General features: G+C 70.1%; 67 protein-coding genes and 3 pseudogenes (1 of these 70 running past the window's edge). 66 read left to right on the forward strand and 4 right to left on the reverse strand.

Annotation, left to right across the window (positions count from 1 at the left end; translation table 11 throughout):
- From tuf to rplQ, 31 genes and pseudogenes are all read left to right on the forward strand, one after another.
- Positions 1–142: elongation factor Tu (tuf, locus tag VFI59_10810; protein ID HET6714187.1), on the forward strand; the 142-nt coding region annotated here is incomplete at its 5' end.
- 39 nt (positions 143–181) lie between these two features.
- Positions 182–490 (forward strand): 30S ribosomal protein S10, encoded by a 309-nt coding sequence (gene rpsJ, locus VFI59_10815; protein ID HET6714188.1) that lies wholly within the window; start codon positions 182–184, stop codon positions 488–490.
- 7 nt (positions 491–497) lie between these two features.
- On the forward strand, positions 498–1160 hold the full coding sequence (gene rplC / locus VFI59_10820) for a 50S ribosomal protein L3 (GenBank protein HET6714189.1): 663 nt from the start codon (positions 498–500) through the stop codon (positions 1158–1160).
- A 1-nt stretch (position 1161) separates the two neighbouring features.
- The gene (rplD, locus tag VFI59_10825) at positions 1162–1863 is read left to right on the forward strand and encodes a 50S ribosomal protein L4 (GenBank protein ID HET6714190.1); all 702 of its coding nucleotides are present in this window, start codon (positions 1162–1164) and stop codon (positions 1861–1863) included.
- Entirely contained in the window at positions 1860–2147 is a 288-nt protein-coding gene (gene rplW, locus VFI59_10830) for a 50S ribosomal protein L23 (protein HET6714191.1), read from the forward strand. Before rplD ends, rplW begins: the two co-directional genes overlap by 4 nt.
- Positions 2148–2149: 2 nt before the next feature.
- On the forward strand, positions 2150–2980 hold the full coding sequence (rplB, locus tag VFI59_10835; GenBank protein ID HET6714192.1) for a 50S ribosomal protein L2: 831 nt from the start codon (positions 2150–2152) through the stop codon (positions 2978–2980).
- Entirely contained in the window at positions 2981–3262 is a 282-nt protein-coding gene (gene rpsS / locus VFI59_10840; GenBank protein ID HET6714193.1) for a 30S ribosomal protein S19, read from the forward strand.
- A gap of 4 nt (positions 3263–3266) precedes the next feature.
- Positions 3267–3611 carry a 50S ribosomal protein L22 gene (rplV, locus tag VFI59_10845; protein HET6714194.1) on the forward strand — a complete coding sequence of 115 codons (345 nt, stop codon included), beginning with the start codon at positions 3267–3269 and terminating at the stop codon, positions 3609–3611.
- Positions 3611–4507, forward strand: coding sequence for a 30S ribosomal protein S3 (rpsC, locus tag VFI59_10850; GenBank protein HET6714195.1), 897 nt, complete (start codon positions 3611–3613; stop codon positions 4505–4507). The genes rplV and rpsC overlap by 1 nt, the downstream gene beginning before the upstream one ends.
- Positions 4507–4920 carry a 50S ribosomal protein L16 gene (rplP, locus tag VFI59_10855; GenBank protein HET6714196.1) on the forward strand — a complete coding sequence of 138 codons (414 nt, stop codon included), beginning with the start codon at positions 4507–4509 and terminating at the stop codon, positions 4918–4920. The genes rpsC and rplP overlap by 1 nt, the downstream gene beginning before the upstream one ends.
- Before the next feature lie 3 nt (positions 4921–4923).
- The gene (gene rpmC / locus VFI59_10860) at positions 4924–5175 is read left to right on the forward strand and encodes a 50S ribosomal protein L29 (GenBank protein HET6714197.1); all 252 of its coding nucleotides are present in this window, start codon (positions 4924–4926) and stop codon (positions 5173–5175) included.
- On the forward strand, positions 5172–5459 hold the full coding sequence (gene rpsQ, locus VFI59_10865) for a 30S ribosomal protein S17 (GenBank protein HET6714198.1): 288 nt from the start codon (positions 5172–5174) through the stop codon (positions 5457–5459). Before rpmC ends, rpsQ begins: the two co-directional genes overlap by 4 nt.
- 34 nt (positions 5460–5493) lie before the next feature.
- The gene (gene rplN, locus VFI59_10870) at positions 5494–5862 is read left to right on the forward strand and encodes a 50S ribosomal protein L14 (protein ID HET6714199.1); all 369 of its coding nucleotides are present in this window, start codon (positions 5494–5496) and stop codon (positions 5860–5862) included.
- A gap of 3 nt (positions 5863–5865) precedes the next feature.
- Complete coding sequence (rplX, locus tag VFI59_10875) at positions 5866–6204, forward strand: 50S ribosomal protein L24 (GenBank protein HET6714200.1); 339 nt, start codon at positions 5866–5868, stop codon at positions 6202–6204.
- A complete protein-coding gene (rplE, locus tag VFI59_10880; GenBank protein ID HET6714201.1) occupies positions 6201–6779 on the forward strand; it encodes a 50S ribosomal protein L5 in 579 nt (192 codons plus the stop codon). The genes rplX and rplE overlap by 4 nt, the downstream gene beginning before the upstream one ends.
- A gap of 12 nt (positions 6780–6791) precedes the next feature.
- Complete coding sequence (locus VFI59_10885) at positions 6792–6977, forward strand: type Z 30S ribosomal protein S14 (protein ID HET6714202.1); 186 nt, start codon at positions 6792–6794, stop codon at positions 6975–6977.
- Positions 6971–7396, forward strand: a complete 426-nt coding sequence (gene rpsH, locus VFI59_10890; GenBank protein ID HET6714203.1) for a 30S ribosomal protein S8 — start codon at positions 6971–6973, stop codon at positions 7394–7396. The genes VFI59_10885 and rpsH overlap by 7 nt, the downstream gene beginning before the upstream one ends.
- A 27-nt stretch (positions 7397–7423) precedes the next feature.
- Positions 7424–7975: a 50S ribosomal protein L6 gene (rplF, locus tag VFI59_10895; protein ID HET6714204.1), complete on the forward strand. Its 552-nt coding sequence runs from the start codon at positions 7424–7426 to the stop codon at positions 7973–7975.
- Complete coding sequence (gene rplR / locus VFI59_10900; GenBank protein ID HET6714205.1) at positions 7975–8322, forward strand: 50S ribosomal protein L18; 348 nt, start codon at positions 7975–7977, stop codon at positions 8320–8322. The genes rplF and rplR overlap by 1 nt, the downstream gene beginning before the upstream one ends.
- A 28-nt stretch (positions 8323–8350) precedes the next feature.
- A pseudogene (gene rpsE, locus VFI59_10905) lies at positions 8351–8974 on the forward strand (30S ribosomal protein S5).
- Positions 8971–9159: a 50S ribosomal protein L30 gene (gene rpmD, locus VFI59_10910; protein ID HET6714206.1), complete on the forward strand. Its 189-nt coding sequence runs from the start codon at positions 8971–8973 to the stop codon at positions 9157–9159. The pseudogene rpsE and the gene rpmD overlap by 4 nt, the downstream one beginning before the upstream one ends.
- Positions 9160–9184: 25 nt before the next feature.
- The gene (rplO, locus tag VFI59_10915) at positions 9185–9625 is read left to right on the forward strand and encodes a 50S ribosomal protein L15 (protein ID HET6714207.1); all 441 of its coding nucleotides are present in this window, start codon (positions 9185–9187) and stop codon (positions 9623–9625) included.
- Positions 9626–9648: 23 nt separating this feature from the next.
- Positions 9649–10932, forward strand: coding sequence for a preprotein translocase subunit SecY (gene secY / locus VFI59_10920; protein HET6714208.1), 1284 nt, complete (start codon positions 9649–9651; stop codon positions 10930–10932).
- 6 nt (positions 10933–10938) lie between these two features.
- Positions 10939–11589 carry an adenylate kinase gene (locus VFI59_10925; protein HET6714209.1) on the forward strand — a complete coding sequence of 217 codons (651 nt, stop codon included), beginning with the start codon at positions 10939–10941 and terminating at the stop codon, positions 11587–11589.
- Complete coding sequence (gene map / locus VFI59_10930) at positions 11586–12347, forward strand: type I methionyl aminopeptidase (GenBank protein HET6714210.1); 762 nt, start codon at positions 11586–11588, stop codon at positions 12345–12347. Before VFI59_10925 ends, map begins: the two co-directional genes overlap by 4 nt.
- A 122-nt stretch (positions 12348–12469) precedes the next feature.
- Positions 12470–12688, forward strand: coding sequence for a translation initiation factor IF-1 (infA, locus tag VFI59_10935; protein ID HET6714211.1), 219 nt, complete (start codon positions 12470–12472; stop codon positions 12686–12688).
- Positions 12689–12735: 47 nt separating this feature from the next.
- On the forward strand, positions 12736–12849 hold the full coding sequence (gene rpmJ, locus VFI59_10940; protein HET6714212.1) for a 50S ribosomal protein L36: 114 nt from the start codon (positions 12736–12738) through the stop codon (positions 12847–12849).
- A 21-nt stretch (positions 12850–12870) separates the two neighbouring features.
- Positions 12871–13251 carry a 30S ribosomal protein S13 gene (rpsM, locus tag VFI59_10945; GenBank protein HET6714213.1) on the forward strand — a complete coding sequence of 127 codons (381 nt, stop codon included), beginning with the start codon at positions 12871–12873 and terminating at the stop codon, positions 13249–13251.
- A 25-nt stretch (positions 13252–13276) separates the two neighbouring features.
- Positions 13277–13669 (forward strand): 30S ribosomal protein S11, encoded by a 393-nt coding sequence (gene rpsK, locus VFI59_10950; GenBank protein HET6714214.1) that lies wholly within the window; start codon positions 13277–13279, stop codon positions 13667–13669.
- A 90-nt stretch (positions 13670–13759) separates the two neighbouring features.
- A complete protein-coding gene (locus VFI59_10955; protein HET6714215.1) occupies positions 13760–14689 on the forward strand; it encodes a DNA-directed RNA polymerase subunit alpha in 930 nt (309 codons plus the stop codon).
- A 3-nt stretch (positions 14690–14692) separates the two neighbouring features.
- Positions 14693–15040: pseudogene (rplQ, locus tag VFI59_10960) on the forward strand (50S ribosomal protein L17).
- An 87-nt stretch (positions 15041–15127) separates the two neighbouring features.
- Here the strand turns inward: rplQ and VFI59_10965 are convergent.
- Positions 15128–15646: a hypothetical protein gene (locus tag VFI59_10965; protein ID HET6714216.1), complete on the reverse strand. Its 519-nt coding sequence runs from the start codon at positions 15644–15646 to the stop codon at positions 15128–15130.
- Positions 15647–15764: 118 nt separating this feature from the next.
- On the opposite strand from VFI59_10965, the gene truA reads away from it, so the two are divergent.
- The 4 genes and pseudogenes from truA to VFI59_10985 all read left to right on the forward strand — a co-directional run bounded on the left by truA (position 15765) and on the right by VFI59_10985 (position 18943).
- Complete coding sequence (gene truA, locus VFI59_10970; GenBank protein ID HET6714217.1) at positions 15765–16544, forward strand: tRNA pseudouridine(38-40) synthase TruA; 780 nt, start codon at positions 15765–15767, stop codon at positions 16542–16544.
- Positions 16545–16612: 68 nt separating this feature from the next.
- Positions 16613–17044: pseudogene (gene rplM, locus VFI59_10975) on the forward strand (50S ribosomal protein L13).
- A 250-nt stretch (positions 17045–17294) separates the two neighbouring features.
- Complete coding sequence (rpsI, locus tag VFI59_10980; protein HET6714218.1) at positions 17295–17693, forward strand: 30S ribosomal protein S9; 399 nt, start codon at positions 17295–17297, stop codon at positions 17691–17693.
- A 53-nt stretch (positions 17694–17746) separates the two neighbouring features.
- Entirely contained in the window at positions 17747–18943 is a 1197-nt protein-coding gene (locus VFI59_10985) for an RtcB family protein (protein HET6714219.1), read from the forward strand.
- A 20-nt stretch (positions 18944–18963) separates the two neighbouring features.
- Here VFI59_10985 and VFI59_10990 read toward each other — a convergent pair whose 3' ends face one another.
- Positions 18964–19218 carry a DUF2007 domain-containing protein gene (locus tag VFI59_10990; GenBank protein ID HET6714220.1) on the reverse strand — a complete coding sequence of 85 codons (255 nt, stop codon included), beginning with the start codon at positions 19216–19218 and terminating at the stop codon, positions 18964–18966.
- A gap of 141 nt (positions 19219–19359) precedes the next feature.
- On the opposite strand from VFI59_10990, the gene VFI59_10995 reads away from it, so the two are divergent.
- From VFI59_10995 to VFI59_11130, 28 genes are all read left to right on the forward strand, one after another.
- Positions 19360–19722 carry a metalloregulator ArsR/SmtB family transcription factor gene (locus VFI59_10995; protein ID HET6714221.1) on the forward strand — a complete coding sequence of 121 codons (363 nt, stop codon included), beginning with the start codon at positions 19360–19362 and terminating at the stop codon, positions 19720–19722.
- Positions 19719–20480, forward strand: coding sequence for an arsenite methyltransferase (gene arsM, locus VFI59_11000; GenBank protein HET6714222.1), 762 nt, complete (start codon positions 19719–19721; stop codon positions 20478–20480). Before VFI59_10995 ends, arsM begins: the two co-directional genes overlap by 4 nt.
- A gap of 9 nt (positions 20481–20489) precedes the next feature.
- Entirely contained in the window at positions 20490–21818 is a 1329-nt protein-coding gene (glmM, locus tag VFI59_11005; GenBank protein ID HET6714223.1) for a phosphoglucosamine mutase, read from the forward strand.
- Positions 21819–21883: 65 nt separating this feature from the next.
- Entirely contained in the window at positions 21884–23713 is a 1830-nt protein-coding gene (gene glmS, locus VFI59_11010) for a glutamine--fructose-6-phosphate transaminase (isomerizing) (protein ID HET6714224.1), read from the forward strand.
- A gap of 9 nt (positions 23714–23722) precedes the next feature.
- Entirely contained in the window at positions 23723–25087 is a 1365-nt protein-coding gene (locus tag VFI59_11015; protein HET6714225.1) for a hypothetical protein, read from the forward strand.
- Between the two features lie 171 nt (positions 25088–25258).
- Entirely contained in the window at positions 25259–25633 is a 375-nt protein-coding gene (gene acpS / locus VFI59_11020) for a holo-ACP synthase (GenBank protein HET6714226.1), read from the forward strand.
- A 24-nt stretch (positions 25634–25657) separates the two neighbouring features.
- The gene (locus VFI59_11025; protein HET6714227.1) at positions 25658–27181 is read left to right on the forward strand and encodes an NAD(P)H-hydrate dehydratase; all 1524 of its coding nucleotides are present in this window, start codon (positions 25658–25660) and stop codon (positions 27179–27181) included.
- Positions 27178–28299, forward strand: coding sequence for an alanine racemase (gene alr, locus VFI59_11030; GenBank protein ID HET6714228.1), 1122 nt, complete (start codon positions 27178–27180; stop codon positions 28297–28299). Before VFI59_11025 ends, alr begins: the two co-directional genes overlap by 4 nt.
- Entirely contained in the window at positions 28296–29360 is a 1065-nt protein-coding gene (locus tag VFI59_11035; GenBank protein ID HET6714229.1) for an alpha/beta hydrolase, read from the forward strand. Before alr ends, VFI59_11035 begins: the two co-directional genes overlap by 4 nt.
- Positions 29357–30049 (forward strand): uracil-DNA glycosylase, encoded by a 693-nt coding sequence (locus VFI59_11040; protein HET6714230.1) that lies wholly within the window; start codon positions 29357–29359, stop codon positions 30047–30049. The genes VFI59_11035 and VFI59_11040 overlap by 4 nt, the downstream gene beginning before the upstream one ends.
- A 3-nt stretch (positions 30050–30052) precedes the next feature.
- Positions 30053–30547, forward strand: coding sequence for a tRNA (adenosine(37)-N6)-threonylcarbamoyltransferase complex ATPase subunit type 1 TsaE (gene tsaE, locus VFI59_11045; GenBank protein ID HET6714231.1), 495 nt, complete (start codon positions 30053–30055; stop codon positions 30545–30547).
- Entirely contained in the window at positions 30544–31245 is a 702-nt protein-coding gene (gene tsaB, locus VFI59_11050) for a tRNA (adenosine(37)-N6)-threonylcarbamoyltransferase complex dimerization subunit type 1 TsaB (GenBank protein ID HET6714232.1), read from the forward strand. Before tsaE ends, tsaB begins: the two co-directional genes overlap by 4 nt.
- A gap of 16 nt (positions 31246–31261) precedes the next feature.
- On the forward strand, positions 31262–31756 hold the full coding sequence (gene rimI / locus VFI59_11055) for a ribosomal protein S18-alanine N-acetyltransferase (GenBank protein ID HET6714233.1): 495 nt from the start codon (positions 31262–31264) through the stop codon (positions 31754–31756).
- Complete coding sequence (gene tsaD / locus VFI59_11060) at positions 31753–32760, forward strand: tRNA (adenosine(37)-N6)-threonylcarbamoyltransferase complex transferase subunit TsaD (GenBank protein HET6714234.1); 1008 nt, start codon at positions 31753–31755, stop codon at positions 32758–32760. The genes rimI and tsaD overlap by 4 nt, the downstream gene beginning before the upstream one ends.
- Entirely contained in the window at positions 32757–33701 is a 945-nt protein-coding gene (locus VFI59_11065) for an NAD-dependent epimerase/dehydratase family protein (GenBank protein HET6714235.1), read from the forward strand. The genes tsaD and VFI59_11065 overlap by 4 nt, the downstream gene beginning before the upstream one ends.
- A complete protein-coding gene (locus tag VFI59_11070) occupies positions 33701–34165 on the forward strand; it encodes an ASCH domain-containing protein (GenBank protein HET6714236.1) in 465 nt (154 codons plus the stop codon). The genes VFI59_11065 and VFI59_11070 overlap by 1 nt, the downstream gene beginning before the upstream one ends.
- Before the next feature lie 22 nt (positions 34166–34187).
- Positions 34188–34370, forward strand: a complete 183-nt coding sequence (locus VFI59_11075; GenBank protein HET6714237.1) for a hypothetical protein — start codon at positions 34188–34190, stop codon at positions 34368–34370.
- Positions 34371–34375: 5 nt separating this feature from the next.
- The gene (locus VFI59_11080; protein ID HET6714238.1) at positions 34376–35785 is read left to right on the forward strand and encodes an FAD-dependent oxidoreductase; all 1410 of its coding nucleotides are present in this window, start codon (positions 34376–34378) and stop codon (positions 35783–35785) included.
- A 194-nt stretch (positions 35786–35979) separates the two neighbouring features.
- Entirely contained in the window at positions 35980–36969 is a 990-nt protein-coding gene (locus VFI59_11085) for an NAD-dependent epimerase/dehydratase family protein (GenBank protein HET6714239.1), read from the forward strand.
- Positions 36970–37163: 194 nt separating this feature from the next.
- Positions 37164–38696, forward strand: a complete 1533-nt coding sequence (locus VFI59_11090; protein ID HET6714240.1) for a hypothetical protein — start codon at positions 37164–37166, stop codon at positions 38694–38696.
- Complete coding sequence (locus VFI59_11095) at positions 38693–39475, forward strand: hypothetical protein (GenBank protein ID HET6714241.1); 783 nt, start codon at positions 38693–38695, stop codon at positions 39473–39475. Before VFI59_11090 ends, VFI59_11095 begins: the two co-directional genes overlap by 4 nt.
- Before the next feature lie 169 nt (positions 39476–39644).
- The gene (locus VFI59_11100; protein ID HET6714242.1) at positions 39645–40976 is read left to right on the forward strand and encodes a hypothetical protein; all 1332 of its coding nucleotides are present in this window, start codon (positions 39645–39647) and stop codon (positions 40974–40976) included.
- A 35-nt stretch (positions 40977–41011) separates the two neighbouring features.
- A complete protein-coding gene (locus VFI59_11105) occupies positions 41012–42298 on the forward strand; it encodes an O-antigen ligase family protein (GenBank protein ID HET6714243.1) in 1287 nt (428 codons plus the stop codon).
- A complete protein-coding gene (locus VFI59_11110; protein ID HET6714244.1) occupies positions 42295–43776 on the forward strand; it encodes a flippase in 1482 nt (493 codons plus the stop codon). Before VFI59_11105 ends, VFI59_11110 begins: the two co-directional genes overlap by 4 nt.
- Before the next feature lie 260 nt (positions 43777–44036).
- Entirely contained in the window at positions 44037–45581 is a 1545-nt protein-coding gene (locus VFI59_11115) for a HAMP domain-containing sensor histidine kinase (GenBank protein HET6714245.1), read from the forward strand.
- Positions 45582–45625: 44 nt separating this feature from the next.
- Entirely contained in the window at positions 45626–46258 is a 633-nt protein-coding gene (locus VFI59_11120) for a response regulator transcription factor (GenBank protein HET6714246.1), read from the forward strand.
- 70 nt (positions 46259–46328) lie between these two features.
- Entirely contained in the window at positions 46329–47030 is a 702-nt protein-coding gene (locus VFI59_11125) for a response regulator transcription factor (protein ID HET6714247.1), read from the forward strand.
- A 4-nt stretch (positions 47031–47034) separates the two neighbouring features.
- Complete coding sequence (locus tag VFI59_11130; protein ID HET6714248.1) at positions 47035–48180, forward strand: glycosyltransferase; 1146 nt, start codon at positions 47035–47037, stop codon at positions 48178–48180.
- Between the two features lie 32 nt (positions 48181–48212).
- Here the strand turns inward: VFI59_11130 and VFI59_11135 are convergent, their stop codons facing one another.
- Positions 48213–49190: an NAD-dependent epimerase/dehydratase family protein gene (locus tag VFI59_11135; protein HET6714249.1), complete on the reverse strand. Its 978-nt coding sequence runs from the start codon at positions 49188–49190 to the stop codon at positions 48213–48215.
- A 239-nt stretch (positions 49191–49429) separates the two neighbouring features.
- Here VFI59_11135 and VFI59_11140 point away from each other — a divergent pair, with 239 nt between their 5' ends.
- Positions 49430–50197 (forward strand): class III extradiol ring-cleavage dioxygenase, encoded by a 768-nt coding sequence (locus tag VFI59_11140; protein HET6714250.1) that lies wholly within the window; start codon positions 49430–49432, stop codon positions 50195–50197.
- A 21-nt stretch (positions 50198–50218) separates the two neighbouring features.
- Here the strand turns inward: VFI59_11140 and VFI59_11145 are convergent, their stop codons facing one another.
- Positions 50219–53065, reverse strand: a complete 2847-nt coding sequence (locus VFI59_11145; GenBank protein HET6714251.1) for a DNRLRE domain-containing protein — start codon at positions 53063–53065, stop codon at positions 50219–50221.
- A 274-nt stretch (positions 53066–53339) separates the two neighbouring features.
- Between VFI59_11145 and VFI59_11150 the strand changes: the two genes are divergently transcribed.
- A complete protein-coding gene (locus VFI59_11150; protein HET6714252.1) occupies positions 53340–54695 on the forward strand; it encodes an exopolysaccharide biosynthesis polyprenyl glycosylphosphotransferase in 1356 nt (451 codons plus the stop codon).
- A protein-coding gene (locus tag VFI59_11155; protein ID HET6714253.1) for a sulfotransferase domain-containing protein crosses the window boundary here: on the forward strand, positions 54692–55580 show its 5' portion. The gene runs 20 nt beyond the window's last position; only the first 889 of its 909 coding nucleotides appear in the window; the start codon lies at positions 54692–54694; its stop codon lies off the right edge, out of view. The genes VFI59_11150 and VFI59_11155 overlap by 4 nt, the downstream gene beginning before the upstream one ends.

The following is a 55580-nucleotide window of genomic DNA, read 5'->3' on the forward strand; positions in this document are numbered from 1 at the left end:
GGAGATGGTCATGCCCGGGGACAACGTCGAGATGACGGTCGAGCTGATCGCCCCGATCGCGATGGAAGAGGGCCTGCGCTTCGCGATCCGCGAGGGCGGACGCACCGTCGGCGCCGGCCGCGTGACCGAGATCATCAAGTAACCGAGCGACGAGCGAAGAGACCGGAGAGAAGGCGCGACCGTGGCAGGACCCAAGATCCGCATCAAGCTCCGGGCCTACGACCACCGCATGCTCGATGTCGCCGCGCGCGACATCGTCGAGCACGTCACCCGCACGGGTGCCAAGGTGATCGGCCCGGTGCCGTTGCCGACGGAGCGCGCCATCTACACGGTGATCCGCTCGCCCCACAAGTACAAGGACTCGCGCGAGCACTTCCAGATGCTCACGCACAAGCGGCTGATCGACATCGTCGACGCCACCTCGAAGACGGTGCAGGAGCTCCAACGCCTGAACCTGTCGGCCGGGGTCGACATCGAGATCAAGCTCTGAGGACGCCATGCCAGGAGACAGGACCGTGAAGGGGATCTTGGGGACGAAGCTGGGCATGACCCAGGTCTTCGACGACACCCGAGCCGTGCCGGTCACCGTGATCAAGGCCGGTCCCTGCGTCGTGGCCCAGATCAAGACCGAGGAACGCGACGGCTACGACGCCGTGCAGCTCGCGTTCGGCGACGTGCGCCCGAGCCAGGTCACGAAGCCGATGAAGGGTCACTACGAGGCGAACTCGGCCGAGCCGCGCCGTCACCTCGTGGAGCTGCGCACCGCCGACGCCGGCACGTACGAGCCGGGGCAGGAGCTGCGGGCCGACCTCTTCGAGGCGGGCGACATCGTCGACGTGGTCGGGGTGTCCAAGGGCAAGGGCTTCGCCGGCGTGATGAAGCGACACGGGTTCGCCGGGCTGAAGGCGAGCCACGGCACCCACCGGGTGCACCGCGCGCCCGGCGCGATCGGCGCCTGCGCCACGCCGAGCCGCGTGTTCAAGGGCATGCGCATGGCCGGCCAGCACGGCAACGAGCGCGTCACGGTCCTGAACCTCACCGTGGTGCAGGCCGACCCAGAGCGCAACCTGCTGCTCGTGAAGGGCGCGGTGCCCGGCCCGGAGGGCGGGCTCGTGATGGTCCGCTCCGCGGTCAAGACACCGGCGACGAAGGGTGCCTGAGATGGCGACGATCGACGTCCTCGATGCCCAGGGCAAGAAGTCCGGCTCGCGCGACCTCGCGGCCGACGTCTTCGAGGCGCCCGTGAGCGTCCCGCTGATGCACCAGGTGGTCGTCGCGGGACTCGCGGGGCTGCGCGCCGGCACGCATTCCACGAAGACGCGCGGCGAGGTCGCGGGCGGCGGCAGGAAGCCGTGGCGCCAGAAGGGAACCGGACGCGCGCGCCAGGGTTCGATCCGGTCGCCCCAGTGGGTCGGGGGCGGCGTGGCGCACGGGCCGCAGCCGCGCGACCACTCGATGCGCGTGAACAAGAAGATGCGCAAAGGCGCGCTCCGCTCGGCGCTCACCGACGCGCTGGCGAGCGGCAAGCTCGCCGTCGTGAGCGAGATCGCCTTCGACGAGCCGAAGACGAAGCGTGCCGCCGAGCTCCTCTCGACGCTCGAGCTCGACGGCAAGGTGCTCGTCGTGCTGGCCAGGCCGACCGACGACGGCGCGGCCGAGAAGTCGTTCCGCAACCTTGCCGACGTGAAGGTCGCCTACGCGGGCGGGCTCGGCACCTACGACGTGCTGCGGGCCGACCGGGTGCTGCTGACCGGCGACGCGCTCGACGCGCTCGAGGGCAAGGGCTCCACGCCCGAGGCGCAGAAGGGCTCCACGCCCGAAGAGCAGAAGGGCTCCACGCCCGAGGCGGGTGAGGGCGAGTGAAGACGCACCGCGACGTGATCATCCGGCCGATCGTCTCGGAGAAGTCCTATGCCGGCCTCGAGCAGAACACCTACACGTTCCTGGTCGACAAGCGGGCGAACAAGACCGAGATCAAGGAAGCCGTGCAGGCGATCTGGGAGGTCCGCGTGACCTCGGTGAACACGCTGCACCGCCGGGGCAAGGTGAAGCGCCGCGGCTACACGAAGGGCAAGCGTCCCGACGAGAAGCGGGCCATCGTCACCCTCGCCGAGGGCGACGCGATCGAGATCTTCGAGGGTGGATGAGCATGGCCGTCCGTAAGTACAAGCCGACGACCCCGGGCCGCCGCGGCGCGAGCGTCTCGTCGTTCGACGAGGTCACGCGCACGACCCCCGAGAAGTCGCTGCTGCAGAAGAAGCACCGCAAGGCCGGGCGCAACGTGCACGGCCGCATCACGACGCGCCACCAGGGCGGCGGCACGAAGCAGCGCTACCGGGTGATCGACTTCAAGCGGAACAAGGACGGCGTGCCGGCCAAGGTCGCGCACATCGAGTACGACCCCAACCGCAGCGCGCGCATCGCCCTGCTGCACTACGCCGACGGCGAGAAGCGCTACATCCTCGCGCCGCAGGGCGTGAAGCAGGGCGATCGCCTGATGAGCGGCCCCGATGCCGAGATCCGTCCCGGCAACGCCCTGCAGCTGCGCAACATCCCCGTGGGCACGGTCGTGCATGCGATCGAGCTCAAGCCGGGAGCGGGCGCCAAGCTCGCGCGCTCGGCCGGGGCGAGCGTGCAGCTGATGGCCAAGGAAGGCTCGATGGCCACCGTTCGCCTGCCCTCGGGTGAGACGCGTCTCGTGCCCGCCGCGTCCAAGGCCACGGTCGGCACGGTGGGCAACCCCGAGCACGAGCTGATCTCGCTCGGCAAGGCGGGCCGCGCCCGCTGGAAGAACAAGCGCCCGACCGTCCGCGGCGTGGCGATGAACCCCGTCGACCACCCGCTGGGTGGTGGCGAAGGCAAGTCCTCGGGCGGCCGGCACCCCGCGTCGCCGTGGGGGAAGAAGGAAGGCCGTACCCGCAAGAAGAACAAGGCGTCGAACAAGTACATCGTCCGCCGCCGTGGGAAGGGGCGTGGCTAGGTGCCCAGGTCGGTCAAGAAGGGTCCGTTCGTCGACGAGCACCTCATGGTCAAGATCGACGACATGAACAAGAAGGGCGACAAGCGCGTCGTCAAGACGTGGTCGCGCCGGTCCACGATCGTGCCCGACATGCTCGGGCACACGATCGCCGTGCACGACGGTCGCAAGCACGTGCCGGTCTTCATCTCGGAGTCGATGGTGGGGCACAAGCTCGGCGAGTTCGCGCCGACGCGCACCTTCCGTTCGCACTCCCGCGACGAACGCCGGACCGGAGTGAGGTAAGTACGTGGAAGCGCGAGCCACCATGAAGTACGTGCGCACGTCGCCGCGGAAGATGCGGCGCGTGATCGACATGATCCGCGGCCAGCACGTGGTCGAGGCGCGGCGCATCCTGCGCTTCTCGCCGCTCGGGCCCACGCCCGAGGTCGAGAAGCTGCTGAACTCGGCGATCGCCAACGCCGAGCAGCAACCCGGCGTGATCGAGGACAACCTGATGGTGTCGCGCGCCTGGGTCGACGAGGGCCCGACGCTGCGGCGGTACCGGCCGCGCGCGTACGGCCGCGCCACGCGGGTGCGCAAGCGCACGTCGCACGTGACGCTCGTGGTGGAGACGATGGGAGAGGAAGCCTAGTGGGTCACAAGGTCAACCCGTACGGGTTCCGGCTGGGGGTCATCTACCCCTGGAAGTCCAACTGGTACGCCGGCAGGCGTGAGTACGCCGGTCAGCTGCACGAGGATATCTGGATCCGCAAGCACATCCGGTCCCGCCTGTCGCGCGCCGGCATCAGCTCGATCGACATCGAGCGCAAGGGCGACCAGATCTGGGTGTTCATCCGCACGGCCCGGCCCGGCATCGTGATCGGCCGCAAGGGCGCCGAGGTCGATCGGCTGCGCAAGGACGTCGAGCGCTACACGAAGAAGCGGGTCGACGTGAAGGTCGAGGACATGAACCAGGCCGCGAGCGAGTCGCGCCCCGAGACCGACGCCACCCTGTTGGCCCAGGGCGTCGCCGAACAGCTCGCCGGGCGCGTGGCGTTCCGCCGCGCGATGCGCCGCGCCGTGCAGACGGCGATGCGCTCGGGCGCCCTCGGCGTGCGCGTGGCGACCGGCGGCCGTCTCGGTGGCTCGGAGATGGGCCGGCGCGAGTGGTACCGCGAGGGCCGCGTGCCCCTGCACACCCTGCGTGCCAAGGTCGACTTCGGCACGGCCGAGGCCAAGACCACGTTCGGCATCATCGGCGTGAAGGTCTGGGTTTACCACGGCGACGAGGTGCCCCATCGAGAGCAGCAGACCGAGCGGGCCCTCGCGCGCGCGCACGCATCGGCCCAGCAGGTCGAGACCGGCGGACGAGGCGGCTCCACGCCTGCCCCGGCGCCGCCCGAGGCTGCAGCGCCGGCCGAGGCTGCAGCGCCGGCCGAGGCCGAGGCGCCGGTTGCGCCCGTCGAGAGCGAGACCGCTCCCGCCGCCGAGGCCGCCGCACCGGAGACCGCCGAGACGCCGACGCCCACCGAAGGTGGCGACGCCTGATGCTGGCCCCGAAGAAGGTCAAGCACCGCAAGGTCCATCGCGGGCACCGCCGCGGCATGGCCAAGGGCGGCACCGAGATCCACTTCGGCGACTACGGCTTGGTCGCGCTCGAGGCGGCCTGGATCACGAACCGCCAGATCGAGGCGGCGCGCGTCGCGATCACGCGACACATCCGCCGCGGCGGGAAGGTGTGGATCAACATCTTCCCCGACAAGTCGGTGACCAAGAAGCCCGCCGAGACTCGCATGGGCTCGGGCAAGGGCAACCCCGAGGGGTGGGTCGCCGTCGTGAAGCCCGGCCGGGTGATGTTCGAGCTCGCCGGGGTGCCGGAGTCGCTGGCCCGCGAGGCCATGAAGCGCGCGCAGCACAAGCTGCCGATCAAGACCAAGTTCATCAGCAGGGACGGGGAGTAGCGGATGCCCAGCAAGGCCGCAGAGCTGCGAGAGCTGCCGGACGACGAGCTCCTGGTGCGCGTCGACGCCGCCAAGGAGGAGCTGTTCAACCTGCGCTTCCAGCTGGCGACGGGTCAGCTCGACAACCCGACCCGCATCAGGGAGGTGCGCCGCGAGGTGGCGCGCATCGCCACCGTGCTGCGCGAGCGCGAGATCGAGGCGGAGCTCGACGCGATCGCCGCGGCCCGCGAGGTGGCATCCGAGGAGGAGCAGTGAGCGAGGAGCAGACCGTGACCGACACCGCCGCCGAGCGCGGGCGCCGCAAGGTGCGCACCGGCGTCGTCGTGTCGGACAAGATGGACAAGACCGTGCTGGTGCGCGTCGACCGCAAGGTCACCCACCCGCTCTACCGCAAGACGGTGCGGCGCTCGTCGAAGCTCGCCGCGCACGACGAGCAGAACGAGGCGCACGTGGGCGACACGGTGCGGCTGATGGAGACGCGCCCGATCTCGAAGAGCAAGCGCTGGCGGGTCGTCGAGATCGTCGAACGGGCGAAGTGACCGCCGAGACAGAGGGAACGCGAGGGAGTCGGACGTGATCCAGCAGGAGACGCGCTGCAAGGTCGCGGACAACACGGGAGCCAAAGAGGTCCTGTGCATCCGCGTGCTGGGCGGCTCGGGCCGTCGCTACGCGGGGGTCGGCGACGTGATCGTCGGCACCGTGAAGGACGCCCTGCCCGGCGGCGGCGTGAAGAAGGGCGAGGTCGTGCGTGCCGTCGTCGTGCGCACGGCCAAGGAGCGCCGTCGCCCCGACGGGTCCTACATCCGGTTCGACGACAACGCGGTCGTGATCATCAACGAGCAGAAGAACCCGCGCGGCACCCGCATCTTCGGACCGGTGGCCCGCGAGCTCCGCGAGAAGCGGTTCATGAAGATCATCTCGCTCGCGCCGGAGGTGCTGTAGCCGATGCCAGGGGTCGACATCAAGAGGGACGACACGGTCCGCGTGATGGCGGGCAAGGACCGCGGCAAAGAAGGCCGCGTGGTCCGTGTGCTGCCGCGTGAGGGCAGGGTCATGGTCGACGGTGTCGCGCTGGCCAAGAAGCATCAGCGCGCCACCGGGCGCGCCAGCGGCTCGAGCCAGGCGATCCAGCAGGGTGGCATCATCGACGTCGAGATGTTCCTCGACATCTCCAACGTGCAGCCGGTCTGCCAGAGCTGCGGCAAGCCGACGCGCGTCGGGCACCGGGTCGACCAGGACGGCTCCAAGGTGCGCATCTGTCGGAAGTGCGAGGCGGAACTATGAGCGACGACTACACCCCGAGGCTGAAGCAGCGCTACCGCGACGAGATCGTGCCGGCGCTGCAGCGCGAGCTCGGGCTCGACAACGTGATGCAGGTGCCCCGCCTCGACAAGATCGTGGTGAACATGGGCATCGGCGACGCCGTCAAGGACGGGCGTCTGCTCGAGGCCGCGCTCGAGGACCTCACGATCATCACCGGCCAGAAGCCGGTCGTGACGAAGGCTCGCCAGTCGATCGCCGGGTTCAAGCTGCGCGAAGGCATGGCGATCGGCGCCAAGGTCACGTTGCGGGGCAACCGCATGTGGGAGTTCTACGACCGGTTGGTCTCGCTCGCGCTCCCGCGCATCCGTGACTTCCGGGGCATGAGCCCGAGCTCGTTCGACGGGCACGGCAACTACACGCTGGGTGTCACCGAGCAGCTGATCTTCCCGGAGATCGACTACGACAAGGTGGCGCTGGTGCGCGGCATGGATATCACGATCGTCACCACCGCCGCGACCGACGACGAGGCGCGAAGCCTGCTGATCGCGCTCGGCTTCCCGCTCGCGGGCGTCGAGCAGGTCGCACAGGCAGGGTAGGAGAACGCACACATGGCCAAGAAGGCATTGAAGAACAAGCAGCAGCGCCAGCCGAAGTTCCGCGTGCGCGGGTACACGCGCTGTCAGCGGTGCGGGCGATCCCGCGCCGTCTACAAGCGGTTCCTGCTGTGCCGCATCTGCTTCCGAGAGCTGGCGCACGCCGGCGAGCTGCCGGGGGTGACGAAGGCATCATGGTGACCAAGGAACGGCGGTTCTCGAGCAACGTCAACGATCCGGTCGCCGACCTGCTCACGCGCATCCGCAACGCGAACCTGGCGTACAAGGACGACCTTGCCGTGCCGGTCTCGAAGGTGAACGAGGCCGTGCTCGGGATCCTCGACGCCGAGGGATACATCGACGGCTTCGAGCGCGAGGGCGAGGGCGTGCACCAGGCCTTCCACGTGCGCCTGAAGTACGGCAAGCAGCGGCAGCGCACGATCTCCGGCATCAAGCGCGTCTCCAAGCCGGGACGCCGGGTCTACACGGGGCGGCACGAGCTGCCGCGGGTGCTCGGCGGGCTGGGCGTGGCGATCGTCTCCACGTCGCACGGCGTGATGACCGACAAGGACGCCTCCCGCAGAGGCATCGGCGGCGAGGTGCTGGCCTACGTCTGGTAGGCGGGCACACACGAGGGAACGGACACGATGAGTCGTATCGGCAAGCAGCCCATCGAGATCCCCGGCGGGGTCGAGATCACGGTCGGCGACGGCAACGTCGTCACGGTCGAGGGTCCCCGCGGGACCCTCACCCAGGCGATGCACGAGAACATGACGATCGTGGTCGACGGAGGCCTCGCGCGCGTCGAGCGCCCCGACGACCAGGGGTTCAACCGCGGGCTGCACGGGCTTACACGCTCGCTGCTGGCCAACATGGTCGAGGGCGTGACGAAGGGCTACGAGAAGAAGCTCGAGATCGTGGGCGTGGGTTATCGGGTCGCGATGAAGGGCAAAGACATCGAGGTGCAGGCGGGATTCTCGCACCCCGTGCTGGTGCCGGTGCCCGAGGGCATCGAGTTCGAGGTGCCGGCCCCGACCCAGATCGTGGTGCGGGGCAACGACAAGCAGGCGGTCGGTGAGATCGCCGCGAAGATCCGCAAGATCCGCAAGCCCGAGCCGTACAAGGGCAAGGGCATCCGGTACGAGGGCGAGTACGTCCGGAAGAAGGCCGGCAAGGCCGCGAAGACTGGTGCTGCGTGATGGCGAGGAACGAGAAGCGTGCGGCGCGCGAACGCCGCCACGACCGGGTCCGCAAGAAGGTCTCGGGCGACGGCACGCGGCCGCGGCTGGCCGTGTACCGGTCGAACAAGTTCATCTACGCGCAGCTGATCGACGACGTCGGCGCCCGCACGCTCGCCCAGGCGAGCGACCGCGAGGTCTCCGGCGAGGACAAGACGGCGCGTGCGAAGGCGGCCGGCGAGCTGCTGGCGAGCCGCGCGAAGGACGCCGGCATCGAGCGTGCCGTCTTCGATCGCGGCGGTCGGCTGTACCACGGCCGTGTGGCCGCGCTCGCCGATGGCGCGCGCGAGGGAGGACTCCAGATCTGACATGAGCAGGCGATACGACTCGAATCAGCAGGACCGCAGCCCGTTCGAGGAACGGGTGATCTCGATCAACCGAGTGGCCAAGGTCGTCAAGGGTGGTCGGCGGTTCTCCTTCGCCGCGCTCGTCGTCGTCGGCGACGGCGCGGGTCGGGTCGGCCTGGGCTACGGCAAGGCCAAGGAGGTGCCCGCGGCGATCGCCAAGGGCGTCGAGGAGGCCCGCAAGCGCATGTTCGAGGTGCCGATGATGGGCACGACGATCCCGCACGAGGTGGTCGGCGAGGCCGGCGCCGGCGTGGTGCTGCTGAAGCCGGCCGCCCCGGGAACCGGCGTGATCGCCGGCGGTCCGGTGCGCGCGCTGGTCGAGGCCGCGGGCATCAAGGACATCCTGTCGAAGTCCATGGGCAGCTCGAACCAGATCAACATCGTGAAGGCGGCCGTGGCCGGGCTCCGGTCGCTCCGTCGACCCCAGCAGGTGGCCCAGCTCCGCGGGCGCGACGTCCACGAGATCGCGCCCAAGCCGATGCTCGAGGCCGTCGCCGCCGCCGACGTGCGCCTGCAGGCCGCCCGGACGGCGGCGCTCGAGGAGGTCTACTCCGACCAGCCCCCGGGCCGTGACCAGCGACGCGGCCAGGGCCCACGCGGAGGCCGCCGATGAGTCAGCTCAAGGTGACGCAGGTGCGCAGCGTGATCGACCGTCCCCGTGACCAGAAGGACACGGTGCGCCGGCTCGGCCTGCACCGCATCAATGACAGCGTGATCAAGGACGACCGCCCCGAGATCCGCGGCATGATCGAGAAGGTGCGGCACCTCGTGCGGGTCGAAGAGGTCGAGGGCGCCTGAGGCGTCCCTGCGGAGAGGAACCGACATGAAGCTCCATCACTTGAAACCGGCCGAGGGCGCGAAGCAGGATCGTAAGCGCGTCGGCCGAGGGCGTGCCGGCGTTCGCGGCAAGACGGCCGGACGCGGCACGAAGGGCACCGGGGCCCGCAAGAACGTGCCCGCGTGGTTCGAAGGCGGCCAGATGCCGCTGCAACGCCGCGTGCCCAAGCTCAAGGGCTTCACGAACGTGAACCGCGTCGAATACGCCGTGGTCAACGTGGAGGTGCTCTCGAAGTACTACGAGAGCGGCGAGGTGACGCCCGAGGCGTTGGCGGCGCACGGCCTCGTGCACAAGAGCCTGCCGGTGAAGATCCTCGCCCGCGGCGAGCTCGACCACGCGCTCACGGTGAAGGCCCACGCGTTCTCCAAGGCGGCGAAGGCCAAGATCGAGCAGGCGGGCGGCACCGCCCAGCTCATCGAGGGCTAGATGCCGGGGTACGATAGACGCCCGTGCTGAAGGCCTTCCTCAACGCGTTCCGGCTTCCGGATCTCCGCAACAAGATCCTCTTCACGCTGTTCATCATCGCCATCTACCGGTTCGGCTCGTACGTGCCGGTGCCGGTCGTCGACTTCGGACCGATCCGCGACGCGATCGAGGCCGGCGAGGGCGGGTTCCTGCAGCTGATCAACCTGTTCTCGGGCGGGGCGCTCGGGCAGATGGCGGTCTTCGGGCTGGGCATCATGCCCTACATCACGAGCTCGATCATCATGCAGCTGCTCACGGTCGTGATCCCCAAGCTGCAGGCGTTGCAGGACCAGGGTGAGGTCGGCGTCAAGAAGATCAACCAGTACACGCGTTACGTCACGGTCGTGCTGGCGGTCCTGCAGTCGACCGGCATCGTGTTCCTGTTCCACTCGGGCGGCACCGGTCTGCCCGACCCGTTCCCGCCCGAGACGTTCACCGCCCCCAACATCGGGCTGATCGTGCTCACGCTCACCGCGGGCACGGCGATGATCATGTGGCTCGGGGAGCTGATCACGCAGCGCGGCGTCGGCAACGGCATGTCGATCCTGATCTTCACGAGCGTGATCGCGTCGCTGCCGGGCGAGGGGAGCTCGATCCTGCGCCAGGGCGGCGCGTTCAAGTTCAGCGTGATCATGCTGATCGGCCTGGGCATCATCGTCGCCGTCGTCTTCATGGACCAGGGGCAGCGCCGCATCCCGATCCAGTACGCCAAGCGCATCGTGGGCCGCAAGATGACGACCGGCGGCAGCACCTACCTGCCGCTCAAGGTGAACCAGGCGGGCGTGATCCCGATCATCTTCGCCACGTCGGTGATGTACATGCCGGTGCTGCTCGCGAGCATCGTGCCGTGGGAGGGGTTCCAGAACTTCGTCGACACGTACCTGAACGCCGGGAACCCGACCTACGTGTACATGATCGTGCTCGCGTCGATGATCGTGTTCTTCGCCTACTTCTACACGGCGATCCAGTTCGACCCGGTCAAGCAGGCGGACAACCTGCGCAAGCAGGGCGGCTTCATCCCCGGCATCCGCCCGGGCGGTCCCACGGCCACCTACCTCAACGACATCCTCGTGCGCATCACGCTGCCGGGCGCGCTCTTCCTCGCGGCGATCGCCCTGATCCCCACGATCGTCTTCAAGATCTGGGACTTCCAGCAGTTCCCGTTCGGCGGCACGTCGGTCCTGATCGCGGTCGGCGTCGCGCTCGAGACGATGAAGCAGATCGAGTCCCAGCTGCTGATGCGACACTACGAAGGCTTCCTGAAGTAGGCGCCGATGCGGCTGGTGCTGCTCGGACCGCCGGGGGCCGGCAAGGGAACGCAGGCCCAGCTGTTGGTGGATCGCTTCGGCATCCCGCAGATCTCGACCGGTGACATCCTGCGCGAGCACGTGCAGCGTGGCTCGGGGCTCGGCATCCGGGCCCGGGCATTCATGGACCGCGGCGAGTACGTCCCCGACGAGCTCGTCGTGCGCATGGTGATGGATCGCCTCGCCCAGCCCGACGCACGGCAGGGCTTCATCCTCGACGGGTTCCCGCGGACGGTGCCCCAGGCGGAGGCGCTCGAGAGCGCGCTCGAACAGACCGAGCAGCCGCTCTCGGCCGTGCTGAAGTTCGCGATCAGCGACGACATGGCCGTGCGGCGACTGTCCAACCGATGGACCTGCCCGGCGTGCAAGCGCACCTACAACATGGAGTTCAAGCCGCCGGCGAACGATCGGGTCTGCGACACCGACGCCACCCCGCTGGAGCGGCGCTCCGACGACGACGAGCTCACCGTGCGCCGTCGCCTCGCCCTCTACCGGGAGCAGACGGCCCCGCTCGAGGCGTTCTATCGTGAGCGCAAGCTGCTCGTCGAGATCGACGCCGAGGTGCGAGAGGGTGCCGTCGCGGCCCGCACGTTCGAGGCGCTGGAGGACGTGACGTGATCATCAGGAAGTCGCCCGAGGAGCTCGATCGCATGCGGCGGGCCGGCCGCATCGTGGCCGGCACGATCTCCTGCGTGCTCGAGGCGGTGCGCCCGGGGGCCACCACCGCCGACCTCGACCGTGTGGCCGAGGCGTACATCCGCGAGCAGGGCGCGACGCCGTCGTTCCTCGGGTACCGGGGCACCTACCCGGCCACCATCTGCGCCTCGATCGACGACGAGATCGTGCACGGCATCCCCTCGCCCGCCCGCCGGCTCGAGGAGGGACAGCTGCTCTCCCTCGACTTCGGAGCGATCTGGGAAGGGTTCCACGCCGATTCGGCGGTCACCGTCGTCGTCGGGGGCGTCGCGCCGACCGAGGACGCCGCCCGGCTGGTGAAGACGACCGAGGAGGCCCTGTACGCGGGCATCGCCGCGGTGCAACCCGGCGGCCGGATCTCCGACATCGGCCACGCGATCGCGTCGGTCGCCGAGGCCGCGGGCCTGGGCATCGTGCGCGAGTACGGCGGCCACGGCATCGGACGGTCGCTGCACGAGGATCCGTTCATCCAGAACTTCGGCCGTCCCGGGCGGGGCCCCGACCTGCGGCCCGGCCTGGTGATCGCGATCGAGCCGATGCTGATGCTCGGCGAGGAGCAGACCAAGGTGCTCGCCGACGAGTGGACGGTCGTCACGGCCGACGGCTCGCTGTCGGCGCACTTCGAGCACACCGTGGCGGTCACCGAGGACGGGCACCAGGTGCTCACGGCGCGCGGATGAGCCCGTTCGTGGACGTTCGCGCCGGGCGGCCCCTATACTGACCGTTCGCCCCCTCCCGGAGGGTGTTCGTGCACGTCCCGGGAGCCAGGGCGAGCACCCGTTCGAGAGGGAACAGCTGGAGCGTGCCGAAGAAAGACGCGATCGAGGTCGAGGGGACGGTCATCGAGCCGTTGCCCAACGCCATGTTCCGGGTGGAGCTCGAGAACGGACACAAGGTGTTGGCCCACATCTCCGGGAAGATGCGCATGCACTACATCCGCATCCTGCCGGGCGATCGGGTCCTGGTGGAACTGTCGCCGTACGACCTCACCCGAGGCCGTGTGGTGTACCGCTACAAGTAGGAGATGGGTCCTCGAGGCGAGGACCGAGAAGCAGGAGATCTGAGCGGATGAAGGTTCGGCCCAGCGTCAAGAAGATCTGCGACCGCTGCCGTGTGATCCGGCGCCGGGGCAAGATCCTCGTCATCTGCACGAACCCGCGGCACAAGCAGCGGCAGGGCTGAGAAGGAAGAGGGGACCGTCCAGTGGCTCGTATCGCAGGCGTCGACCTTCCGCGCGACAAGCGGCTCGACATCGCGCTGACCTACATCTACGGCATCGGGACGCCGGGGGCCGAGGCCATCGTGTCGGGGGCCGGCGTCGAGGGCGCCACCAAGGTGCGCGACCTCTCCGAGGACGAGGTGCTGAAGATCCGCGCCTACATCGACGCGAACTTCAAGGTCGAGGGAGACCTGCGCCGCGAGGTGGCCCAGGACATCAAGCGCAAGATCGAGATCGGCTGCTACCAGGGCATCCGACACCGCCGGGCGCTGCCGGTCCGCGGTCAGCGCACGCACACGAACGCCCGTACGCGCAAGGGTCCGAAGAAGGCGATCGCCGGCAAGAAGAAGGCGACCAAGAAGTAGCGAGACGCGAGGGAGCTGCACACGCATGGCGAAGCCCAAGGCCAAGAAGACCAAGCGCCGCGAGAAGAAGCACGTCGTCCACGGCCAGGCCCACATCAAGTCGACGTTCAACAACACGATCGTCACGATCACCGACCTGCAGGGCAACACCGTGTCCTGGGCGAGCGCCGGCAACGTGGGCTTCAAGGGCTCGCGCAAGTCGACGCCGTTCGCCGCGCAGCTGGCCGCCGAGAAGGCAGCGCGCGCCGCGCAGGAGCACGGGTTGCAGAAGGTCGACGTGTTCGTGAAGGGCCCGGGTTCGGGCCGAGAGACCGCGATCCGATCGCTCGCCGCCGCGGGCCTCGAGGTCACGGGGATCCAGGATGTGACGCCGGTACCGCACAACGGTTGCCGGCCGCGCAAGCGCCGCCGGGTCTGACCCGGGGGCGCATCCCCGCGGAGCACGTTCCGCGGGACAGACGACGCGGGGTAGGAATGGTTGATCCCCCGCCGAAGGAGGAACCACCGCATGTTCACCGTCGCGAGACCTCAGATCTCCGAAGAGGTCGTCTCGCCGACCCGCTCCCGGTTCGCGATCGAGCCGCTCGAGCCCGGGTTCGGCTACACCGTCGGCAACTCGCTCCGCCGCACGCTGCTCTCCTCGATCCCCGGCGCCGCCATCTCGTCGGTCCGCATCGACGGGGTGCTCCACGAGTTCTCGACGATCCCCAAGGTGACCGAGGATGTCACCGACATCATCCTGAACCTGAAGGAGCTGGTCGCCCGCTCCGAGCTCGAGGAGCCGACCACGGTCTACCTGAAGGCGAAGGGGCCGGCCGAGGTCACCGCCGGCGACATCGCGCCACCCGCGGGCGTCGAGATCCTCAACCCCGACCTGCACCTCGCCACGCTCGGCAAGGGCGCGAGCCTCGAGATGGAGATGACGGTCGAGCGCGGGGTCGGCTACCGCATGGCCGATAAGAACAAGAAGCCCCGCGACCCGATCGGCGTGATCCCGGTCGACTCGATCTTCTCGCCGGTGCGCAAGGTGAGCTACACGGTGGAGAACACCCGCGTGGAGCAGATGACCGACCGCGACCGCCTGATCCTCGACGTGGAGACCGAAGGCTCGGTCACGCCGCGCGAGGCCGTGGCGTCGGCCGGTGGCACGCTGCTCGAGCTGGTCACGCTCTTCAGCGAGCTGGCCGAGGCGGCGAGCGTCACCGTCGGCCCCGCCGAAGACGACGAGGTGCCCGGCGACTACGCGATCACGATCGAGGAGCTCAACCTGTCGGTGCGCTCCTACAACTGCCTGAAGCGCGAGGGCATCAACACGGTCGGCGACGTGATCCTCAAGAGCGAGTCCGAGCTCATGGACATCCGGAACTTCGGCCAGAAGTCGATCGACGAGGTGAAGGCCAAGCTCGAGGAGCTGGGTCTCGGACTGCGGGAGGAGTAACCGGTGCCCAAGCCCAAGAAGGGCCCTCGCCTCGGCTCGAACCCGGGCCATCAGCGCCTGCTGCTCTCCACGCTGGCGGCACAGCTCTTCACGCACGAGGCGATCGACACCACCGAGGCCAAGGCCAAGGCGCTCCGTCCCTACGCCGAGAAGCTGATCACGAAGGCGAAGAAGGGCGACCTGGCGGCCCGTCGCGACGTGCTCAAGGACATCCCCGATCGCGACGTCGTCGCGCGCCTGTTCCACGAGATCGGGCCGCGATTCGAGGACCGCAACGGCGGGTACACGCGCATCCTGAAGCTGGGCCCCCGCAAGGGCGACGCCGCCCCGATGGCGCGCATCGAGCTGGTGGAGCGCGGCGACTGACCGGCGTCTCTGGGTGACCGACGCTGCGATGAGGCCGGGGCATCGAGCCCCGGCCTCACGCGTTCCACCGATCTACTCGACGGTGAATCCCGTGCGCATGCCCTCGGCGTAGTGCGCCTCGAGCGTGCCGTCGGGCTCCTCCTGCAGGATGTTGCAGATGAGCACGTACGAGCCGGCCTCGAGATCGACCGTCAGCGTCGGCGTCTCGCCGACGGGGATGTCTTCGATCTCGTCGACGACCTCCATGCCCTCGCCGGTCTCCTCCACGGCCCCGTCCTTGTCGGTCGGAAGGTCGGTGGGCGCGAGATCGGTCATGATCACGACGAACTCGTGCACGTCGTCGGGCCCGTCGTTCGTGACGTCGAACGTCACGGACCCGGCCGGAACCGACGCCGGGTCGGCGGACACCGCGAACTCCTCCAACGTGACGGCGACCGTCGAGGCGCCGCCCTCGGTCGCGGTCTCGGTCGCGGTCGCGGTGTCGCCTCCGGTGTCGCCGTCCTCGTCGCCACCGCACGCCGGCAGCAGCACCAACGCCATCACCGCGACCGCCCCGACGGCGATCGCGCGTGGCACGTTCCTCGGACGCATGAGCCCCTCCCTCCGGTCCCGATGGGACCTCTCCGTTGGAGCCTCTGCCGGCCCGACGGCTCGCGCACGGGCCGTTCGACCCCTGCCGGCAGGGCCGCCTTGGACGATACTCCCGACGATGGATGAGCGGGTGATCCGGATGCTGCTGGCCTACGACGGCACCGGCTTCCGCGGGTGGGCGGCCCAGCGCGACCGCTCGATCAGGACGGTCGAGGGATGCCTCGTCGATGCGCTGACCCCGGTGCTGGGGGAAGCGGTGAGGCTCTCGGTGGCCGGGCGGACCGACGCAGGGGTCCACGCGCGCGGGCAGGTCGCATCGTTCCTCACCGCCTCGCCGCGTGCGACCCGCGCGATCCGCGACGCGGTCAACGGGCGACTCGCGCCGGAGGTCGTGGCGCTCTCGGTCGACGAGGCGGCCGACGGCTTCGACGCTCGGTTCTCCGCGACCGCCCGCGAGTACCGCTATCGCGTCGACGTCGGGCAGCTGCCCGACCCGTTCGCGGCCCGCTACGTCTGGCATCACCCGTGCACGCCCGACGTTCGCGGGATGCGGGCGGCGGCCCGTCACCTCGTGGGGGAGCGGGACTTCAGCTCGTTCTGCCGGCATCCCGGTCCGGGCAGGTCGACCGTGCGCCATCTGCAGCTGGTGAGGGTCACGCTGCGTGGCGACCGGCTCGAGGTCGGGTTCCGCGCGAACGCGTTCCTGCATCAGATGGTCCGCGCGCTCACCGGGATCCTCATCGCGGTCGGCGAGGGGAAGGTCGACCCCGACGCCGTGCCCGCGATCCTCGAGGCCCGGGACCGCGCTGCGGCCCGCCAGATCGCTCCGCCGAACGGCCTGACGCTCGAACGCGTCGTGTACGGGCGCCGTCGCTCGTCCGACGCCGCCGAGCTTTGACGCCCGCCTGATCACCCAGGTAGTCTGGTGCGTCGGCCGGGAGCCTTCCTGGCCGATCTCCACGTCCTATGAAGACCTACTCTCCGAAGCCTGAGCACATCGAGCGCCGCTGGTACGTCATCGACGCCAGCGACAAGGTGCTGGGGCGCGTCGCGTCCGAGGCCGCGGCACTGTTGCGCGGCAAGCACAAGCCGATCTTCGCGCCGCACATGGACACCGGCGATCATGTGATCATCGTGAACGCCGACAAGATCGTGCTCACGGGCGGCAAGGAGACGAAGAAGTTCGCCTACCGTCACTCGGGCTACCCGGGGGGCATCACCGCCACCCGCTACGACGAGCTGATGAGCACGCGGCCGGTGTTCGCCGTGGAGAAGGCCGTCAAGGGCATGCTGCCGAAGAACCGTCTCGGCCGGTCGATGATCCGCAAGCTGCACGTCGTGGGCGGAGCGGAGCACCCGCACGCCGCCCAGCAGCCGGTCGACTACACGCTCGGCCAGCCCCCGATGTGGGAAGGCCTGCCCACCCCGAAGCCCGTCACGGAGCTGAAGACCCGCCATCTGACGTCGGGCGACCGGGTCGAGGCGGACGAGCCGGCAGCCGAGGAGCCCGCTGCCGAGAAGGCGGCGGCCACGAAGAAGGCGTCGGCCAAACCTGCGGCCGAGAAGACCACCGCCAAGAAGACGACGGCGAAGAAGACCGCGAAGAAGCCGGCGAAGGAATCGGCCGACACCACCGAGGAGTGAGCACGTGGCAGCAGTGACCCCCGTGAAGATCAACACCGGCCGCCGCAAGGAGGCCGTGGCGCGGGTGCGCCTCGTGCCGGGCGCGGGCGAGTTCGACATCAACGGCCGCAGCCTCGAGGAGTATTTCCCGACCCGCGTGCATCGCATGGTGGCGGTGTCGCCGCTGCGCGTCTGCGGGCGCGAGAAGGACTACGACGTGATCGCGACGATCCGAGGCGGTGGCGTCAGCGGGCAGGCGGGTGCGATCCGTCTCGGCATCGCCCGCGCGCTGATCGAGCTCGATCCGGAGCTGCGCGGCCAGATGAAGGCCGAGGGCTACCTCACACGCGACGCCCGGGAGAAGGAACGTCGCAAGTACGGGCTCAAGAAGGCCCGCAAGGCGCCCCAGTACTCGAAGCGCTGATCCTCCGAGCGCTTCGGGCCTCACCCGGAGCAGACGCAAGGGCGGAGAGCGCGATGCCCCACGAGATCGCCCCCGGCGTGCTCAGCTGGGCGAGCGAGCTCGACGAGGCCACGCGCGAGCAGGCCGAACGCACCGCGCGGCTGCCGATCGTCGCGGGCCACATCGCCCTGATGCCCGACGCCCACCTCGGCATGGGCGCGACGATCGGGTCCGTGATCGCGACCGAGACCGCGGTGATCCCGTCGGCGGTCGGCGTCGACATCGGATGCGGCATGGCCGCCCGTCGGCTCGATCTGCGGATCGACCAGCTGCCCGACCGGGGCCTGGACGGGTGGGTGGATCGCATGCGACGCAGCGTGCCCGCGGGACTCGGACACTGGCACCGCGAGCCGTCCCCTGACGGGCTCGAGTGGTTCGCGGCACATGCGCCGCCCGAGTCCCTGACCCACCCCGACCGAGCGGCGGCTCAGCTCGGCACGTTGGGCTCGGGCAACCACTTCGTCGAGCTGGCGGTCGACGAGCAGGGCGCCGTCTGGATCCTGCTGCACTCCGGGTCGCGTGGGGGCGGGAATCAGCTCGCCACGCTGCACACGAAGGTCGCCCGGCGCCTGCACGAGGGACTCGGCACGAGGCTCGAGGATCCGGAGCTGGCCTGGCTCCAGCAGGGCACACCCGAGTTCGACACCTACATCCGCGATCTGGGGTGGTCCCAGCGCTACGCGCGTGAGAACCGACGGCAACTGCTCGTGGCCACCCATCGTGCGCTCGAGTCGGAGCTCGGGCGGGAGATCCATGCGACCGACGAGGTCAACTGCCACCACAACTACACCGAGCTCGAGGAGGTCGGAGCGCGGCGTTTGTGGATCACGCGCAAGGGTGCCATCCGCGCGGGCGTCGGCGACCGGGGTCTGGTGCCGGGCAGCATGGGGCAGCGTTCCTACGTCGTGCGGGGGCTCGGCAACGAGGCCTCGTACCGGTCGTCCGCGCACGGAGCCGGCCGCCGCATGAGTCGGACCAAGGCGCGCAAGGCGCTGTCGATCGAGTCGTTCGAAGCCCGCATGGCCGGGCGCTCCTGGCAGGCCTCCGACGCCGTGGCGCTGCTCGATGAGCACCCCGACGCGTACAAGCCGATCGACGTCGTGATGCGCGATCAGGCCGACCTCGTCGAGGTGGAACACGAGCTCGAGGGGCTGGCGAACTACAAGGGGGTCGAGGCGGCGCGGCGGGCGCGCCACGGCAGGCGGACGTAGCTCCCGAGGCCCGACCTGGCTCAGGTGGTGGGCTCGCCCGGCTCCTCGAAGTCCTCGTCGAGCGCGTAGGCACCCGAGTTCACCGCTGCCACGATCTCCCTCGCGGCCGATTCGTCTTCGGCCGGCACCCACACGTAGACGGGGCCCGCTCGGTACGGGCCCTCGCCTTCCCCCTTGAGCATCGCGGCGATGCCTTCCGCTTCCAGCCGGCCACGCATCATCTCGCCGGCCACCGTGTCTCCGCTCGCGAACACCTGGACGAGTCCTTCGTTCATGCGAGACATCCTCCCACGCAGCATCGGTCCCTACTCGGGCTCGAGCCGCTGGGGCAGAGATTGACGTTCGTCGATGGATATGACACCGTGGCGGCAAGCAAGGGATCGACAGATGTCGATGGATGAACGGAGGGATGGGCGATGACGGCGACGCAGATCGCGGTGATCGAGACGCCCGCCGAGTGCTGCGTGCCGATCGCCGCCGACGACATGACGTCGGACGAGGCCGCGACGATCGCCTCGCTCTTCAAGGCGCTGGGCGATCCGCACCGGGTGCGCATCGTGAACCTGCTCGCGACCGCGCGCGAGGCGGTGTGCGTGTGCGACCTGACCGACTTCCTGGGGCTCTCGCAGCCCACCGTCAGCCACCACATGCGGAAGCTGGTCGATGCCGGGCTGCTCACCAGGGAACAGCGCGGCGTGTGGGCCCACTACTCCCTGCGCCACGACGCGATCCGACGGCTCGGCGAGGTGCTGCGCTTCGAGGAAGGAGCGGAACGATGAACGATGTGCGCGACGAGGTGCGCGAGCGGTACGCGGCCGCGGCGAAGGTCGTGGCCACCGGCCGGGCGGCCGACGACAACGGACTCGACATCACGAGCTGCGCCGACGGATGCGCTCCCGAGGACGGTCTCGGCGTCGCCCTCTACGACGTGACCACCCGGGCCGACCTGCCCGAGGACGCCGTGCTCGCGAGCATGGGGTGCGGCAACCCGACCGTGGTCGCCGAGCTTCGTGAGGGTGAGACCGTGCTGGACCTGGGGTCCGGCGGCGGCATCGACGTGATGCTGTCGGCCAAGCGCGTCGGCCCGACCGGCAAGGCGTACGGCCTCGACATGACCGACGAGATGCTCGCGCTCGCGCGCGAGAACGCGCGGGAAGCGGGCGCCGAGAACGTCGAGTTCCTGCAAGGATTCATCGAGGAGATCCCGATGCCCGAGCAGAGCGTCGACGTGATCATCTCCAACTGCGTGATCAACCTCTCGACCGACAAGCCTCGTGTGGTCGACGAGATGTTCCGCGTGCTGGGGCCCGGCGGTCGTCTCGGCATCAGCGACGTCGTGGCCGACGATCACCTGACCCCCGCCGATCGGGCCGAGCGCGGCTCCTACGTGGGGTGCATCGCGGGAGCGCTCTCCTTCGCGGAGTACCACGCGGAGCTGCAGCGGGCGGGCTTCGAGGATATCGAGATCGTGGCCACGCACGAGCTCACCGACGGCATGCACGGGGCGATCGTGCGAGGCGTGAAGCCGCTGGGGTAGCCTCGCGCCGTGACGGAACGGCTGTTCGGCACGGACGGGGTCCGCGGTCTGGCGGGCACCGAGCTCACCGAGGACATCGCGTACCGCCTCGGGCGGGCCGGCGTGCTCGTGCTCGGCCGCCAGGTGGAAGGACGCCCCACGTTCGTCGTCGGACGTGACCCGCGCGCCTCCGGGGAATGGCTCGAGGACGCGCTCGTCGAGGGCATCCGTGAGGGCGGTGGCGACGCGTTCATCGCCGGCATCGAGCCCACGCCGGCGATCGCGTTCCTCACGACCGACCTGGGGGCGACGAGCGGCGTGGTCATCTCCGCCTCGCACAACCCGCCCGAGTACAACGGCATCAAGTTCTTCGACGCGACCGGCTCGAAGCTGCCCGACGACGTCGAGGACGAGATCGAGGGCGCGATGGACGACCTCGGCGCCGCGCCGGATCGCCGAGGTGACACCCGGGCCGTGGGCGACGGGCGCGAGCGCTACCTCACCCACCTCGTCGACGCCGCAGAGGCGCGGCTCGACGGCATGCGGATCGCGATCGACTGTGCGAACGGCTCGGCGTCGGAGGTCGCCCCCGCGCTGCTGCGACGCCTCGGCGCCGAGGTCCACGCGATCAACGCCGAGCCCGACGGGAAGAACATCAACGACGGGTGCGGCGCGCTGTATCCCGAGGTGGTGGCCCAGGAGGTCGTGCGGGTGCGTGCCGACGCCGGCGTCTCCCACGACGGCGACGCCGACCGGGCCCTCTTCGCCGACGCGGAGGGCGCGATCGTCGACGGCGATCAGGTGCTGGCGGCGACGGCGATCGCGCTGCTTGACGCGGGACGGCTGCGCGGGAACACGGTCGTGACGACCGTGATGGCGAACCTCGGCTTCCACCACGCGATGCGCGAGGCGGGCATCGACGTCGTCTCGTCGAGGGTGGGCGACCGCTACGTGCTCGAGGACATGGTGCGCACGGGCGCGGTGCTCGGCGGCGAGCAATCGGGGCACGTGATCTTCCGCGACCGTGCCAGCACGGGCGACGGCCTGCTCACCGCGGTGCGCTTCCTCTCGCTCGCGGCCGCGACCGGACGCACGGTCCGAGAGCTCGCGTCCGTGATGCGGCGCTACCCGCAGCGCATGATCAACGTCGACGTGGCCGACCGCTCGGTCGCCCAGGCCGACGACGTGCGTCGGGCGGTCGCCGAGGCGGAGGCGTCGCTCGGTCTCGAGGGGCGGGTGCTCGTGCGCGCCTCGGGGACCGAGCCGCTCGTGCGCGTGATGGTCGAGGCCGAGACCGAGGACCTCGCGACCGAGCACGCCGACCGCATCGCCGACGTCGTGCGGGCGGCCTCGGGCTGACGCCGTCCTTCGCTCGGAGGCGCCGTCGAGGTCGGATACCCGGCCCCTGCTAGGGTTGGACCCTGATGTGCGGCATCGTGGGCTACGTGGGGCCCGACGAGGCCCTTCCGATCGTCCTCGAAGGTCTCCGGCGCCTCGAATACCGTGGGTACGACTCGGCGGGCGTCGCCGTGCTCGACGGCGGGCTCCGGGTCGTCAAGCGCGCCGGGAAGCTGGCCGAACTCGAGGGTGCGCTCGACGTCGAGGGCAGTCCCGCCGGGGCGGTCGGCATGGGGCACACGCGCTGGGCCACCCACGGGGCGCCGACGGATCGCAACGCCCACCCCCACCTCGACTGTGCCGGGCGGATCGCGGTGATCCACAACGGCATCGTCGAGAACTTCCAGGTGCTGCGCGACCGCCTCGAGAAGGAGGGCCACACCCTCGTCTCGGAGACCGATACCGAGTGCGTCGCGCACCTCGTGGAGGAGAAGCTGCGAGACGGGCGGTCGCTGCCCGATGCGGTGCGTGGGGCGGTACGCGAGCTCGAGGGGGCGTACTCGCTCGTCGTCTGCTCGCTCGAGGAGCCCGACGTGCTCGTCGGCGTCAAGGTGTCGTCGCCGCTGATCGTCGGGGTGGGTGACGGCGAGACGATGCTCGCATCGGACATCCCCGCCGTGCTGGACAGGACGTCGTCCGTGATCCCCCTCGACGAGGGCATGGTCGTCGAGGTGCGTCGCGACGGCCCCTCATTCACCGATCTCGAGGGCTCGCCGCTGCATCCCCAGCCGATCACCGTCGACTGGGACGTCGCCCGCGCGCAGAAGAGCGGGTACGAGACGTTCATGCGCAAGGAGATCGACGAGCAACCGTCGGCGATCCGCGACACGCTGGTCGGGCGCACGGTGGGTGAGCGGCTGGTGCTCGACGAGCTGCACGTGTCGGACGACGTCCTCCGCGAGGTGAGCAAGGTGTTCGTGGTCGCGTGCGGCACGGCGTTCCACTCGGGACTCGTGGCGAAGTACGCGATCGAGCACTGGGCGCGCCTGCCGGTCGAGATCGAGATCGCGAGCGAGTTCCGCTACCGAGACCCGGTGCTCGGGCCCGACACGCTGACGCTCGCGGTCTCGCAATCGGGTGAGACGATCGACACGCTGGAGGCCGCTCGCCATGCCCGTCGCCAGGGCTCACATGTGATCGCGGTGACGAACACGGTGGGCTCCTCCCTGGCCCGTGAGGCCGACGGCGTGCTCTACACGCACGCCGGACCCGAGATCGGGGTCGCGGCCACGAAGACGTTCGCGACGCAGATGGTCTCCCAGTACCTCGTCGCCCTCTATCTCGCGCAGGTGCGCGGCACGAAGTTCCCCGAGGAGATCGCCGAGGTGCTGGCCGAGCTCGACGGGTTGCCCGCCAAGGTGGAACGCGCGATCGCGCTCGACGACCAGGTGCGGTCGATCGCGGAGCGCTACCGTGACGCTCGTGACGTGCTGTTCATCGGGCGGCACACCGGGTATCCGGCGGCGCTCGAAGGGGCCCTCAAGCTCAAGGAGCTGAGCTACGTGCACGCCGAGGGCCACCCCGCCGGCGAGCTGAAACACGGTCCGATCGCGCTGATCGAGGACGGCGTGCCGGTCGTGGCCGTCGCCACCCAGTGCCACGTGTACCCGAAGATGCTCTCGAACATCCAGGAGGTGCGCGCACGTGGCGCTCGCGTGATCGCGGTCGCCACCGAGGGTGACCTGGAGGTGGGTGCGCTCGCCGACCACGTGCTCGAGGTTCCCGCGACCCCGGAGCTGATCTCGCCGGTGGTCGTCACCGTGCCGATGCAGCTGCTCGCCTACCACGTGGCCACCCTGCGCGGCTGCGACGTCGACCAACCACGGAACCTCGCCAAGAGCGTCACGGTCGAGTAGCGTCGCGGCATGGACCGGGTGATGATCCGTCGTCGCCCTGCGCTCAGGACCGCCGTCGCGCTGGTCGTCACGCTCTCCGTCTTCGTCTTCGCCGACGGACCGGCGCACGCGTGTTCGTGCGCGATCGGTGATCCGCGCGACGCCTTGCACGCGTCCGACGCGGCCTTCGTCGGATCGCTGACGTCCAAGCAGGACATCAGCGATCAGAAGGCGATCTACACGTTCTCGGTGGAGACATCCGTCAAGGGCGACCTCGGTGCATCGGTCGACGTCGAGTCGGCCGCGTACGGGGCGGCGTGCGGGTTCGAGGTTCCGACGGGCAAGCGCATCGGCATCCTGCTGCGCCTGCAGGGTGACGGTGATTGGACGGGCGGCCTCTGCACCCAGATCGACCCCGACGTGCTGATCGCCGCAGCGCAGCCGCTGCCGGTCCCGGACGGCGACGGGCCGATCAGGATGATCGTCGGTGGGAACTTCGGGGAGGCTCGGATCCTCGCGCTCGACGAGCAGGGCCGGACCCTCGGGTACGGGTACGGCGAGGGCGACGTGCTCGCGGTGTCGATGTGCCCCGGCATGGAGCGATTCGTGGAAGCCGTCTCGCACGACGGCATCGGGTTCCTCGGGGTTCGTGAGACCGCGACGCTCGACGTCGTCCGCGAGGTTCCGTTGATCACGGGGCGCTTCCCCAGCATCGATCAGGTGGCGTGCCTCTCGGAGGACGGGGCCGTGCTCGGAGCGGTCACGATCCGGCGCGGTGAGACGGCGGTCCACGTCGTTCGCGGTGACCGCGATCGGGTCGCCTTCGAGGCGGGTCGTGCCCGAGCCTGGTTCCAGCGCAAGCGCGCATACGCCGTGGTCGCATCCTCGCTCGTGCGTGTCGCCCTGTGGGGCGGCGATGACCGCGTCGTCGCCGCCGTTCCCTCGGGACTGTCGGCGCTCTCGGTGAGCCGCGACGAGCGGCACGTGGGTGGCGTGCGGTACGGAGGCTCACGTTCCGGGCATCCGCCGAGCGAGGTGGTCGTCGTGCGCGCCGACGACGGTGCGGCCCGGAGATTCTCGCTCCGCGGGTGGAACGATGGCGGCGACGTGCACTGGGTGGACAATCGCACCCTCGCGTACCTGCCGGGCGGTGGCGACGACGATCGGGCCCACGTGCTGCAGCTTCCCCGCCTCGAGCGGGTCGGCGGGTTCCGTGGTTGGTACACGGGGACGTCGTTCGTCCGCAACGGCTGCGCCGGCGGCGTGGGCTGGGGCACGATGTTCGCCGCGTGCCTGCCCGATGGGCCGGTCCGGACCCGAGCCCTCCTCGGGCCCGAGACGTTCGCCGCGACCCCGGTGTCGGGCCATGTCACGGTGGCGTCCGGCGGACCGTGAGTCTCAGGGAGTCGCGGCGGGGCTCGCATCGGAGTAGCGTGCCCTCATGACCATCATCGCTGCGGGCACACTGTTCATGCTCGGCATCGTCTTCATGGTGGGGTTGGCGATCGCCGCGGTGATCGCGTTGATCCGCATGAAGTGACCCTGGGCGGCCTCTAAGCTGGGCCCGTGGAGATCGTCGGGCTCGGCGTCGACATCTGTGAGATCGCTCGTATGGAGCGAGCCCTCTCGCGTCACCCGACGATGCGCGGCCGCGTCTTCACCCCCGCCGAGATCGCCTACTGCGATTCCAAGGCCCGGCCCGCGGAATCCTACGCCGGCCGGTTCGCCGCCAGGGAGGCCACGATCAAGGCGCTCGGCGGTTACCGCGGGAAGCGGTGGCAGGACATCAGCGTCGGGCGGGCGCCGTCGGGCGCCCCGTCGATCGTGCTCGACGGTCAGGCGAAGGCCCGGGCGGACATCCTCGGCATCACGCAGGTGCTCGTCACGTTCACCCATGAGAAGACGAACGCGGTGGCGTTCGCGATCGCCGTGCGCTCATGAGGTCGTGCCGCTCGTGAGGGATCGATGAAGCCGGTCCTCACCCCCCAGGAGGCCAGCGAGCTCGATCGCGCGACACAGGATCGCGGCGTGTCCGCCGCCGATCTGATGGAGCGGGCCGGACGCGCGGTCGCCCGCGCCGCCGTCGAGGTGGCCGGTGGCGTCTACGGCCGCCGCGCCCTCGTCCTGTGCGGGAAGGGCAACAACGGTGGCGACGGGTTCGTCGCTGCGCGACACCTCGCCCGAAAGGGCATGCGCGTCGAGGTCGTCACGGTGGATGCGGCCGCAGCCGCGTCCGGGGCTGCGGGCGCCAACCGCGCCCGCCTCGGCGAGCAGGATCTCGCGACGATCGATTGGACACCGTCGCGCGTCGGGCGTGCGCTCGCGCGCGCCGACGTCGCGGTCGACGCGCTCTTCGGCACGGGGTTCCACGGAACGCCGGAAGGCTCGTGGCGCGAAGCGATCGACGCGCTCAACGCCGCGCCGACGCCCGTGGTCGCCGTCGACATCCCCTCCGGGGTCGACGGTCGCACCGGGGGCGTCGAGGGCTCGGCCGTCTGGGCGGCGCTCACGGTCGCGTTCGGCGCGGTCAAGACGGGCTCGGTCCTGCTGCCCGGAGCCGGACGCTCGGGCACGGTACGCGTGGTGGACATCGGGTTCCCCGACGACCTGGTGAGCCCCTCGATCGGCCTGGTCGAGCCGGCCGACGTGGCCGCGGTGCTGCCGTCGCGTTCCATGGAGGGCCACAAGCGCAGCTCCGGCGTGGTGCTCGTGGTCGCCGGGTCCCGACGCATGACGGGCGCTCCCGCCTTGATCGCGCGGGCCGCGGCCCGCGGCGGCGCCGGTCTCGTGATCGTGGCCGCACCGCGAGACGCCGTGCCCGCCGTCCAGGCACACGCGACCGAGGCGGTGTTCCTGCCGCTCGCGCAGACCGAACGTGGAACCGTCGCCCTGGCAGCGCTCGACGCCCTGCTCGACGCGGCACGAGACGCCGACGCGGTGGCGATCGGACCCGGTCTGACCACCGACGACGAGACGGCTCGCCTCGTTCGAGCCCTGGTCGGTCGGTGCCCGACGCCGATGGTGGTGGACGCCGACGGGCTGAACGCCTTCCGAGGCGGGATCGATACGCTTCGGCGCCGTGACGCCGAGGCCGTGCTGACGCCCCACGACGGAGAGTTCGACCGGCTCATGGGGCGATCGGTGACCGAGACGGGCAGCCGGATCGACGCCGCCCGTGCGCTCGCGGAGGCGTCGGACGCCGTCGCGCTCCTGAAGGGCACGAGGACCGTGATCGCGCCGACCCGAGGTCTGGTGCGTGTGAATCCGACGGGCACGCCGGTGCTGGCCACGGCCGGCACGGGGGACGTGCTGACCGGCATCGTCGGTGGCCTGCTCGCGCGGGGGGCGGGAACGGTCGATGCGGCGACGGCCGGGGCGTACCTGCACGGGGTGGCCGGACGCATCGCCGGCCGGCGCTCGGGCGAGGGCACGCTCGCGGGCGACGTGGTCGAGCGCATCCCCGACGCGTTCTCGGCGGTCCAGCGATGACCCGGCTCCGCCCGACGTGGGTCGAGGTCGACCTCGCGGCGATCGCTCACAACGTGCGCGCGCTCACGTTCCCGGGCGCGGAGGTGATGGCCCTCGTGAAGGCCGACGGGTACGGGCACGGCGATGTGGCGGTCGCTCGCGCGGCGCTGGGTGCGGGCGCCACATGGCTCGGCGTGGCGCTCGTCGAGGAGGGCCTCGGCCTGCGCGCGGCCGGCATCGACGCCCCGATCCTGGTGCTGTCGGAGTGCCCGCCCGGCTCGGAGGTCGCGGCCGTCGCCGCCTCCCTCACGCCCACGGTGTGCTCGTCGGACGGCCTCGATCGCCTCGCGGCGGCGGCCTCGTCGGTGCGGCCGACCGTGCGCGTGCACGTCAAGGTCGACACCGGCATGCATCGGGCGGGCCTCTGGCCGCCCGAGGGCGCCGCGGGGTTCGTGGATCGCGTGATCGCGACGGGGCTCGAGCTCGACGGCTTGTGGACGCACCTTGCCTGCGCCGATACGGATGAGATGACGACCCGACGGCAGCTCGGTCTGTTCGCCGAGGTGGTGGAGCGCGTGCGTGCGGCGGGCCACCGGCCCAGGATCGTGCACGCCGCCAACACCGCCGGCGCGGTCCGGTTCCCGAGCGCTCGGTTCGATCTCGTGCGTGCGGGCATCGGTCTGTACGGCCTCGAGCCGGCCCCGGGTGTCGGCGACGATCTCGGCCTGCGGCCCGCGTTGACGTGGCGCTCCGCGGTGGCCCTCGTGAAGCGATTGCCGGCCGGCAGCCGCGTCTCCTACGGGCACCGGTACGAGCTGGCCGAGGACGCGTGGGTGGCGACCGTGCCGGTGGGGTACGCCGACGGCTACCCTCGCATGCTGTCGTCGCGTGCCGACGTGCTGATCGGCGGGCGTCGGTGTCGTGTCGCCGGGAGCGTGACGATGGATCAACTGATCGTGGACTGCGGAGACGCCGAGCCGGCCCTCGGTGACGAGGTCGTGCTGCTCGGGCACCAGGGCTCGCAGGCCGTGACCGCATGGGAGCTGGCCGGCCTCGCGGACACGATCGCCTACGAGATCGTCGCTCGGATCGGAGCGCGGGTACCGCGGCGTACGACGAACGGGGGGGCGGTGCCATGACCAGGAGGCGCACGGCCTTGATCGCCGGGGGTGTCGCCGCGGGAGCGATCGCGGCGGGCGCCGTCGGACGGACCGTGCTTCGACGACGCACCGAGCACGAGCTCGAGGCGCCGCTGTGGGACCTGCCGCCCGACGACCTCGGCCCCGTGCGCTCGTTCGACGGCACGCAGCTCGCCGTGCGAGCGGCGGGCGACCCGTCATCTCCGCTGCTCCTCTTCGTGCACGGATTCAGCCTCGACATGACCACCTGGCGGGAGCAATGGGTGGACCTGTCCGTGGACCACCGGTGCGTGCTGATGGACCAGCGAGGCCACGGGGCGAGCGAGCACCCCGCGGACGACGATCTGTCGGTGCGCTCGATGGGCCGCGACATCGCCGCGGTGCTCGAGGCCGTGGCGCCCGATCGGCGGGTCGTGATCGTGGGCCACAGCATGGGCGCGATCGCGACGCTCGCGATGGCGGAGGTCCGCCCCGACCTGATGGCGACCTCGGTGGCCGGGATCGTGCTCGTCGGCACGTCGGCGTCCGAGCTCGTCCGTGGTGCGATGGGCTCGATCACGGATCTCGTGCGTCCGCGTCTGGGTTCCCTGCGATCGGCCGCCGAGCGCGTCGACCGCCTCCGCAAGGCGGTCCTCGCGAGCCCGACCGACCTGCGCGGCGCCGTCGTGCGCCTCACGCAGTTCGGACCCGACGCGCCCCGCCACGTGGTGGAGCACGTCGTGCACCTCGCGGAACGAGCCTCATCGGAGGTGTGGACCGACGGCCTCGCCGGGTTGCTCGAGACCGATCTGCGACATGTGCTGCCGCGCGTGCGGATGCCCGCCTTGGTCGTGGTGGGCGAGCACGACCGGGTCACGCCTCCTTCGAGCGGCATCGAGCTCGCCGCAGCGCTTCCCGACGGGCGGTTCGTGTTGCTCGATGGGGCTGGCCACATCGCGATGATGGAGCGACCGGTCGAGCTCGACCGGGAGATCCGCGCCTTCGCCCGGGCGGTGCTCACCGGGGCTCACGCCCCGCGGCCTCGGCGGCGACGGGCCTCGAAGGAGCGCGGCGGCTCATGACGCGCCCGCTCGCAGACGTCGCCGCCGAGGCCGCGGGATGCACCAGGTGTCGGCTCGCCCAGGGTCGCACCCAGGTCGTCTTCGGCGTCGGCGACCCCGGCGCCGACCTCATGTTCATCGGGGAGGGGCCGGGCTTCCACGAGGACAAGCAGGGCGAGCCGTTCGTCGGCGCCGCGGGCCAGCTCCTGAACCGCATGCTGGGGGAGATCGGGCTGACGCGCGAACAGGTCTACATCGGGAACGTCGTGAAGTGCCGGCCCCCCGGGAACCGCGATCCGCAGCCCGACGAGATCGAGGCGTGCACGCCGTGGTTGGTCGAGCAGATCTCCCTGATCCAGCCGCGCGTCGTCGTGACCCTCGGCAACTTCGCCACGAAGTACGTGCTGAACACCGCGACCGGCATCACGCGCCTGCGAGGGCAGGTCCACGACTGGCACGGGCGCACCGTGATCCCGACGTTCCACCCGGCCGCGATCCTTCACGGTGGCGGCGAGAAGTCGCGTCAGTTCCAGCTGTTGCTCGAGGACTTCCGTCTGGTGCGCGACACGCTGGACGCGATGTCGCGATCCGATCCGGACCTCGATCGTGACGATGCGCCTGCGGCTGCGAAGGCGACCCCGCCGGGCGTGATCGCGCTTCCCGACAGCGAGGAACCGGCCGCCGACACCTCCCAGTTGGAGCTGTTCTGACCGATGCGCGTCGACGTGCGGACCTCCTCGGCGGACGAGACCCGCGACGTGGGTGAGGCGATCGCCTCGATGCTGCGTGCGCGCGACGCCGTGGTGCTCACGGGCGAGCTCGGGGCGGGCAAGACGACGTTCGTCCAGGGCGTCGCGCGGGGACTGGGCATCGAGGAGCCGGTGTCGTCCCCGACGTTCACCCTCGTGAAGGAGTACTCGGGCAACCTCGATCTGGCCCATGTCGACGTCTACCGTCTCGACCGCATCCAGGACGTGATGGACCTCGGTCTGGACGAGATCGGGGACGGCGAGGACGTGCTGCTGGTGGAGTGGGGCGACACGATCGAGGAGCTGCTCCCCGACGAGCGGCTCCGCGTTGAGCTCATGACCGACGAGGGCGGGGGCGACGATGTCCGCTCGCTCGTGATCACGGCGACGGGGGCGGGGTGGGCCGAGCGGTTCTCGGCGGTCGAGGCCGCCGTGACGCCCTGGGTGGTCGCGCCATGATCGTCGTGGGGATCGAGACGAGCACCCCGCAGACGTCGGTGGCGATCGGCACCGAGAACGAGATCCTCGCGAAGGCGAGCGTGGCCGGCGCCGCCCGGCAGGAATCCGTCACGCCTCTCTTGCAGCAGCTGCTCCGTGGGTGCGACCTGACGCTCGACCAGGTGGGCGGGATCGCGGTGGGCGTCGGGCCCGGCCTGTTCACGGGGCTCCGGGTGGGCGTCGAGACCGCCAAGACCCTCGCGCAGGTGGCCGGCGTGCCGATCGTGGGCCTGACCAGCCTCGACGCGCTCGCCTATGCGGTGCGCTACTCGTCCCGGCGCATCGCCGCCGTGATCGATGCCCGCCGGGGCGAGGTCTTCTCCGCGATCTACCGGGCCGTTCCGGGCGGCGTCGTGCGCGAGCGTGGCTACGAGGTGCACCCGCCGGACCGCCTCGTGGCGGAGCTCCAGGCGCAGCCGGACGAGGTGCTGGCGGTCGGCAACGGTGCGATGCTGTACCGACATGTCCTCGAGGAGATCGGAAGCCGGATCGAGTTCGCGTCGTCGATCGCCGCGCACCCCGACGCCGCCGCCCTGGTCGAACTCGCCGTGCCAAGGCTCCTTCGAGAGGAGCACGACCGCCTGTTCGACGTCGTCCCCCTGTACCTGAGGAAGTCCGATGCTGAGATCGCGTGGGATCGGCGAGCACGGGGCATCTAGGATCGAGGTCGGGCGCATGCGCAGGCGTCACCTGCGCGGCGTCATGGCGATCGAGCGCCAGGTCTACGCGCGTCCCTGGAGCCCCAATCTCTTCGTGGCGGAGATGACCGAGCCCAACAACCGCTGCTACCTCGTCGCTCGAGTCGACAAGGCCGTCGTCGGCTACGGCGGGCTGATCTGCTACGGCGACGAGGCCCACGTGACGAACATCGCCGTCGACCCGCAGCGCCACCGCCTCGGCATCGGCACGAGGCTGCTGCACGAGCTCGTGACCCAGGCGATCGAGATGGACGGGCACGCCGTCTCCCTCGAGGTGCGGGTGACGAACTGGGGGGCCCAGCGCCTTTACGGCCGGTTCGGATTCCGGCCGGTCGGGATCCGTCGGAACTACTACCAGGAGCTCCACGAGGACGCCCTGATCATGTGGACCGACGACATCCGCACGGAGTCCTACGCGATGCGTCTGGCGGCGATCGCCTCGTCGATGCCGGATCCGGTGCGCAACACGTGATCACGCTCGGCATCGAGACGTCCTGCGACGAGACCGCCGTCGCGGTGGTGGAGGACGGGTTCGAGCTGCGCGCGAACCTGATCGCGTCGCAGGTGCATCTGCACGAGCGGTTCGGCGGGGTCGTGCCCGAGGTCGCAGCGCGGGCGCACGTCGAGGCCCTGAACCCGCTGCTCGAGGAGGCGCTGGCGGTCGCGGGCATCGGGTTCGGCGAGATCGATGCCGTGGCCGTCACCACCGGGCCGGGCCTCGTCGGCGCCCTGTTGGTGGGCATGGCCGGCGCCAAGGCGGTGTCGCTCGCGACCGGCGCCGACCTCGTCGGGGTGAACCATCTCGAGGGCCACTACTGGGCGAACTTCCTCGAGCACGGACGGCCCGAGCCCCCGTACGTCGCGCTGATCGTGAGCGGCGGACACACGATGCTCGTGCACGTGCCCGAGATGTTCCACCACGTTGTGCTCGGCCAGACGCTCGACGACGCGGCGGGGGAGGCGTTCGACAAGGTCGCTCGACTGATCGGGCTCGGGTTCCCGGGCGGCCCCGCCCTCGATGCGATGGCGCGACAGGGCGATCCCCACGCGATCAAGTTCCCGAGGGCGATGGAGGACTCGGGCGACTACGACTTCTCGTTGAGCGGCCTGAAGACCGCGGTCCTGCGGCACGTCAAGGCAGTCAGGGCCGCCGGTCAGGACCTGCATCTGCCCGACCTGGCGGCGAGCTTCCAGGAGGCGATCGTCGACGTGCAGGTGACGAAGACGATCGCCGCGGCGAAGGACGTCCGGGCCCCGAGCGTGCTCCTCGGCGGCGGCGTCGTGGCCAACACCCGGCTGCGCGGGCGACTCGCGACGGCCGGTGAGCAGGAGGGGCTCGAGGTGCTCTTCCCGTCGATGCCGCTGTGCACCGACAACGCGGCGATGATCGCCTGTCTGGGGGCCGCGAGATGGGCTCGCGGGGAGCGAACCTCACTCGACATCGCGGCCGATCCGCAACTAAGGTTGACCGCGTGAGCACCGTCCTGGTGACCGGGGGCGCCGGGTTCATCGGCTCGCACCTCGCCGATCGTCTGCTGGCCGAGGGCCACCGCGTGATCAGCGTCGACGACCTCTCCACCGGCCGCATCGCCAACCTCGTCGACGCGCGCGGGTACGGCAAGGAGTTCACGTTCTTCAACATGGACGTGCGGGCCGATGGCCTGCTGCCCCTGTTCGAGCGGCACCGGCCGGAGGTGGTCTTCCACCTCGCCGCGCAGTCGGGAGTTCGCCCCTCGCTTGACGACCCCACGCTCGACGCGTCGATCAACGTGATGGGCACGCTGAACGTGCTGGAGTGTGCCGCGAAGGCCGAGACGCGCAAGGTCGTCTACGCGGCGAGCGGCGGCACGATCTACGGTGAGCCGCGCCGCCTGCCGGCGAAGGAGACCAGCGCCCAGGGCTCGCACCCGCTCAGTCCCTACGCGATCTCGAAGAAGGTCGTGCTCGACTACCTCGGCTTCTACCAGCGATATCGGGGACTCGAGCACACGGCGCTCGCCCTCGGCAACGTCTACGGGCCGCGCCAGGATCCCCACGGGGAAGCCGGCGTGGTGGCGATCTTCGCGTCGAGGATGCTCGCCGGCGAGCCGGTCACGATCTTCGGCGACGGCAACCAGACGCGCGACTACGTCTTCATCGACGACGTCGTGCATGCGTTCGTACAGGCCGCGGACCGCGGTCCGGGCAAGCTCGTGAACATCGGCACGGGACTCGAGACCAGCGTGAACCACGTCTATCGTCAGCTCGCCGAGATCGTCGGGTACGAGCGGGAGCCCGAGTTCGGGCCTCTCCCGTCGGGGGAGCTCCGCCGCATCGCGCTCGACATACGCTCGGCCGCGAACGCGATCGCATGGAAGCCTTGGACCCATCTCGAGGACGGACTGGCCGAGACCGTGGCGTTCCTGAAGGGGGTCTGATGGCGGCCGGGGGTCCTGCCGTCGAGGCGTTCTGGGGGTCGTTCGCCGACGCCACCGGCGTCGACGCGCCGTACGAGGCATGGGCGTTCGGCGGCGACGAGACCCCCGAGCTCGCGACCGAGCTCGGGCTGCTCGTGCGCGATGGCCCGAAGCGCGCGACGACCGCACGCCTGGACTCGTTCGATGCCGAGGGCGAGCCGCTGCCGGTGGTCGGGGGATACAGCGTGATCCTCGACGGGGCCGGGCAGCCCGTCTGCATCATCCGCACCACGCAGGTCGACACGATGCCGTTCGGCGAGGTCGAGGAGGAGTTCGCCTGGGTCGAAGGCGAAGGGGATCGGTCGTTGGCGTACTGGCGCGCCGCACACGAGCGGTTCTTCGCGAGCGAAGGCGCGCCGATCGCCGACGACGACCTCGTGGTGCTCGAACGGTTCGAGCTCGTCTGGCCGGCGTCAGCCGACTGAGCTCGGGTAGCCTGTCCGCCCCATGGCACGCACTCCCGACACCGGCGTCACCGGAACCTTCGCGCTCCACGCCCTCGACGTCGGCCCCGGCAACGTCTGCGTGCTGGAATGGGGCACCCGCACGACCTGGACGGTGCACGAAGCGCTCCGCAAGGTCTTCCAGATCACGATCCCCGACCCCGAACCGCCCGCGGGGGAGGCCTGAGGTCATTGGCCATCGTCGCCGACCGGTTGCGGCAGACCTACGCCGACGCCGCCCCCGTGCCGTTCTGGCTCGACCAGCCGGGCGCGCCCGAGGCAACGGCGCCGCTCGACGCGCCGACCGGGGCCGACCTCGCGATCGTCGGCGGCGGGTTCACCGGCCTCTGGGCGGCGATCCAGGCGAAGGAGGAGCGGCCCGATCGCGATGTGGTGCTGCTGGAGCGGGACACGGTCGCGTACGGCGCCAGCGGCCGCAACGGCGGGTTCTGCGACGCGTCGCTCACGCACGGCCTGCCCAACGGCATCGACCGGTTCCCCGATGAGATCGAGACGATCGAGCGGCTCGCCGCCGAGAGCTTCCGCGGCATCGAGGAGACGATCGCGAGGTTCGGCATCGACTGCGACTGGAACCCCGAAGGCGAGGTGCTCGTGGCCCGCGAACCGCACGAGGTCGCGTGGATGCGTCAGGGGGTCGAGCTCACACGGCGGTTCGGACACGATTCGGCGTTCCTCGATCGCGAGCAGGTGCGTGCCGAGCTCGACTCGCCCACGTACCTCGCCGGCATGTGGAAGCGGAGCGGGTGCGCCATGGTCGATCCCGCGCGGCTCGCCTGGGGCCTGCGACGAGCCGCGGTTGAGCTCGGCGTGCGCCTGCACGAGCGGACCCCGGTCACCGGCCTCGCGAAGACGACGGCCGGCGTCGCGCTCGACACCCCCGGCGCCCGGGTCGATGCCCGGAGGGTGTTGCTCGCCACGAACGGGTTCGCACCGCTCGTCCGGTCGATCCGCCGATACGTCGTGCCGGTCTACGACTACGTGCTGATGAGCGAACCCCTCACGGCCGACCAGCTCGCGTCGATCGGGTGGGCACGCCGGCAGGGGTTCGCCGACAGCGCCAACCATTTCCACTACTACCGGATGAGCTCGGACGACCGCATCCTGTGGGGCGGCTACGACGCGGTCTACCACTGGCGGAACGCGGTGGCGCCCGGGCTCGAACAGCGGGAGTCGACGTTCTCGACGCTCGCCGCCCATTTCTTCGAGACGTTCCCGCAGCTCGAGGGGCTGCGATTCTCGCATCGGTGGGGTGGCGTCATCGATACGTGCAGTCGCTTCTCCGTGATGTTCGGGACCGCCCTCGACGCACGGGTCGCGTACGCGGTCGGCTACACGGGGATGGGGGTCGCGGCCACGCGCTTCGGCGCTCGGACGGCGCTCGATCTGGTCGACGGGCGCGACACCGAGCGCACCAGGCTGCGGCTCGTCCGATCCAAGCCCGTGCCCTTCCCGCCCGAGCCCCTGCGCTCGGTGGGCATCGGGCTGACGACCCGGGCCCTCACGAAGGCCGACCGCAACGCGGGACGCAGAGGCCCCTGGCTGCGTATGCTCGATGCGGTGGGCCTGGGCTTCGACAGCTGAGATCGCGTTCCTCGGCGGTCGCCATTTCCGCCCGAACGGTCTAATACCGTTGCCGTAGCCAAGTGCTACGTCATCGGGTACAACGGACGCACGCGAGGACGACACCATCCGGCGGGGTCCCCCCGGAACGTGAGCCGGTGGTGGAGGGATCGCCCACGATGGGTCGGGGCTCGGACGAAAGGAACGGATCAGCGATGCAGAGACGCGCGGTCGTCGGCGGGGCCGGAGGGTTCATCGGACACCACATGGTCAGGTACCTGAAGGACAAGGGGTACTGGGTCCGCGGTGTCGACATCAAGGAGCCGGAGTACGAGGCCACCGCGGCCGACGATTTCCTGGTGCTCGACCTCCGCGAGTGGGAGAACTGCCTGAAGGCCACCGAGGGCGTCGAGGAGGTCTACCAGCTCGCCGCCGACATGGGCGGCATCGGCTACATCACGGGCAACCGCGTCGACATCGCGCGCAACAACGTGCTGATCAACGCGCACATGCTCGAGGCCGCGTACCGCAACGGCGTGCAGCGTCACTTCTACTCGTCGAGCGCGTGCATCTACCCGATGTACAAGCAGCACGACCCCGACGTGACCCCGCTGAAGGAAGAGGACGCCTACCCGGCCGACCCGGAGGAGGGCTACGGTTGGGAGAAGCTCTACTCCGAGAAGCTCTGCCAGTACTACCAGGAGGAAGGCAAGCTCGAGACGCGGGTCGCCCGCTTCCACAACATCTACGGTCCTCTCGGCACCTACGAGGGCGGGCGCGAGAAGGCTCCCGCGGCGATCAGCCGCAAGGTCGCGCTCGCCGACGACGGCGCCGACATCGAGATCTGGGGCGATGGTCAGCAGACCCGCTCCTTCACCTACATCGACGACTGCGTCGAGGGCATCTACCGCATCGCGCAGAGCGATCACTGGGAACCGTTGAACCTCGGCTCGGACCGGCTCGTCACGATCGACCAGCTGGTCGATCTCGTCAGCGAGGTCGCCGGCAAGACACTCGTGAAGCAGCACGACCTGACGAAGCCGCAGGGCGTGCGCGGTCGCAACAGCGACAACGACCGCTGCAAGGAGACGCTCGGATGGGCCCCCGAGGTCACGCTCGAGGACGGCCTCAAATCCACCTACGCGTGGATCGAGCGACAGCTCGAGGAAGCCGGGCGACTGCAGGTGACGGCGAAGAGCGTGTAGGCACCGGGTTGCACCGCAAAGGCCGAGGGGCCCCCTGACGGGGGCCCCTCGTGCATCTCGAGGCCGAGTCCGATCCGGCGATCTCATCCATCCGACGTATGCCCGCTACCGCATCGAGCGGCGGCGATCGGGGCCGCCTCGGGCTACGTTCCGACGGTCCTCGTGCCCGTTCGCTCGATCGCCCGGAGGTGTCCTTGGTCACGACAGCGCACGAGCGAGATGCTCACGCGACGCTCCCGCCGTCGGTCGACGTCGACGCGGATGCCGTCCCACCACTCGATCTCGTGACGAGGCTCTGTCGGGGCCTGGACGACGCTCGGGTGCCCTACTGCCATTTCAAGAGCAACGAGGCGATCGATCGTTCCCTCAGCGGGGAGAACGACCTCGACCTGTTGATCGGCGCCGAGGGAGCCGGCCGATTCCTCCAGGTGCTCTCGGAGCTGGGGTTCAAGGAAGGGGTGCCGAACCGGGTCCGGCGGATGCCGGGGGTCGCGCAGTACTACGGGCACGACGAGCCGAGCGGTCGTCTCGTCCAGGTGCACGCGCATCGACGGCTCGTCTTCGGCGACGACATGACGAAGAACTTCGCGCTCGATATCGAGGACGACTACATCGCCGCGGCCGTGCGGGAGCCAGGGACGCTGGCGGTGGCCTCGCCCGAGCACGAACTCCTGCTGTTCGTCCTGCGGATGGTCGCGAAGCACTGCACGGTCGACGCCATGGTGATGATGCAGGGCCGGCTCAGCCCCTCGGAGCGGCGCGAGCTGATGTGGCTCTCGGAGCGAGCCGATCTCGACCGCGTCGCGGAGATCGTCGGCTCGCAGCTTCCGTTCCTCGGGTCCGATCTGTTCGGAGCATGTCTCGCCGCGATCCAGCCACGAGCGCGTCCGTGGCGCAAGGCTCGGGCGGCCGGGAGGCTGCACCGCGCGTTCGCCGAGCATCGCAAGCACGGCCGGATCGCCGACGCGTTCCTTCGGATCGAGCGCAGGATCGGGCGGGTGGCGCGGCGCGTCCTGCGAGGTCGATCGAAGAAGCGCCTCGCAGGAGGGGGCGCCTTGATCGCCTTCGTCGGCGGCGATGGAGCGGGCAAGTCCACCGCCGAGCGCGCGATCGCCGGATGGCTGTCGGGACCGTTCGGGGTCGAGCGCATCCACCTCGGCAAACCCCCGCCATCGCTGTTGACGATCGTGATCAAAGGCCCCATGTACGTGCTCCGCACGATGGGCATGCTTCGGAGCACTCGGGTGCCCGCGGATCACCTTCGAGAGCGGGGTGAGAACCCGGGCAGGGCCTGGGTGGTATGGCACGTGCTCACGGCTCGGGACCGGTGCCGGCTCTATCGCAAGGCCACCCGAGCGGTCCTCCGGGGCTCGATCGTCGTGTCGGACCGCTTCCCGCTCGCCGAGGTGCGGACGATGGACGGAGCGAAGACCGGCTGGTTGGCGGATCACGAACGATCGGGACCCGGCGTCCGATGGCTCGCGTCGCTGGAGCGGCGCTACTACGAATCCTTCACACCCCCCGATGTCCTGATCGTCCTGCGCGTGGATCCCGACGTCGCCGTGGAGCGGAAGCGTCATGAGGAGCCGCCGGAGTTCGTGCGACCCAGATCGGAGGAGATCTGGCGCACTGACTGGAGCGGGACGTCCGCCCTCGTGGTGGATTCCGGTCAGGATCTCCGAGAGGTCGAGCGCGACGTCCGACATCTCGTGTGGTCGAGGCTGTGAGCGTCGAAACCCGGCTGTCGCGTGCGGTGATCGTCGAGCTGTGCGGGCTCCCGGGTGCCGGGAAGACCTCCCTCGCATCGGCCCTCGGGCACGTGCAGGACGGTGCCTCCTTCCTTCGCCCGACCCTCGGGATCGCGCCCGACGTCTCGGCCGAGCGTCGCCTCGCTCGTAAGCTCGGCCTGGTCGCGGTCGAAACGATCCGACGCCCGGTCCTCGAAGCGAAGATCGCCAGCCGGATCGGGCGATCCGGGCAGCCGGGAACGGTGGAGGCCGTGTCGCGCTGGGTGCAGTGGGCGAGCACGCAGTCGCTGATGGGCAGGGCACGAGGTACACCCCAGGTCCACTTGTTCGATGAGGGCGTGGTCCAGGCGCTGTGGTCCCTCGCCCTGCGTGGAGATCCCGCCGCGACCCTCGGGACGCTCAGCGGCTCGGTCGGTCGATGGTCGTTCCCCGACGTCGTGATCGTGCTGGATCCGCCCGTCGAGCTGCTGGTTCGCCGGCTCCGCGATCGGCGGTCGGCGCACAGCCGCCTGCAGCGGCTCTCCGATGATGCTGAGCTCCACGCCGAGCTCGTTCGAGGGCGTGCGCTCCTGGACCGGCTCATCACCTGGTGGCGATCGGCGGCGCCCGACGAGGCATCGGTGATCCGGATCGGAGGGGCGTATCACGACCCCGGCGTGGTGATGCATGCGATCGATGCGGCCGTACACCGGATCGATGCGAAGCCACCCATCGTCGCCGTAGGCGGGCGCGAGGGGGCATCGGCCGCCGGACCGTGATGCTGCATACGACGTAGACGACCTACGTCGCCGACCGCGTGTATCCGTCGTCGGGGACCGCCTAGATTGACGAACCCTGCGCGGTCCGGGTCCGCGCATCAGGCCGTGGTGAGGCGGGGACGGTCCCGCGCCGGCCCGACGCCGCATCGACGGAGGTGGAAGGGAGAGCGTGGATCTGAACGAAGCGTTCCGGCGCATCTTCTACGCCCACCGACGTGCGATCGTCTTGTGCGTCGTCCTCGGCATCGGGGCAGGGGTGGCCCTGGCGTCGATCGGTCCGCCCTCCTACACGGCGCGTTCGCGGGTCACGATCGGCGATCGCTCCGCCGACGCGACCGGAGAACTGGTGTCGATCGCGGATGCGGCCGAGGCGATTGCGACCAGCCGCTCGGTGCTCGCGAGCGCGACGCAGGCCGCGGGGCTGAACGGCGCCCCGGTCGTCATCGACCCGGCTGCGGTCTCGGTCAAGACGCTGGGGTCATCGGAGTTCCTGGAGCTCTCGGTCACCGCCGATGATGTGACCACCGCAACCGCCATCGCGAACAGTCTGGCCGACGAGGTCGTCGAGCGGTGGGCGGAGGTGAGCGGCGGGTCGAGCGGCCAGGCGTTCGCGCTCGTCGAGGAGACACTCAACGGGGTACTCGAGAAGACCGCGACGCTCGACGAGCAGATCACCCTCCTCGGGCTGAAGCTGAACGAGGGAGGTCCCGACCGGGAGCAGGTCCAGGCTCGTCGCGACGCATTGGTCGCCGAGCGAGAGGCGTTGGATCGACAGCGGGTGTCGTACGAGGCGCAGCTGAGCGCCTTGTTGGTCGAGGCCGCGAGCCGTACCGCGCCTCAGGTCATCGACCCGGCGGTGCCGCCGCCCGCTGCGGACTCACGACACACCGTGCCGATGGCCGTGCTCGGAGCCCTCCTGGGCTTCCTCGTCGGCGCGGGCGTCGCGGGGCTGATCGAGGCGGTCAGCCCCACGCTCGTGGGGGCCTCCGCGGTCGGCGACGCGCTCGGGGTGCCCGTGCTCGGAACGTTGTCGAGGCTCAGCGATCGGGACTCCGTGGCATCCGAACGGGCGGTCGTGAACACACGGCTCGCCGCGTCGAGGGCGAAGGCGTCGACGCTGGAGCTCGTTGCGATGGGTCCGGCGATCGACCTCGAGTCGATCTCATCCACCCTCGAGGGCGACGATGGGCCGAGCGCTTCGGACCGAGCCGCGGGAAGGCGCGGGCGCGGTCAGCTCGTGGTCCGCAGCTTCGGCGCCGATGTGACGGGTTCCGTGAACCTGTCGAGGACGGCGGTGCCCGCGGCTGCGGCCCTGGTCGCGGTGGCGCCATCGGTGGTCAAGCGGTCGTTCGTCCGAGAGATCCGCAATGCCCACGCGGTCACGGGGTGGGAGATCCTCGGCGTGCTCGTCTACGACCACGCCGGCAGGCGGGCCGTTCGGCGTCGGAAGCAGCGAGCACCAGGGGTGCCGGCCCGAGAGCTCGCCCCCAAGGCGAGCTGACCCCGATGACCCCGGAGCTCGTTGCGGCTCCGCCCATGACTGCGGGGCGAGAGACGGCGGCGCTCGCCGCGCATCGATGGGCCGCCATGGCGGTCGGGGTCAGCATCTGGCTGGTGCCGGTCCTCCAACCTGGTCTGGGGCCGGTGCGACCTGCCGATTTCGCCATCGTCGGTGCGACGGCCGTCGTCTTCCTCTGGCTCGGCTGGAGCCAGGTGCCCCTGCAGATGCCGTTCGTGGCGTCGATGACCCTGTTCTGCATCGCCGGGCTCGTCGCGGCCCTCGCGAGCCACCATCCGACGGTCGGGGTCATCGCCGTCGTGCAGGACCTGGTCTTGCTGGCGTGGGGTCTGGCGATCGCGAACGTGTGCAGGACCCCCGAGACGCTCGCCTCGATCCTCAGGGCGTGGGTGTGGAGCGCGACGGTCGCAGCCTCGATCGTGATCGTCGGAGGGGTGACCGGGATCTCGGCGCTCTCGGGGCAGGAGATCGCCGGAGGGCGTGCGTCGCTCGCGTTCGACAATCCGAATCAGGCCGGCGCCTACTTCGCGTGCGCCTTCTTCGTGATCCTGAGTTCGGGCTCGATCCTCACGCGGCGTCGGAAGACCGTGACGGCGACCATCGTCGCGGTGGGGGTGCTGTTCTCCGCATCGAACGCGGCCATCGGTGGGATCCTGCTCGGCCTCGTCCTCGCGGGCATCCTGTCGATCGCGAGGCGTCGCGACATCGTGAGCGCGATCGCCGCCGCGTCGATCGCCGCGGTCGCGGTCGTGGGGGTGGCGGTGGCGTTCGTGCGCCTCGACGTCGCGGCGGCGGCTCAGGAGAGCGACATCAGGCTCCTGAGGAACACGCTCGGACGAGGTGAGGAGAGCGCCGGCGATCGCCTCGGACGCTGGGAGAGTCTCGGCGACGCGTACCTCCAGTACCCCGTCTCGGGCTACGGAGCCGCCGCGACCAAGGCGGTGCTGGACGAAGGGCCGTTCAACGACGCCAAGGGGGCCCACAACGACTACGCGGCCGCACTCGTGGAACGGGGTCTGATGGGATCGATCGCCCTCATCCTCCTGATCGCATCGGTGGCGAGGAGGATGGCGTCGTTCGCGATCCGGCCCCTCGCCCCGGCGTACGCGGCCGTGCTGGGCGCCCCGCAGTTCCTCGCGGGCGCCTTGCTCGTCCTGGCGATCTCCTCGCTCACCCACGAGATCCTTCATTTCCGCAACGTGTGGGCCTTGCTCGGCCTGATCGCCGCCGTCTCCCTCTGGGCGCGGCCCGACGGGGCACGTGCCACCACCACCGAGGGCATCGGCGAGGAGGCCGGGTCGTGACGTCGTCGGCCGATCCGATCGGCGCCGGTCGTTCGGTCGGGCTCGTGCTGGCCTCGAACACCGGCTGGCGGCTCCTGGCGTTCGGCGCCCGGACGCTGGGCGGACTGCTCGCCACCGTGCTGCTCGCCCACCTCGAGGGACCGGCCGGCCTGGGCCGGTTCCAGTTCGCGCTGACGCTGACACTGCTGCTGAGCTTCGCGGTGGCGTTCGGCCTGCCCAAGCTCCTCGTGCGAGAGCTCGCCAGGCGTCCGGGCGAGATGCGGGACGTGGTCGAGACCGCGATGACGACCGCCGGGCTCGCCGGAGTCGCCGTGACGGCGCTCATGTTCGTGTTCGGGCTGCTCTTCGATGCGGGCACCACGGTGCTGGTGCTGGCCGGCCTCGCGCTCATGGTCGATTCGGTGATGCGGATCACGATGGCGCCGTTCTGGGCCCTGGAGAGGATGCGGTACGAGGCGCTGGCGGTGGGGGTGCAGGAGGGCGCGTTCGTGCTCCTGACGATCGGGGTGTTGGTCGGCGGGGCCGGCGCCGCGGGGGTGATGGCTGCCTACCTCGCGTCGCGTCTGGTCGGTCTCGTCGCGGCGTGGCTGATCGTGGCCACGAAGCTCCGCATCACGCTGGTCCCTCGATGGCATGCGGGAGCCGTGGCGCCGCTGCTGAAGAAGTCCATGCCGTTCGCGCTCGACGACGCGTTGTCGCTCGCGTACATCCGGCTCGACACGATCCTGCTGGGGATCATGGTCGGCCCCCACGCCGTCGGCCTCTACCAGTCCGCCACGAACCTCGTCCTGTACCTCAACATCCTTCCTCGGATGCTCAACATGTCGATGTACCCGCGCATGAGCCGCGCCTGGCCGGGGCGGGTCGCGGAGCTCCGCCGGCTGCTCGACTCCTCCGTGTTGATCCTCGGCGCCATCGCGATGCCGATCACCGTCGGATCGTTCCTGCTCGCGCCCAGGGTCTTCGAGGTGCTGTACGGAAGCAGCTTCGAGCGGGCGGTGCTCGCCTACCAGCTCCTCGTCCCGATCATCCCTCTGCGCATGCTCGGGAACTCCCTCGGCACCGCCCTGACGGCCGCCGACCATCAGACGCAGCGAACCGTTGCCGTCGGCGTCGCCGCGGCCGTGAACCTCGGGCTGAACCTCGCGCTGATCCCGCAGTGGTCCTACTTCGGAGCGGTCGCAGCGACGATCGTGACCGAGACCGGCCTGTTCGTGGCGTATGCGGTGATGGTTCGTCGGGTGTCGGGCGCCACCTGCCTCTTCACCGCGGTCCTCGTTCCAGGGCTCGCCTGCATCCCGCTCGCCGCCGCGGTCGTGCTGCTCGCTGATCTGCCCCTGGCCGTCGTCGTGGTCGCGGCCGGCTGTGTCTACGTCGTGGCCTTGTGCGGGCTCGTCGTCATCAGCGCTCGCGAGCGTAGCCTGCGGCCTCGTGCGGTCGCGACCGCCTTCCTCAAGCTGTCGCCACGGATGACCTGAAGCGAACCTGGGGAGAACTCGGTGGGTAAGATTCTCCACAGGAAGAGACCCTGCTCCGCAGTGTTTCACATGCTGGGTCGCTGAAACGGCCTAGCCCGTTTCCCCTACATCCTTTACAGCGTGAAGTTGTTTCAAATAGACTCCCCCCCTAGAGACTCATACGCGATCTGCTGTATGGGAACGGGGGGAGAGGTTTGGGGCGAACGGCGGAGGCGGCACTTCAGCGGACCGCTCACGACGACTCGGCACTGCTCCTGGGCATGTGCCATGCGTTCGGGTCAGAGCCCGATGTCGAGAGTCTCCTGCGGGCGTCGGGACGATGGATCGCCGCGGCCCTCCTCGGGGAGGTGGTCGCGCTGCGGTTCATCGTGGTCGACCACCTCGGTCGGCTCCGCTCCGTCGATGAATCAGGCGAGGACATCTGGGGCGATCCGTCCTTCCGACGCGCCAGGCACGCGGTCGAGACGAAGGCGGCGCGGCTCGGTGAAGCCCGCGCGTTCGGGGGAGCCCGGATCCGGACCATCCCTCTCGTGTCCCGGGGCACGGCTCTCGGGGCCGTCGAGATCGCGACGACCTCGTCCGAACGTCCTGAGCGCTGGGGAACCGTGGATGCCGTGATCAGTCAGACGGCCGTGGCTCTTGCCAACCTCACGTCGCGCTCGTCGATCGATCGAAGCCGAGCGTCGATGCGACAGGCGATCGGGCTCGGCGCACGGATGGTGGGCGAGGATTCCCGCGACGGAGCGATCCGCGTCCTCGTTCGGGGTCTGCACCGCGATCTCGGTGTGCGGTCCGTCGGCTGGATCGTCGAGCGTGGTTGGTCGCCCCGCCTCGTGTCGACGGGGGGGCTGGGTTCGCGCCGGCGCGACCGGCTGCGCTCCCCGGCGCTGTCCGACGACGGCGACGTCGTCGAGCAACTCGTCGCCGCGTTCCGTTCGGAGATCGGCGACCGCCGGGTCGATGTGACCGGAGGGGGTGGTGCCGTGGTGCTGGTGGAGGCGCCGGCAGATCCGGCGGCGATCGAGGCCGTGGCGTCCCTCCGCGACCTCGCGAGCGAATGGTTCGACTGGATGTCGTCGTTCGAGGGTGCCGAGCGACGCGTCGACTGGTACGGCACCGCGCTGGCGGTGACGGCCCACGAGATCCGAGGGCCGATGCTGGCCGCCAAGGCGACGATCGACGGGATGCTGGAGGAGGGCGGGCACGCCTCCGCGGATCGGGCGAAGCTTCGGCGTTCCAGGCGGCAGCTCGAGGACCTGGCGGAGACCGTCGATGTCCTGCTGCGTTGGTCGCGTCCCGAAGAGGCGATGCGGCGCCGCGGAGCCGATCTGTCGCGCGTGGTGGGCGCCGCCGTCGAGTCGGTCGCGCGTGAGACGGGCGAGCGGCGGGTGGCGTTCGAGCCGTCCCCGATCCAGATCAAGGTTCCCATCTCCCGTCGCCACGTGTCGCTCGCGGTCGCCAACCTGGTCCGCAACGCCCTCGCATTCTCACCGCCCGGATCACCGGTCGAGGTCGGGGTGACCATCGACGAACCGTGGGCGAGGATCACCGTTCGTGATCTGGGCCCGGGGATCGCCGACGGCGACGTCGACGCGATCTTCGAGCCCTTCGTGCGGGGTCGGTCCGTCCGTTCGGCACGTGCGGGGAGCGGTCTCGGACTCTTCGTCGTGAGACGCGTCGCGGAGGCGCACGGCGGACAGGTCTGGGTCGCCCGAGGGCGGTCGGAGACGACGTTCAATCTGGCGCTGCCCCTCCGCGTGGGTGGGGTCGAGGCAGAGGAAGCGGGGTCGCCATCGACGCGCTGATCGTCGACGACCACCGGCTGTTCGCCGAAGCGATCCGCCCCACGCTGCAGCGGCTCGGCATGGAGGTCACGATCGTGACGAGCGGATCTGCGGCGATCGAGGTGGCCGTGCGCCGGCAGATCGACGTGGCGCTGGTGGACCTGGGGTTGCCCGACATGCGTGGCGAGGAGGTCGGCTCGCGCCTACTGGGGATCAGGCCCGAGACGGTCGTCATCGCGCTGACCGCGTTGGACGACGAGCGCAAGGCGAAGGACCTGATCGCGGGGGGCTTCCGCGGATACCTCACGAAGGATCTGCGCGTCGCGACGCTCTCGAGAGCCATCAGGTCCGCGATGGCGGGGGAGACGGTGGCGCTCTCCCGGCCTCCGCGACGGCCCGACCCTTCGGCCGCGTCGCCCGATCGGCTCGTGGAGCTGCTCGTCTCCACCCTCACCCCTCGGGAACGTCAGGTCTTGGAGTTGCTCGCTCGAGGGAGCGGGGGGCCGGACATCGCTCGAGAGATGGAGATCAGCGTGAACACGGTGCGGACCCACGTGCAGAGCATCCTCACGAAGCTGCAGGTCCATTCGCGGCTCGAGGCTGCCGCCTTCGCCGTGCGGCACGGGTTGTTCGAAGGTCCCACTTCCATCGACGACGCGCGGGCCGGCGGGGCCGGTCGCCTCGCGCGCACGACGTAGCGGCTCTACGGCGGGCATCGCGTGTCCATGGGCCAGGCGACGCGTAACGTCCGGACGTCGGGGGGCAATCATGGATGATCGACAGCGCCACGTTCGGGCCGTGCTCGCAGACGGGCACGCGCTGTTCCGCGAGGCGATCACGTCCGCCCTCGAAGCCCACGACGGGATCGTCGTCGTCGCCGATGTCGGAGACGGGCCGGGCGCCATCGCGAAGGCGATGCAGCTCCGACCCGATTGCGCCTTCATCGACGTCGAGCTCCCCGGCATCGACGGCATCGAGGTCACGCGCCGGATCAAGGAGCGACTCCCGGACTGCGCGGTGATCGTGCTGGCGCCCAGCGAGGACGATGCCCCGCTCGTCGCAGCGATCGAGGCCGGGGCGAGCGGTTTCCTGACGAAGGACTGCCCCCTGACCGACCTCATCACCGCGGCGCACGCGGTGCTGGACGGGGAGATGGTCGTGCCCCCCCGTCTACTCGCCCCGCTGCTGTCGGGGCTGATGCGCCATCGGAAGGAACAGGATGAGGCGATGCGACGGCTCGCTCGGCTGACCCGCCGCGAGCGCGAGGTCCTGGCCCTGCTCGCGCAGGGGGCAGGGAACGACCGCATCGCCGAGGACCTCGTGATCAGCCCGCAGACAGCACGGACGCACGTCCAGAACCTGATCACGAAGCTCGGGGTCCACTCGAGGTTGGAGGCGGCGATGTTCGCGGCCCGGAACGACGTCGTGCGCGATCCTGACGACGAGGAGCTCGCGCACGTCGGCGGATAGGGCCGTGGCCTCGCCGCAGCGTCGTCCGCAGGTGATCCACGTGGCGACCCGGTTCCTGCGTGGAGGGTCGGAGGCTCGGATCAGGGACATCGCCCGGGCGATCCCCTCGGCCGACCATCACCTGATCGTCGGCCCCGAGTCCGATCTCGACCTGGCCCGGGAGCGCGTCGCTCCCGCATCGCTGAGGGTGATCCGCTCCCTGGTTCGCCGGCCTCAGCCGGTCCTTGACGTCGCCGCATTCATGCAGCTCTCGCGGCTGCTCCGGACCGAGCCCTACGATCTCCTGATCACGCACCAGTCGAAGGCGGGCGTCCTCGGGCGCGCGGCTGCGGCCTCGATGCCGCGAGGCGAGGTCGTCCACTCGTTGTCGATGGCCAGCTTCGGCCCGGGGTATCCACGTGTGCAGGATCGGGTCTTCCGAGCGCTGGAACGACGGCTCGGTGCCCACACGGGTGCCTACGTCGTGGTCGGCGCCGATCTCGTCCGCCGGTACACCGAGCTCGGGATCGAGCCGGTGAAGTTCCACGTGGTCCGATCCGATGCCCACGTGCACACCGCGCACGGCCCCGACGCCGTCCGCGTCCGGCGGGATGCCGGACTGCCGGATGACCGGCCGGTCGTCCTCTACCTGGGGAGCCTGGACCCGCGCAAGAACGTCCTGCAGCTCGTCGACCTCCTGGAACACCTGATGGACGTGCCCCTGCCGGCGCGGCCCTTCCTCGCCGTGGCCGGGCAGGGTCCGCTCCGACGGGAGCTGGAGCACGCGTTGGTCGATCGCGGTCTCACGGGAGACGCCGCGGTGCTCGGCTTCGTCGACGAGCCGACTTCCCTGGTGGCCGCGGTCGAGGCGCTCGTCCTTCTCAGCGGGGTCGAGGGCCTGCCGCAGGTGTTGGTCCAGGCGGCAGCCGTCGGCACGCCGTTCGTGGCCTACGACGTCGACGGCGTGCAGGAGCTCCTCGAGCTGGGGGCCGTAGGCCGGGCGGTCGCTCCCGGGGCGCTCGAGGATGCCGCTGAGGCGATCCAGGCCGTTCTGACGGCGGAGCGCCCTCCTCCCGCGGCGGACCTCTCCTCGTGGTCGCCCGATGAGATCGCCCGGAGGTATCGCGAGGTGATCGAGCCGCTCATCGAAGCTCCCCTCGTTCGGGCGTGAGGGGACGGGAACGAGGGTGCGCGAGTGCGCGTCTACGTGCCCGCCGCCGATGCGGCGAGTGCAGGACGAACGGTCCGATCGAGGTGCCACGAGACCTGCCGCGCGAGGCCGTCGCGGAGCCCGACGTTCGGGGTCCAGCCGAGGACCGAGGCCGCGCGTTCCGCCGAGCCCCCCGTCCGCTGCACGTCACCGGCGGCCTGCGGTCGTTGATCGAGCGAGATCGTCGCACGGGTCAGCTCCTCGACGATCGCGATGACTTCCAGCACGGTCGTGGCCGTGCCGCCGGCGACGTTGAGCACGGTGCCGGGCGCCACGTCGGCGCGTGACGCCAGCACGTTCGCCTCCACGATGTCGCCGACGAACGTGAAGTCGCGGATCTGCTGCCCGTCCCCGTACAGCGGGAACGGGCGTCCGGAGCGCGCTGCCTCGATCAGGCGATGCATGGCCATGTCGGGGCGCTGCCTCGGACCGTAGACCGTGAAATACCGGAGCGACACGACCGGCAGTCCGTGATTGCGCGCGTACACACCGCAGAGGTGCTCGGCCGCGAGCTTCGTCACGCCGTACGGGCTCTGCGGCCGGGGAAGGTCGTCCTCCGTCGTCGGGTAGGCGGGGGCGTTGCCGTAGACCGAGGAGCTGGACGCATACACGACCCGTCCGACCTCGGATCCGCTCGCGGCTTCGAGGAGCCGCTGGGTCACGAGCACGTTCTGTCGCAGGTACGATTCGAAGCCATCACGCCACGATGCCCGGACACCCGGTTGCCCGGCCTGGTGAAACACCACATCCACGCCGTCGAGCAGCTCCCCGAGGTCCGCGGTCGCGAGGTCACCCTCGATCAGCCGGCAGGCACCGAGGCCGCTGAGCGCCTCCCAGTTCGCCCGCTTCTGCTCCAGGTCGTAGTACGGGGAGAAGGCATCGATCGCGACGACGTCGTGTCGATCGGCGACGAGTCGCTCGACCAAGGTGCTCCCGACGAAGCCGGCCGCGCCGGTGACGAGCGCTCGCATGCGTCTCCGCTCCTCCCTCCACGAGATCGACGCGCCCGGAGCGGCTTCTCGGCTCCTCTTGCGCACGTCGTACGCACGTCGATCCGCGACCGCATCGACGCTACCGAGCGGCCGGCGGCCGCACATCCTGCGGATCGCGTAGCCGCCGTACGACGCTCGTCGTCCCGGTGACGGTCTGCCGGTGGAACACGCTGGGCTCCCGATGCGTTGCGACGATCATGCCCGCCGACGCGACCACGATGCCCGCCCTCTACCTTGGCCACGGTGCTCCGCCGCTGCTCGACGACGAGCGGTGGAAGAGCGAGCTCACGCGGTGGGCCGGCGAGCTGCCGCGACCGCGAGCGGTGCTGATCGTCTCGGCGCATTGGGAGTCGGCGCCATTGACCCTCGGAGCGACGGAGACCGGCACGCCGCTCACGTACGACTTCTACGGGTTCCCTGAGCGCTACTACCGGATGACATATCCGTCGCCCGGGGCGCCCGGGCTCGCCGCTCGCGTCAAGGCGCTGATGCCCGATGCCGAGACCGTGGCAGAGGCGCCGGGGTACGGGCTGGATCACGGCGCATACGTGCCGCTGATGGTGATGTACCCGGAGGCCGACGTGCCCGTGCTGCAGATGTCGATGCCGTCCCTCGACCCGCAGCGTCTCTTCGACCTCGGGCGTCGGCTCCGACCGCTGCGCGACGAGGCGGTGCTGGTGATCGGCTCGGGCTTCCTGACGCACGGGCTCCCGTTCCTCACCGACTGGCGCACCGACGCGGCGCCGCCGGGGTGGTCGCGCGAGTTCGACCTGTGGGCCGCCGAGGCACTCGCGCGGGGAGCGGTCGACGAGCTGATGGACTTCCGCCGTCGCGCGCCGGGCATGCCCTACGCGCACCCGACCACCGAGCATCTCGCGCCGCTGTTCGTCACGCTTGGTGCGGCGGGCGACCCCGAAGCCGCTCCCGACACGGCGATCGAAGGCTTCTTCATGGGCCTCGCCAAGCGTTCGGTCCAGATGGCCTGACCGCCGCGGCGCGCGGATCGGCTACGGCAGCAGGGTGACGACCAGCTGGGGGGTGAACCCCGGATCGCCGTTGCGCGACGTCCACTTCGCCCCGTCGGTCGAGGGCGTGGTGATGCGGAGGCTGTACACGCCGTCGGCGCGGATCAGGCTCGAGAGGTCGACCTCGTACCAGGTGTTGGTGCCCACCGAACCGAGGGTGGCGACAGGGGTGCCGACGGCCGCGGGAGCGTTGTCCCAGGTCACGCCCGTCTCGGTCCAGCTCGCATCCGACGTCGCCGAGAACACGCCCCCGGTGTCGGACGCACCGACGTTGAACATGCGGAGCTTCGCCGTCGCGACGGTGCGCGGGCCGATGCCGGTCACCGAGAACTTCATCAGCCCGTGTTCGCTCGGGGAGGAGTCGATCGAGAGCGACGAGCTCGTGCCGTAGTTCGTCGTCGGCGCCCCCGCGCGGATCGTGGCGTCGGCGGTCGGCGCGAACGTGAGCTCGCTTCCGGGTGCGGTCGTGGCGACCGCGGTGTTGGAGGCAGCCGAGACGTTCCCCGCGAGGTCGACGGCCCTGACCACGTACGAGTACGTCGATCCCGGCGTCAGCGACCCGTCGAGGTAGGTCGTGCCGTGGGCCGTGTCCACCGCGACGCCGTCGCGGACGATCGTGTAGTGGTCGACGGCGACGTCGTCGGTGCTGGCGGTCCATGACAGGTCGACCTGGTCGCCCCCGACCGGTGTCGCGACGAGGCCCGTCGGAGCCGTCGGCGGGGTCGAGTCGCCGTTCGATGGCCCGCCCGAGCTGATCGTGAAGGAGTCCGCGACGCTCCCGACGCTCGGCACGAAGGTGGCGTCCAGTCGATCGGCGGTCACCCTGTAGCTCATGATGCCGTTCCCGGCGCCGGCCGTCGTCGCGAAGTACGGAAGCTCAGGATCGTCGAGCTTGATCGAGGAGCCGGACCGCCCGAAGGTCCCGACCACCTGGACGACCGTCCCCGCGCCCTTGTCCATCAATTCCGCGCCGCTGGCGGCGACGCAGTCCTGATCGAACCCGCCGAGCACGAACGACGGGCACGTCCCCGGCTGGAGGGCGAGTTGCTTGCTGCGTTGGTAGTTGTGGTGGTGTCCCCCGAGGATCAGGTCGACCTTCTTCTGGAGGAGGAGGTTGAACAACGGCTGGCCGATCGGACAGCCGGAGTTCGATGCGGAGATGCACGGGTAGTGCATGCCGACGACGATCCACCGGATCCCCTCCGCGCGAGCTGCGTCGATCGAATCGGAGAGCCACCGGTAGTGGACGTCATTCATCCCGTACGTGTAGTTGACGTTCTCGATCGTGAGGTCGGGCGAGATCATGAACACCCGCATCAGGGGAGCCCCCGCCGGGTAGTCGAAGTAGTACTCGGCGCCGTAGTCCCGTTCCACACCCAGGGTCGCTCCCAGCCGGTCCGGCAGGCACGCGGCATGGTTCATGATGTAGCCGTCGGCACCGTTCTGGTCCTCGTGGTTCCCGGCGACGATCTCGAAGGGGTACGTCGGACCGAGATCGGGCAACCCGGCCTTCACCCAGTCGCACCACGCTTCGTCGGTCGGCGTCTCGTCGTAGTCCAGATCGCCCAGCGCGAGGAAGAAGTCGGTCCCGGAAGCGTTCAGGGTCGCGAGGCTCGCGGTCGCCCTCGACGTCGTACCGAAGTCCCCCGCGGCGGCGAAGGTGAACGACGTGGGCGCCGGGGGAGCGGGAGGGGTCGTCACGTCGGCGGGGTCCGAGGGAACCGACCGGTTCCCGGACGGATCCACCGCGACCACCGTGTATCGATAGGTGGCCTCGGCGGTCACCCCGTCGTCGATGTACGTGGTGCCCGCGGTGGTGTCGATCTCAGCATCGTCGCGAACGATCAGGTACCCGGCCACGCCGACGTCGTCATCGCTCGCCGTCCAGCTGAGGTCCACGCGGGTCGGACCGGTCGCCGTGGCCACCAGGCCGGTCGGGGCCGTGGGTGGGTCGACGTCAACCACGTTGTCGACGAGCACCGCGACCGGCTGAGAGGCGCCCGCGTTCCCGACGGCATCTCGTGCGATCGCCGTGAGCTCGTGGGCGCCGTTGGCGACGGAGGACGAATCCCATGGGATCACGTAGGGAGCGGTCGAGTCGGTCCCGACGGTCTGGCCGTCGACCTGCAGGTCCACAGCGACGACCCCCACGTCGTCCGTGGCGTCCACCCCGACGTCGATCGACCCGTTGACGGTCGCGCCCGGGGAGGGCGAGGTGATCGAGGCGGTCGGTGTCGCCACGTCCGGCGATGGAGCGACCGTGACCACGAGTTCCGGCCGGAAGCCCACCTTCCCTTCCTTCGACCTGAAGGAGATCTTGTTGCTCGTCGGGGTGGCGATCCGCAGGCCGAACTGGCCGTCTCCGGTCACGAGCGTGGACAGGTCGACCTCGTGCCAGGTGGCGGTCGTGATCGCGCCCAGCGTGGCCAGCGGCGTGGGGTCGGCCGGCGGCGCCGTGTTCCAGTTCATCGTGCTCTCGCTCCACGTCGTGTTCGCCACACGGGAGAACACGCCGCCGACGGACGCGCCATCGGTCACGTAGAGACGGAGCTTCGCACTCTCGACGATGTCGGTACCCACGCCCGAGACGGTGAACCGCATGAAGGAGTACCGCACGGGTGAGTTGTCGGCCGCGAGCGATGTCTCCGAGCCACCGGTCGCTGTCGGCTGATCGGCCCGCACCGTCGTATCGGCGGCCGGCAGGAAGGAGAGGATCCTGGGCGCTGCGGGAGCCGGCAGAGCGGTCAGCAGGCTCGCGACCATGGCGGAGAGCGTGAGTGCGACGAAGATCGCCGATCGCGTCCCTCTCTTACCGTCGCCGCGTCGCACGCTCCGGACCCTATCCAGCGGCCGCGGCCCCCACCCCATGCATGTCGCGTATGCCCGCTACGCATCCGGTCCGTCGGCCGGTGCGCTCCCGATCGCTTCCCGTAGCGCATCTACGACGATCCACGGATGCTCCGTCGCCGTCCGAGGGCGAGACTCCCTGCTACGTCGTGGCCCGGGGCACCCGATTGTCTTCCGGGCGGCGCGAGACGGAGGTCGGGCGCGCGTGGAGATCGCACAGCGGAGAACGGGCATGGCCCCGAGGGGGCGGTAGCACGTGGCGGTGCATCCCCTTCCCGCGGCATCGACGGTCAGAGGCCAGGCGCTCGACCGTGGCTGGCTCCTGCGGGCCGCCGTCCCGGTGACCGACGTCTGCGCACTCGCCGCCGCCGTCGTGATCGCGGGGGTCACTCCCTGGAGCATCCTCTACACCGGCATCGTCCTGTTGGGGATGCATCTCGATCCGGCACGCGCGGGGAGGATCTGTCCGCAGCTGTCGACCGACGCCGGATGGCTGCTCGCGAGGGGAGCTGCGCCCCTGATCGTGCTCATGCCGGCGGCGGCGGCACTCGGCGCCGATCCGAACTGGGCCTTGTTGGGCCCGATGACCGTCACCCTGCTCCTCCTCGGGCGCGGAGCGGCCTATGCGCTCGCACGCAGGGCACGGGCCGAGGGCGTGCTCGCCGAGCCCACGCTCATCGTGGGTGCCGGCGAGGTCGCGGACCGACTGGCCGACGTCCTCTCCCAGCACCCGGAGTACGGCCTGCGTCTCGTCGGCTCCGTCGACGCCGAGGGACGCAGGGTGGGGAACCTGCCGTTGCTGGGGGATCCGCGCGACATCGGGAAGCTCATCGAGGCCCAGGGCGTGCGTCGCGTCGTGATCGCCTTCGGCGTCTCGGAGCGGGAGCTGGTCGCCGCCTTGCGGTCGGCCGAACGGTCGTCCGCGGAGTTCCACGTCGTGCCGCGCCTCTGGGAGGCCAGCGCCATGGCCCCGGGGGCGGGCAACGTGGACGACGTCTGGGGCATCCCGCTCGTGCAGCTGCGCCGACCGACGACGCGTTCACGAAACCAGCTCGTGAAGCGGTGCTTCGATGTCGTGGTGGCCTCGCTGCTGCTGCTGCTGACCTCGCCGCTCTTGTTGCTGCTCGCGATCGCCGTTCGGCTCTCCGGCCCGGGTCCGATCCTGTTCCGTCAGAAGCGCGTGGGCCTCGACGGCACGCCGTTCGAGATCCTGAAGTTCCGTTCGATGCACGAGATCGCGGACTCGGACACGAGATGGACGGTCGGCGACGACGGGGTCACCCGCGTCGGCAAGGTGCTGCGCACCACGAGCCTGGACGAGTTGCCGCAGCTGGTGAACGTGCTGAGAGGCGAGATGTCGATCGTCGGTCCCCGCCCGGAGCGGCCGCACTTCGCCGATTCGTTCGCCGCGAGGGTGCCCCGGTACGAGGACCGGCATCGCGTGCGTGCCGGCATGACCGGGCTCCCACAGGTCTGCGGTCTGCGCGGTGACACATCGATCGACGATCGCGTTCGCTTCGACAACGCCTACATTGAGGGATGGAGCCTCTGGGCGGACTGCTCGATCGTGGTCCGGACCGCGAAGTGCGTCCTGACTGGACAGGGTGCGTGAGCACACGCCTCTCCCGACCCCCCGCCCTCGACGAGCGAGGTGGAGCCCTGCCCAACTTCCTGCTCATCGGGGCGATGAAGTGCGGCACGACGAGCCTGTATCACTACCTGCGTGATCACCCCCAGGTCTTCATGCCGTCGATCAAGGCGCCGGAGTTCTTCGCGGAGGAAGGCAACTGGGGCCGAGGGATCGGGTGGTACCGACGACAGTTCGAGGGAGCCCCGCCCGGTGTCGTCGCGATCGGCGAGGCATCGAACGTGTACACGAAGTACCCGCGATACCAGGGCGTCCCGGCCCGCATCGCCGACCACATCCCCCACGCTCGCCTCCTGTACGTGGTCCGAGATCCGATCGACCGGATCCGTTCCCATTACCAGACCCGCCTCACCGAGGGAACGGAGCGAGCGCCGATCGGCCGTGCGGTGCGCGAGAACCCGATCTACCTCGACTACAGCCGATACGCGATGCAGCTGGATCGTTATCTCGACCATTTTCCCCGCGAGCAGCTGCTGGTCATCACGGCCGAGGACCTGCGCGGCGATCGTCGCGAGGCGATCAAGCAGGTCTACGCGTTCCTAGGGGTCCGCCCCGATCATGTCCCCGACGACATCGATCGGACCTTCTACGAGACGAGGCACCGCGCGCCGAGGTCACCGGTGCCGCTGTGGCTCCGCAAGGGGCTGAAGCGTCATCTGCCGGCGGCCAAGCGCGCGAAGGAGCTCGAGAACAACGTGATCCGCGCCCTCCGGAGCATCCGCCGCACGTCCGAGGCGCCGCCGCAGCTGCCCGACCGACTGGTGATCCCCGACGAGGTGCGCGCCGAGCTCTCCGACGCTCTGCGCGAGGACGTGCGGAGGGTCCGCACCTTCCTCGGGCCCGATTTCG

The sequence above is a fragment of the Actinomycetota bacterium genome (assembly GCA_035697485.1).
Taxonomy (GTDB): domain Bacteria; phylum Actinomycetota; class UBA4738; order UBA4738; family HRBIN12; genus JAOUEA01.

Coding starts and splice junctions, on each gene's coding strand:
- rplC (HET6714189.1), top strand. CDS start 498: ATGCCAGGAGACAGGACCGTGAAGGGGATCTTGGGGACGAAGCTGGGC.
- rplD (HET6714190.1), top strand. CDS start 1,162: ATGGCGACGATCGACGTCCTCGATGCCCAGGGCAAGAAGTCCGGCTCG.
- rplB (HET6714192.1), top strand. CDS start 2,150: ATGGCCGTCCGTAAGTACAAGCCGACGACCCCGGGCCGCCGCGGCGCG.
- rplP (HET6714196.1), top strand. CDS start 4,507: ATGCTGGCCCCGAAGAAGGTCAAGCACCGCAAGGTCCATCGCGGGCAC.
- rpmC (HET6714197.1), top strand. CDS start 4,924: ATGCCCAGCAAGGCCGCAGAGCTGCGAGAGCTGCCGGACGACGAGCTC.
- rplX (HET6714200.1), top strand. CDS start 5,866: ATGCCAGGGGTCGACATCAAGAGGGACGACACGGTCCGCGTGATGGCG.
- rplE (HET6714201.1), top strand. CDS start 6,201: ATGAGCGACGACTACACCCCGAGGCTGAAGCAGCGCTACCGCGACGAG.
- VFI59_10885 (HET6714202.1), top strand. CDS start 6,792: ATGGCCAAGAAGGCATTGAAGAACAAGCAGCAGCGCCAGCCGAAGTTC.
- rpsH (HET6714203.1), top strand. CDS start 6,971: ATGGTGACCAAGGAACGGCGGTTCTCGAGCAACGTCAACGATCCGGTC.
- rplF (HET6714204.1), top strand. CDS start 7,424: ATGAGTCGTATCGGCAAGCAGCCCATCGAGATCCCCGGCGGGGTCGAG.
- rplR (HET6714205.1), top strand. CDS start 7,975: ATGGCGAGGAACGAGAAGCGTGCGGCGCGCGAACGCCGCCACGACCGG.
- rpmD (HET6714206.1), top strand. CDS start 8,971: ATGAGTCAGCTCAAGGTGACGCAGGTGCGCAGCGTGATCGACCGTCCC.
- rplO (HET6714207.1), top strand. CDS start 9,185: ATGAAGCTCCATCACTTGAAACCGGCCGAGGGCGCGAAGCAGGATCGT.
- VFI59_10925 (HET6714209.1), top strand. CDS start 10,939: ATGCGGCTGGTGCTGCTCGGACCGCCGGGGGCCGGCAAGGGAACGCAG.
- rpmJ (HET6714212.1), top strand. CDS start 12,736: ATGAAGGTTCGGCCCAGCGTCAAGAAGATCTGCGACCGCTGCCGTGTG.
- rpsK (HET6714214.1), top strand. CDS start 13,277: ATGGCGAAGCCCAAGGCCAAGAAGACCAAGCGCCGCGAGAAGAAGCAC.
- VFI59_10955 (HET6714215.1), top strand. CDS start 13,760: ATGTTCACCGTCGCGAGACCTCAGATCTCCGAAGAGGTCGTCTCGCCG.
- VFI59_10965 (HET6714216.1), bottom strand. CDS start 15,646: ATGCGTCCGAGGAACGTGCCACGCGCGATCGCCGTCGGGGCGGTCGCG.
- truA (HET6714217.1), top strand. CDS start 15,765: ATGGATGAGCGGGTGATCCGGATGCTGCTGGCCTACGACGGCACCGGC.
- VFI59_10985 (HET6714219.1), top strand. CDS start 17,747: ATGCCCCACGAGATCGCCCCCGGCGTGCTCAGCTGGGCGAGCGAGCTC.
- VFI59_10990 (HET6714220.1), bottom strand. CDS start 19,218: ATGAACGAAGGACTCGTCCAGGTGTTCGCGAGCGGAGACACGGTGGCC.
- VFI59_10995 (HET6714221.1), top strand. CDS start 19,360: ATGACGGCGACGCAGATCGCGGTGATCGAGACGCCCGCCGAGTGCTGC.
- arsM (HET6714222.1), top strand. CDS start 19,719: ATGAACGATGTGCGCGACGAGGTGCGCGAGCGGTACGCGGCCGCGGCG.
- glmS (HET6714224.1), top strand. CDS start 21,884: ATGTGCGGCATCGTGGGCTACGTGGGGCCCGACGAGGCCCTTCCGATC.
- VFI59_11015 (HET6714225.1), top strand. CDS start 23,723: ATGGACCGGGTGATGATCCGTCGTCGCCCTGCGCTCAGGACCGCCGTC.
- VFI59_11025 (HET6714227.1), top strand. CDS start 25,658: ATGAAGCCGGTCCTCACCCCCCAGGAGGCCAGCGAGCTCGATCGCGCG.
- alr (HET6714228.1), top strand. CDS start 27,178: ATGACCCGGCTCCGCCCGACGTGGGTCGAGGTCGACCTCGCGGCGATC.
- VFI59_11035 (HET6714229.1), top strand. CDS start 28,296: ATGACCAGGAGGCGCACGGCCTTGATCGCCGGGGGTGTCGCCGCGGGA.
- VFI59_11040 (HET6714230.1), top strand. CDS start 29,357: ATGACGCGCCCGCTCGCAGACGTCGCCGCCGAGGCCGCGGGATGCACC.
- tsaE (HET6714231.1), top strand. CDS start 30,053: ATGCGCGTCGACGTGCGGACCTCCTCGGCGGACGAGACCCGCGACGTG.
- tsaB (HET6714232.1), top strand. CDS start 30,544: ATGATCGTCGTGGGGATCGAGACGAGCACCCCGCAGACGTCGGTGGCG.
- rimI (HET6714233.1), top strand. CDS start 31,262: ATGCGCAGGCGTCACCTGCGCGGCGTCATGGCGATCGAGCGCCAGGTC.
- VFI59_11070 (HET6714236.1), top strand. CDS start 33,701: ATGGCGGCCGGGGGTCCTGCCGTCGAGGCGTTCTGGGGGTCGTTCGCC.
- VFI59_11075 (HET6714237.1), top strand. CDS start 34,188: ATGGCACGCACTCCCGACACCGGCGTCACCGGAACCTTCGCGCTCCAC.
- VFI59_11085 (HET6714239.1), top strand. CDS start 35,980: ATGCAGAGACGCGCGGTCGTCGGCGGGGCCGGAGGGTTCATCGGACAC.
- VFI59_11105 (HET6714243.1), top strand. CDS start 41,012: ATGACTGCGGGGCGAGAGACGGCGGCGCTCGCCGCGCATCGATGGGCC.
- VFI59_11115 (HET6714245.1), top strand. CDS start 44,037: ATGTGCCATGCGTTCGGGTCAGAGCCCGATGTCGAGAGTCTCCTGCGG.
- VFI59_11125 (HET6714247.1), top strand. CDS start 46,329: ATGGATGATCGACAGCGCCACGTTCGGGCCGTGCTCGCAGACGGGCAC.
- VFI59_11135 (HET6714249.1), bottom strand. CDS start 49,190: ATGCGAGCGCTCGTCACCGGCGCGGCCGGCTTCGTCGGGAGCACCTTG.
- VFI59_11140 (HET6714250.1), top strand. CDS start 49,430: ATGCCCGCCCTCTACCTTGGCCACGGTGCTCCGCCGCTGCTCGACGAC.